A 57,671-nucleotide genomic window follows, 5' to 3' on the forward strand; every position below is an offset into this window, starting at 1 on the left:
CCGTGCGTAAAGAGAAGATAAGTGTCCCGCTCCCCTTTGATCGTATTTACATATTGCTTGATCGCCTCTACTTCGTCCGGTAGCCAGTTCGGGTCTACGATGAGTACCATTTCCTTCGTTTGAATTACCGTCGAGGTCGTCTGATATAATGCGCTCTGGAACACCGTTACGTGTTCACTCTGGTATTGAATCAAATGTATCTCCCCTTCCACTTACATCTACGATCATATTCATTAATTGCTGCTCAATCCCTGTGATTTTATGGTTCTTTCTATAACAGATGAATTTTTCAATTTCACAATAGCTATGATCTATCACTTTATAATTCCTTACTCCTAACGCAGCCGTATCCGATTCTGGAATCAAAGTTACCCCCATCCCAAGTTGACACATCTTAATCATAGATTCCAAGGCAGCAATTTGAACAAAATCTGATCTAATTACCTGGCGATCCTCAAGTAATAAATCAAATATTTTTTTATAATAACAATTTTCAGAAGAAATGATTAGATTATCATTTTTCAAAATCTCATCAAGCGGCTTATCCAAGCTTTTACCGATTAGCACTAGTTTTTCAGTTCCATATTTTTTGTAATGAAGCGATTTAACGTCCGTCTTCCCCACTAGAAATCCAATATCAATCATTCCGTTTACGAGCTCTTCTTCAATTTTTGGTGTGCTCCCTGTTTTTATGCTAACCATCAAATTTTCATATTTTTCATATAATACTTCCATTGTATCATCGAAGTTTGCAGGATTTTTACTTACCATTAACCCAAGCTTTAGCGAAAGGCTTTCTTCACTCATTAAACTTCTGGTTTCTTCCCATAGTAATACAATCTTCTTGAACTGAGCATAAAGTTTTTTACCCTTTTCATTTAGCTCCATCCCTCTTGGCTTTCTATAAAAAAGTTCTGTATTGAACTCACTTTCAATTTTTTTGATTTTTGCTGTCATATTGGATTGCAGCTGAAGCAGTTCTTTCGCAGCAAGTGAAATACTTTTATGTTCTGCAACGGTAATAAATGCTCTCATATTTTCAATGTCCAAATGGATTCATCCTCTTTATATCAATTTATTTGATACGTTCATCAAATAAAAACATTATTTTTGATACCCACAAAATATTATACTGCTATTAACAAATATATGGGAGGAACTCTCTATGGAAAACAAAAAAATCAAGGTGGGCATTATCGGAGGTTCCATTCGAAATCGGTGGGCCAGTACTACACACATCCCCGCTTTAATCAAAAGCAAGCATCATCAAATTACTGCCATTGCAACAACGAACATGGAATCAGCTAAAGAATCAGCTAATCAAATTGGAGAAATCGAAGCGTATGATAATTATAAAGAAATGCTTGCATCTAAGAACGTTGATATGATCATTGTCAGCGTAAAAGCTCCTTTCCACAAAGAAATCGTACTGAACACAATTAGAGCCAATAAACATATTTATTGTGAATGGCCCCTCGCCATAGGTACAATTGAAGTAGAATCCATCATGAAAGAAATGGGTCAATCCACGATCAAGCATGCCATTGGTTTACAATCACGCCAGGCAGATGAAGTAAAACTTGTTAAAGACATGATAGATAACGATGAAATCGGAAACATTTTATCCATAAATATGAAAGTTTCCACACACGCGAAAGGAAATTGGGTCGATAAAGCCGGTAGTTATATCCTTGATCGAAAAAACGGAGCCACATTATTAACCATTAACGGTGGACATTCTTTAGATGTAATAACTTTCATTTTCGGACATTTTACTGAAGTTCAAGCAAACCACCATACACATTATACGGAAGCTCGTATTATGGATAACGATAGTACGATCAACAAAAATATAGAGGATCAGTATTTGATTCATGGAAAAATTAATAACAACATCCCCATCGTTGCCCATCTGCAAGGTGGGGCTTATCCTCAATTTCTTTTGGAAATACAAGGAGAACGAGGGATCATCAGACTCTACCAAAATCAATCCATCGGACATCCGCAATATGGCGGTTTGAGTGTTTCGTTAGCTAAATATGATTCAACACAAACTATTACCACCAGTCAAAATAGTGACTTCACTGTTCTAATGGAAGACAATAAAGAAGTGCCTTTCACAAATGTATGTAGAGCACACCAATCCTTCGCTAAAGACATACTATTGAATACAAATGAAACCCCAAATTTTCATTATGCTTCGTATTTGCATCGATTGATAACTGCCATAGAAGTATCAGCAGAAACAGGGGAGAAAATTAGTATAGAATAATCGAAGTTGAGCGCTGCTGGATAGCAGCGCTCTTTGTTATTATTAAAAAAACTTAGATTCATCCACAGTTGCTCTGTATCTCAGTTATTTAATCCTTAGGTCAGCGATTGGAGTCTAAATCAACAGAAAGTAATTATTGTTTTCCCCATAGTATTAGAATAAGATTAAACATTATAATGTTATTATGTTTTCCTTCACAAAATCATAGATGCAGGAGGGATTTTAAATGAAGTTACGTTTTGAGGGCGATGTTACGGATATCATGCCCGGTGTACAATTACTGTTGCACGAGCTTGGTGTTGACTTACAGGAGGATGGAATACCCGTTCACATAGGATCGTCGGAAGGTGATCTGGAAGTCGGTCGCGAGCAGGACCACGCTTACATTCGTTACGGAAGGAAGCACCAATTTTTCCGAGGGTTTGGTTTACTCATTCAACATAGTCGCAAGAGCCATACCTTTCATATTCGGGAAAAGCAGCAGTTTGACCAGATTGGACCCATGTTCGATCTATCCCGCAACGCGGTACTCACGGTGGACAGCTTTAAATTCATGCTGAATAAAATGGCTTTAATGGGAATGAACACCGTTATGTTGTATATGGAAGATACATACGAAATCGAAGGGGATCCCTATTTCGGATACATGCGAGGTCGTTACACGCAAGAAGAGCTAAAAGAAATTGACGATTACGCCGACCAATTCGGCATTGAGGCTTTTCCAAGCATCCAAACCCTCGCGCATCTGGAGGAATTCCTGAAATGGGAGCCGATCAAGCATTACCGTGATACGAAAGGCGCCCTGCTAGTCGGAAGCGAACAGACGGATTCTCTGATTGAGCGGATGATCGAGGCAGCAAGTGCACCGTTCCGCAGCAAGAAGATTCATATCGGAATGGACGAAGCGGAGGAGCTCGGGCGGGGTAAATATTTGGACCTTAACGGATACGAGAGCCGTTTTAATATTATGGTTGCGCATTTAGATAAGGTATTGGAAGCCGTTCGCAAGCGTGGTCTGAAACCGATGATGTGGAGCGATATGTTCTTGAAGCTCGCATCTGGAAACGGTGACGAATATTACGATAAAGAAACCTCCATTCCTGAGGAAATGGCTCGCCGTATCCCCAAAGACGTTGATATGGTGTATTGGGACTACGTCCATATGGAGCCAGAGGATTACGAGAAGGTGATTGCCAATCACCGGCCGCTCGGCTGCAACCTGGTATTCGCGGGAGCGGTGTGGATTTTCAACACGTTCGGCGTGAACTACGGACTATCCTTGAACGCTTCGGATGTCGCATTGCAAGTATGCAAGCAGGAAGGCATCCGCGAGGTGTACGCGACCATGTGGGGAGACGACGGCAATGAGGGAAATCCGTTCGCTGCGCTGCTTGGTTTGCAGCTCTATGCCGAACACGCTTACTCGGAACAAAAACCAACGCAAGCTCAGCTAGCGGAGCGAGTTAAATTCTGTACGGGAATTGAGATGGATACATTCCTGCAGCTGAAGGATCTGGACGAAATCCCTGGGCAGGAGCCAAACAACGCCAAACAAAGCAACCCTTCGAAATTTTTGCTGTACCAAGATGTGCTTCTTGGGTTGTTCGACAAGCAAATTGAAGGTCTGAATCTGGCGGACCACTATGCCGAGTTAGAGCAAAGAATACGTGAAAAACGCGACAACGACGCAGAGCTTGATTATCTGTTTGAAATGCCGGAGAAGCTAAGCGCCGTGTTGAAACGCAAAAGCGAGATCGGTATCTTATTAAAGCAAGCTTATGACGCCAAGGATACCGATTCACTGAGACACATAGGAACGAACGTACTGCCCGCCATTTCGAAAGCGGTTCAAGAACTACGTGCCGCACACCGAACGCAGTGGCTTCGGATGTTCAAACCCTTCGGCTGGGAAGTGATCGACATTCGCTATGGCGGTGTCATCAACCGTTTGGATACCGCATCAGTCAGAATTCTTGACTATGTAAAGGGACGAATTACGAGCATTGAAGAACTGGAGCAGGAACGATTAGTGTACAGCACAACCAACCGCTTCAACCATAAAGGTGTCGGCTGGTGCAGTCATTATTACCGTATGGCCTCGCCAAACGTGTTTTATCATGTTCTGAATCCTTTTTAAGTGATATAAGTGAAGCGATAAAAAAACGGCACTTACCTATTCTAGGTAAGTGTCGTTTGTGCTCTTAAGGCATCTACCTTTCCACCCCCAGCTCCGGCAAGCGGAGCTCTAGATAATAAGCGATTAGACAATTGAGAACTTGACAGGCGAACGAGAACTAGGCAAAAACAAGGGGATTAGGTTATGATAGAACCCAAAATTGTATACAGTTTCCTGACAAAGTAGAAGGGGGAGCGACATTTAGCTTATGTTCAAATCAACGTATTTGCGCATTTTTTTGTGGAGCTGCATCTTGATTACCGTCATTATCTTCCCGTTTTCCTTATTTCTGGTTCAGCGGTTCTCAGATTATGCCTCCTCCCAGCTTGGATATATCAACCGAGACAGAATAGAGGAAACATTAGACCGTACGGAATTCATCCTGGCTAAACTGAAGTGGTACGGCTTGAACATGTATGAGGATCAGACGATTCAGAACTGGATGTATTCCCAAGAGGATGATCCCTTGCTGGATGCCGCAGCCCTTCAGACATTGTCAAAGTATTTATCAAAGGAGTCCTTTTTTGAAGGCGCTTACTTATTTAATATGCGCAGGGAAAAAGTGATGGATTTCAATGTTGGTCTCCTTCCGTTCGACGAGTTTACAGATAGGACTATTTTGGAGCGGGTTAAGCAGAAGGACCCGTTCTTATTGCGGTATTTTCATCATGAGACAGGGGGTAAATCATATATAACCTTGATGATTCCGCCTTCTTATGTCAAGAAGGAACAGTATGGATATTTGGTCGTGCTATTAAATAAACAAGTGCTGCAGAACTATCTTATTTCCGGGGAAGGCGATACGGATCATCAGGTGACACTCATAGACCATTCTGGGCAGACGATTTTGGGTCAGATGGATGAAGAAATGATGACTAGCGTGATGAGTTCGAGAACAGACGCCAAGAAGAGCTCCTTCGAGCTGAAAGTAAAAGGACAGACTGCATACGTGAATTATGCCGATTTAGATTCTCAAGATTGGACGATTTATTCCCTGTCCAGCATGCAACAGTTCCGTACTCAGGTGACTTCCTTCCAACAGATGATCGTATTATGCTCGATTCTACTGCTCATCATGTTGCTGCTGGCTGTACTCTGGAACTCACATATCTTCTTCAAGCCTTTTCGAGTCCTTGCGACTCAAATCCATGGCAAGCTCGGTATTCGAGCCAAGAGCGACATTGACGCCATTCAACAAAGCGTTATTTTACTGCGAGATCACTCCCCTCTGATCAAGACAGAATATTTACGGCGATGGATATTGCAGGGCAGATTGAGCGACAACGCAAGAGAGGCTCTTTCCCATGAATCAAGGATACTCAATTACGAATGGATAAGGCTGTCCGTTGTCAAAATAGATGCTTTCTACGAAACTACAGAGCGTTACGATTTCACCTCCCAGAGACTGTTGAAATATGCAATTGGCAACATTGCGGAAGAGCTGCTCGGCAATAAGGATCGCTCAATCGAGGTTGTGGATTTCGGCGGTGACCACCTGCTCCTCCTTATAGGTGTTGCCGATCATGCGGCCGACTTGACTGAAGAGTTGAGCGAACTGAGCCGTATGGTGACACGCTATGTTCAGCTCAACATAACCGTTGCATGCAGCACAGCAAAGCATGTTCGTGATGATCTGCGCGCGGTATACGACGACTTACGAGAATTGACGTTGTTCAAATTCGTAAGCGGGGATGACAAAATATATACAGAGCAAGAATATGAGCGCTACGCAGATTTACAATACCAACCGGATGACACCTTGCAGGACCTCCTCATTCAGTCGATCCGTAGCGGCAAGAATGAGCAATCCTTTAATTTGCTGGAACAATGGTTTATACGGCTGCAAGCGATGAAATACTCCGAATGTCAATTCCAGCTGAAATTGATGCTCTTCTCCTTCGTCAGATCATTTAGCCAGCTTACCACCGTACATCATGTAGAGGGAATTGAAAGTCACTTAAAAAAATTTGCAAAACTTGAAGACATACACCTGTGGATGAAACATGAGATTGCTCGAATCATCTCTCTGCTCGGTGACCAGAAAAGCTTGAACCGCAAAGGGAAGATCGTAGATGAAATTATTGAATATATTCGATATCACATTCACGATCCAAGGCTGTCTGTCGAGAATATTGCCGATCACATTGCACTGTCAGCCAAGTATGTACGTCAGTTGTTTCTTGACCAATACGGTATGTCATTATCCAATTATATTTTGAATTTGCGGATCGAGAAAGTGAAGGAATTGCTTCAACAATCGGACATGAGCGTTGCTGAAATTTCGCAGCAGGCAGGATTTCAGACGAAGAGTCATTTTTTTACGGCATTCAAGAAAGCGACTGGAATGACACCGGCCCAATATCGTTATCAGCAGATCAATGGAGCGAGTGGCTGATTACCAAGCTTTATAAATGAGTACAGAACCTGACTGGAATAATGATTACCCGTGCAGAAGCCATATAAGAACCTTTTTCGACCACTGAGAACTATCCAAGGCTGCTGAACCACTGCTACGATAACCATGTTGAACGACACATACATCACATTGATTGATCGTGAGGAGGTGAATTATTGAGGAGTAATAAAGGAAAGAATAATGGATTTATCCATGAGGTCGTGAAAAATCGGTACTTGTATTTGCTTGCACTTCCAGGCATGTTGTTCCTGCTTATATTTGCGTATACCCCTATGCTTGGGCATTTGCTTGCCTTCCAGAACTATCGTCTCTCTGACGGACTGTTTGGCAGCGAATGGGTGGGATTTAAAAATTTCGAGTTTTTCTTTATGGGTAAGGACTGGCTGCGTGTTACATGGAACACCGTGTTCTTGAACGGGTTGTTTCTGGTATTCGGTATAGGTACTGCGGTAGTGCTCGCCGTGCTATTGAATGAAGTCACCAACAAGTGGTTCAAGAAGACAGCGCAGTCCTTTGTGTTTTTACCGTACTTCATCTCATGGCTTGTCGTCAGCATGATGGTACAGACGATGTTTAGCTCATCCGAAGGGATGCTGAACCAAGCGCTGGTCGCTCTTGGATACGAAGGAGTGGACTGGTACCTAACTCCAAGTGTATGGCCGTTTATTTTGACGTTCGTATATGTCTGGAAAATAGCAGGGTATAACTCGATTATCTTCCTGGCCTCCATAACGAGTATTTCATCAGAGTATTATGAGTGCGCCAAAATTGAAGGGGCCAGCCGCTTGCAGCAAATCATTTACATTACTCTTCCACTGCTGCGCCCAATCATTATTGTTTTGACGCTGCTTGGTATAGGACGAATTTTCTATGGAGATTTCGGCATGATCTATGCCCTCATAGGAGACGTTGGCGTATTGTTCCCAACTACAGATGTCATCGATACGTATGCGTATCGTGCGTTGCGGCAAATGGGCAATTTCAGTATGTCCTCCGCGATCATCCTCTATCAGTCATTTATGGGGCTTATCACAGTTATTCTATTTAATTGGCTTGCACGCAAGGTCGATTCAGATTCTAGATTGTTCTAAGGTGTGATTAAAATGCGGGAGCGATTGTTCCTTGGCGTTGTTTACGTGCTATTAATCGGGTTTGCGTTGATCTGCTTCATCCCCTTTTGGATTGTGCTGATTAACTCTTTTGCAGACGAGTCGGTTATTCAAACCTCCGGGTATCAGTTATTTCCGACTTCGTTTAGTCTGGATGCCTACACCTTTCTATTGTCAGGGGAGCAGGTATTCCGAAGCTATGGTGTCACATTGTTCGTTACGATTGCAGGAACGATGCTTGGCGTCACCCTTACAGCAACCTATGCGTATGTTCTAAGCCATCCGAAGGTGAAGTATCGTCACGTACTCTCGTTCTTAACTTTTCTAACGATGCTGTTCGGTGCAGGGCTCGTCGGGTTTTATATGCTAATCGCCAACTGGCTGCATCTCAAAGACTCCTTATGGGCGCTTATTCTCCCCTACCTGCTCAACCCGTTCTATGCGTTCATTCTCGTTTCCTACTACCGCTCCTTGCCCTACGAGATGAATGAAGCCGCAACGGTGGACGGGGCGAATGACATTCATATCTTCTTTCGTGTCATATGGCCTGTTTCATTGCCGGTTATCGCTACGGTTGCACTGTTCTATGCACTGCAGTATTGGAATGACTGGTACTTGTCACTTCTCTTTATTGATAATTACAAGATGCATCCGCTACAAATTATGATCCGCCAGCTAATGTCCAACTTGAATGCGATGTCTTACGTTGGTGGGAGTCAGACGGACTACAACATTATGATTCCGACATATGGCATGCAGCTAGCCATTGTATGTATTACGATTGGACCGATTGTTCTCGTGTATCCTTTCGTGCAGAAATATTTTATTAAGGGTATGACGCTAGGGTCTGTTAAAGGTTAACTCCAGATCACTTATTCAGGGGGAGCGAGGAAATGAGAATGAAACGTTGGCTTACCTTCTCACTTGTGCTGCTGTTGTCATTATCTCTGGCCGTAGGTTGCTCGAAAGCGCCGAATGATACGCCAGCACCAGAATCATCTAAGGGAAATCAAACAGATAAAGAAGGCACTAAATTGGAACCGGTTACACTTAAAATCATGATTCCAGGAGATCGTCCACCAGATATGGATGAGGTTATCGCAGAAGCTGAACAACGGATGAAGGATACGATCAATGTCAAGTTAGACATTGTTTTCGTACCATGGGCTGATTTGGGTCAGAAGACACAAGTGACGCTTGCTTCGGGGGAAAATATCGACCTTATCTTCGATGCACCGTGGCTTCACATTAATCAAATGATCGCAGATGGGTTCTATGAACCACTGGACGACTTGCTCGCGCAATACGGTAAGGCCGTGCTGGAGAAGCGTCCGCAGCAAATGTGGGATGCGAATAAGTATAACGGCAAGATTATGGCTGTACCGCTTGGTGTCGTCTACATGTCGGGTAACTCCTATGTCGTACGCAAAGACATACGCGAGAAGCTAGGGATACCTCCTATTAAAACGTACGAAGATTTAATTAATTTTGCTTATAAGGTGAAGGAAAAAGAGCCGGGCATCGCGCCATTCACAGCGGGAGGAACGTCGGGATTGCAGCAGTCATCCATTGTAGCCCAACGCAGCTTGAACGATTATGATACGCATGTCCGTTACACACATGCGCTCGGAAGCAGTCTGACGCTGTATTATAAGAATAATGACGGCAAGGTATATAACCTGTTCGAGGATCCTGAACCAGTATTGTCTTGGTTGAAGGATGCCAGACAGTTGTATAATGACGGGATCGTATATAAAGACATTTTGACAGCCAAGGATTTCTTGCAGCCATTTATGAGTGGCAAAGCTGCGATCGTCACGAAAGGATCGTTCGGTACAGGTCTTACCTTTGACCAGCAGTTCAAAAACAATGTCCCGAATGGGGATTTGGAAACCGTCACATTTTTTGATAAAACCAAGGGTGCCAATATGACCAACTTCAAGCAGTGGAATTTCCTCGCTGTGCCGAAGGTAAGCAAAAATAAGGAACGCGCAGTGATGTTCATGAACTGGGCAAATGAGAAGGAAAACTATGATTTGCTGTCCTACGGCATTCAAGGGAAGCACTGGGAGCCTGTTGGCGATAGCGAAGTAAAGCTGCTCGATACAAAAGGATACTGGGGATTTGGATATGTATGGGTATGGAACCCGATAGATGAACGTTCAGATGTCGACCGAGATAAGCGTAATGACGAATATGAAGCTGTATTGCGCGATGCTGACAGCTTTACGAAGGATGTTCTTACAGGATTCGAATTCGACTCTTCAGCCGTGCAGAACGACCTCAGTCAATACAATACGGTAGAGGCCAAGTATTACCCTGCAATGTTTAATGGTGTTCTCGATCCAGAAGAGACATTGAAGAAGTTCGAAGCAGAGGCCGGGCCTTCACTCAAGCGTATACAAGAGGAATTGCAGAAGCAAATCGATGCTTTCATGGCCAACAAGTAGACGTTAATGGTCAGTAAAAAATCAATGAAGGGTGGGATGAATGATGAGAAAGAAATATATGTCCGCGCTGTTATCGCTCTTCTTAATGCTGCTTACTGTCGCACCGGTATATGGGGAAACAACAGCGAGCTATGAACAAATCGAGCAGACAGTGCCTGAAGAAGGAATGCCGATAGGAGAATCTGATGAAACTAGTGTGACCGAAGAGGATGATGAAGCAGAAGAGTTTGAAGAGACTGAGGAACCGGGTAAGCTTGAAGAGGTTGATGGAATTCATAATGTAGATGGAATTGACGAGGGCGAAGACATCGAAGGCTTGATGAGCAAAAAGGCTCCGAAAAAGCTAAAGAACTTGGCCCATGGTCTCAACTACCAGTTGTCAGAGCCTCCAAGTCCAGACTACCCTGATGAGGGTGGCCAGTTAACGGATGGTATCAAGGCAGAAGCTAGCTTCCAAGATACGAACTGGGTAGGATTTTTCAAGGGGCATCTCAAGGAAGTTGTGTTCGATTTAGGAGAAGCAAAGTCAATTGCATCGATTAATACGCAGTTTTTACAAGAGTCATCTTCCAGCATCTTCTTCCCTGTCACAGTCAGCTTTTATGTGTCCAATGATGGTCAGAGCTGGTCAACGTTGAACCATGTCGGCAGTAAAAAGCGCTTATGGCAGCAAACACCTCCGAATATACAGCAATATTCCTGGAATGGGGAAACGGACGGCTTCCGAAATGTCAAAGGTAAAGGAACGATGGCGTATGCCCGATATGTAAAAGTACAGTTCATGGCGGATTGGTTCAAGTTCATCGATGAGGTCGAGATATGGGGTTACGATGGCAAGCAGAAGCATGCCAAGAAGCTTCCACCAGATAAATTGTCCTATCTTCAGCCAGGGTCGAAAACAGCAGGCATTCATGATCTTGTACTCATTCCAAATGGATACTATCCAAACAACTTGGGAGATTGGAGTAAGGAGGATTACATTCCGTACGTTGCCTATGTCGATAAGAACGGGAACCCTGTCGATTGGATGATCGATGGCTATTTGATGGCACCTTATCGGACTCCAGATTGGCGGGCTTTCAACTCAATATACCCTCCATCGAATAAGCAGGATTGGGAATGGCTCTTGAATAAGACGTTCGACCAAGGTGGAGACGTTGATAACCTGAACGAAGCTGTAAAGGAAATCGGCCAGAAGCTGAATCAACCTGGACATAAAGTAAAACTCGTAATGACGATTCCAACGGCATCAGAATTGCAAACTGACTTTGGTGATGTAGATGGCGATGGTGTGTCCGAGAACTTTAACTCGGCAAGTGCAGGTGCGGATCTAGCGTTCGATAATAAGAAGAAGGCAATTAAATGGTTCGTTGATGAAGTAATGAACAAATGGGAGAGCGCCAACTTCAGTAATGTAGAGCTGGTCGGCTTGTATTGGAATGACGAGTTCATCGAAATAGAAGCGCCTTATACCGAAGAAATTGTGACGTGGACGAGTGAATTGACTCACACGGTAGGCAAAAAGCTATTCTGGATTCCATACTTCCATGGCGGCCAGCCGTTCGATTGGAAGAAGCTCGGGCTCGATAATGCGGCCTTGCAGCCAAATCATTTTTTCGACGGCACGGATAAGTCTCGAGTTGACGATGCGGCGATCTTAAGCAAGACGTTTAATATGGCTGTTGAGATGGAGTTTGACGATCGTATGATAGGGAGCAATAACTATGCACAAAGGTTCCTTGATTATTTAAACGGCGGTGTGGAGCATGGTTATATGAATGCTTACAGAGCTTGGTATCAAGGAAACAAGACGATCCTGAACTTGGCGTACAACAAGAGTCCGCAAGTGCGTCAATACTATGATTACTTGTACGAATATATAAAAGGCACCTATACAACGAAAGAACTTATCCCTTATCGTTATCCCACGGAATTGAAAGTAAATGATTTGTCTATTCCGATCCAACACAGTAATGAACCTCGTGAGTTAGGAAAAATCGTGTATTATGACAACGCATATGGTGATTCCACCCGATCGAATGAGTGGGGAATGGAATTCACCGTAGTAGACGGAGTCGTTACCAACATAATCGATTATCCTGAGCGAAATTCGGCGATACCTCAGGACAACGGCTACGTTCTCTCGATCCATATGGACAGTCCATTCTATGATCCGGTTAAGAATAATGTGAAGATAGGTGATCGGGTGGAACTCGTTTATCCTAATTAACAATCATAGGGACGGACTGCCGCAGCTGCTCAATGATCTTTTTTTGCATGAGGCACACCCGCCCGCCAGAACGATGATATCCATCATTCTGGCGGGCGGTTTGCTGTTGTATTCATTGTCATGTTCGTAATCTGGGGCGAATCTAGAAAGATTAATCTTCACTCAACAGATTGTATTTTATTGCATATTCTACAAGTTCACTTTTTTTAGTCAGATTCAATTTATTCATCATCCTCGTCTTATGGGTATCCACCGTCTTGATACTAATTAATAGCTGTTGTGCAGTCTCAACTAACGTATACCCTCTTACAAGATAGCTTAGTACTTCTCGTTCACGGTCGCTCAAAATAACAAAAGGGCTGTTATCCTCTACGGTTTGCGGCGCTTTATGAAGCACCGATGCAATCAATGTTTGTGTATCTTGTGGTCGAAGATACACATAGCCGCTCTGAACCGTATCAATGGCTGTATATAACTCTTCATCAACTGCCACCTTCGGAATATATCCGACTGCACCTTCTTTCATAATAGTTGTTATATAATCCTCATCTTCATGCATCGTAAGTACGATAACTTTTGCGTGTGCGTGACAGGCCTTGATTTTTTTGAGCACCTCTATTCCATCCATGTGCGGCATACTAATATCGAGAATTAAAATATGTGGTCTAAGCTCTTCGTATAACCGAAGAGCTTCAATGCCATTTGAAGCTTCACCTACCACTTTATTGGCTGGCTTCTTCTGCAGCAGCAGCTTTAAGCCGGACCTAAGCAACGCATGATCATCAGCAATCAATATAGTTATGGTTTGTTCCATCATTACACCCTTTATTCAATATTAGCGGTATCGAAACGACGATCTCAGTTCCTCCGGTACTTATTGGATATATGAAGAAAGATCCTCCAAGCAGCTCCGCTCTCTCTTTCATACCGTATATACCGATACGATTGTGCTGACGGGCCAACTCAAAGTCGTCTCGCTGAATTCCGCAGCCGTTGTCCCTTATTATCAAGGTAACCGACTGCTTGAGAATCTCCATGTTTATAGATATTTGAGTTGCAGCCGAATGCTTAGCAACATTCGTCATGCCTTCTTGCAGAATACGATACATCGCTACAGCAATATGGCCTTCAATACCAATATCCTCTTCATCTGGTGTGAATAGTTCCACTTCAATATGATATTTCTCCTCATATTTCTTCACAAATTTTTTTATCGCGGGTACTAATCCCATATCGTCCAATATTGGCGGCCTTAACTCTACAGCTAAATCTCTAATTTCCCGTAAAATACTCGCCGCAGTATCTCTGCTGGTGTTAAGCAGTTCCTGCTGCTCGGCGTCTTTCGCTTCATTCGACAAAATTCGCATCGTGACCATTAAGGATGCAAGCGCTTGGCTTGTCTCATCATGAAGTTCCCTCGATATTCTCTTCTTCTCATCTTCCTGGGCAGACAGTAGCTTCAGAATCAACTTGTCCCGGAGATGTTCTTTCGCTTGAAGCTCTCTCAGCAGTAATTCAACTTCAGCGTTAGAATTAATTAATTTATCAGCCATTTCATTAAAGGCACTACCTAATCTACCTACTTCATCGCTATTCGTTATACTTGCACGCATCGTCAGATTACCAGCTGATATACCTGTAGCAACCGCAACTAGATTGTTTATTGGTCTCGTAATGAAGCGAGTCATATAATACGTAATTATCGCTGTAACTACACAGATGAACAGCGTTACATAAAACAGTGCCTTCATCTTTATGTTGATGTAGGTCTGAGCCTTCGTATCCGTCATACCAACGCGAACAAACCCTACATCCCCCTCCTCGATCGGCATAAGTACATCATAGATTGTTCCTTCATCTGACATCAGTGTTGCAACCTGTAATGTATGACCACTCTCAGGTGTATGCGCTTGTATGATTCCCTTAGGCAAGTATCCTTCAAAGGTATCCCCTACCACATCATGACTACTATTAATAATTAATATATATCGAACATCATCATTCGTAAGTTGTGCTTGTGAAATCAGCTGATGAATCGAGTATTGTTCATCCATAAGGATGTAGTCCGAGCTTAACGATGCAATACTGTGTGCTACACTAATGCCCCTCTTCTTAAGCTCATCTGTCATGATCGTATGAAGCGAATCCCAAATGATCCATCCTAAGGCGGAGGCAAGAAAAATTAAAGAAGCGATAATAACTCCAAATATTTTTTGATTGATATTCATTTTCTTCAATAATTTCATAAGCCGTCCCAGTATTTCGCATCGAAAGGAACATAGCGATCAATAAATAATCCTTCCAGAGCCTGCTTCATATCAGATTGCTTATGCATATTAAAGAAGCTGTTCATAATTATCTTTTTCTCTTCTTCAGGAATACTGCTGTTGATGACAACAGGGCCTGTTCCAAGAGGCTTTGACTTGTCCAGAATACGCAAAGAGGCAACCGACTCTGGATCTTTCGCCTTGGCTTGTTCATAGATCGAGCTGCTGAGTGCTGAAGCATCGACTACTCGATTACGAACTGCATTAAGTGACTTTTCATGATTGTAAGTATACGTGTATCTGCTGAAAAAATGTTCCGGCGTCTCACCAAATTCAGCTAATTTCTCACTTAAAAATAGATAGCTGGAATTACTGGATGGATCGGCAATAGCTACGCTTTTCCCTTTCAACTGGCTAATATTCGTAATATTGCTGTCTTGATTGACGACAAGGTAACCATAGTAGTATGGAACTCCCATTCGCTCCTGCATTGCAATCGCTTCAATTCCTTCAACTTGATTATAGGTTACATATGCACCTGATGAAAACAAGGCGATGTCAGCACCGCCGTTCATCATGAGCATGCCGATCTCATTATAGCTCTTGCGTTGAATGAGGATCGCTGGCCTATCCAGCTGTTTACCGATATAATCAGCGATCTTTCGATAATGCTTAATCGTCTCGCTCGGTGACAGCACACTTGAAATGGCTACACGCACTGGTGGCAGCTCCTCCTTCTCCGTACTGGCAGGTACAGGCTCTACCTCAGAAAATACGATATTGATGTCGGAATGGCTACTTGAGCATCCTGATGCAAATAATGATATCAGGAAGATCAACAGCATGTTTGAAAGCCCTTTCATATTTTCCTCCGTTCCTTTTAGAATACATCCTCTGGCAAGCCTATATACTTGTCCAAATCTGACTCTAGTATAGTACAAATTCTAAATACGCTCTATGAACTTGTTAATTATTTACCAGTCATGTGATATATTACTGAATTTTTTATATGTTATTGTCGTTTTTTCTGACACGACTTCCAAATAATCTTACATAAAATCAGAACTTCGCTGATAGTTTGCAAGAACAAACAAGTTGATAATTAAACCAGTGGCATACGCTACTCCACTGGAGAGGTTGTGATCGTAACGATACTTTGCAACGACTATTAATGAAAACACTATCATGAAGGAGAAATTGTATGATTTCCTTTTTAAGACCCAAAGTAACTACCTCTAAGGTAGCGCCTCAGGACGTCCAAAAAACATACATGCGCTATCGAATGCAGTCGCTAATAGGTGTGTTTTTTGGTTACATGGCATACTATGTCGTACGTAGTAACTTTTCATTGTCAACACCTTATCTAAAAGAGGCACTTAACCTATCTTCTACAGAAGTTGGTTTGTTAACCAGTTGCATGCTCATTGCATATGGCATAAGCAAAGGTCTTATGAGTAGTCTTGCAGATAAAGCTGATCCCAAAAGGTATATGGCATTAGGCCTTCTCTTGTGTGCCCTTGTTAACATCATGTTGGGGTTCACAACAGGGTTCTGGATGTTTGCCATTCTCGTTGTGTTGCTAGGTGTGTTCCAAGGTATGGGGGTTGGACCTTCTTTTATTACCCTCTCGAATTGGTTCCCTCATAAGATGAAAGGTCGAATTGTTGCAGTATGGAATATATCGCATAACATCGGCGCTGGGATCGTAGCGCCAATCGTTGGTGTCGGTTTTGCTATGTTGGGACCAGATCATTGGCAAGCTGCAAGCTATCAGGTACCAGCTGCGATTGCCATCGTATTTGCCCTAGTTATATTGGCCTTTACTAAAGGCTCCCCAGTAAGCGAAGGTTTGCCTCCGTTGAGTGAGATTGTTGAGGATGAAAAAGAAATAAATATTAAGGCTAAAGGTAATGTACAAGCTCCAGAAAATCTGAATGCTTGGCAAATCTTTAAGAACTATGTCCTGTTCAATAAGAATGCTTGGTACGTGTCACTGATGGATGTATTCGTATACATGGTTCGATTCGGTATCATTAGCTGGCTGCCTATCTATTTGATGACTGTTAAAGGATTCTCCAAAGAAGAGATGGGTCTTGCTTTCTTATTCTTCGAGTGGGCTGCTATTCCTTCCACTCTCTTGGTAGGCTACTTATCTGATAAGCTGTTCAAAGGATATCGTATGCCTCCTGCAATTATTGCAATGGTACTCATCTTCTTCTGTATCATTGGTTACTGGCAAAGTGGTTCTTTGCTCACAACAACTATTTTCGCTGCAATTATTGGATGTTTAATTTACGTACCACAATTCTTGGCTTCTGTACAAACGTTAGAAGTCGTACCTCCATTCGCTGTTGGTTCTGCAGTAGGCTTACGCGGATTCCTGAGCTATATTCTTGGAGCATCGCTCGGTACTACTCTGTTCGGTGTGCTGGTTGATAATGTTGGTTGGAATGGTGGATTCTACTTACTACTTTCCGCTTCTGTACTGTGTGTAGTATTCTGTGTCCTCCTTCATAAAGGAGTAAAAGAAATGGAAAAGTATAATGATGAACAAAAGCAATTAGCAACATAAAGTTTTACTTCTTCTTAATGTATTAGGCCCGCAGGCATGGACACTGTAGAAAAAGTGACCCACCTGCGGGTCACTTTTTTGCTTTTCAAATTATAGACAGTACTCTACCGTAGTGATAAATACCATAACCAAATGATCAATTGTATTTTAAACTATTTATTTGTGCCAAGATCGTATACGGGGATCAATTTGATCTAATTCAATCTACAACAAGGAGTACTGTTCATGTGGTTTTTATTTGCTTTATTAACAGCTTTCGCTTGGGGAGGTGCGGATCTATTTTATAAAAAAGGCAGTGATAGTAATGACCGATTCAGCCATATTAAAATCGTCATTATGGTAGGCTTGGTTATGGGAATTCACGCCACAGCTTATATGCTCATCCAGGGAATAAACTTTGATCCCACAGATATGATTCGCTATTTTCCTGTATCTGCACTTTACATCTTGTCGATGACGATCGGTTATATCGGTTTGAGATATATTGAGCTTTCCATTGCGTCTCCCGTGCAGAATTCTTCCGGAGCCATTACGGCCATACTATTGTTCATCTTTTTCACTCACGAACTGAACATCATTGAAATATTGGGTGTGACTATTGTTACCTTTGGCGTAATTGGAATTGCTATCTTGGAAAAAAATTCGGAACGCGAATCACTCCGGATCAGTTCAACACAGATTGATAAAAAATATCAAATCGGCTTTATAGCCATCTTTTTCCCGATTTTATACAGCTTAATCGATGGACTCGGAACCTTTGCCGATGCAGTTTACTTGGACGAGTTGAAACTGATCAGTGAAGATGCAGCCCTGCTCGCTTATGAGTTCACTTTTTTCATTTGTGCTGTATTGGCATTTACATACCTAAAGTTTATTAAAAAAGAACCGTTCAACCTCTTCAAAGAACGTGTCAAAGGCTATGCTGCCATCTTTGAAACAACCGGGCAGTTCTTCTATGTGTTCGCCATGTCCAGCAACGCCATTATCGCAGCACCCCTTATTGCTTCCTACAGCATTTTTTCGGTCATCTTATCCCGAATATTCCTCAAAGAGCGGTTGAGCAAGGTGCAATATGCGGTTATTATCGTTGTAATTCTAGGGATTGCATTGTTAGGGATTGCTGATGAGCTTTGATAGGATGGGAAATGAAAGAAAAAAGACACCTTATGAGGTGTCTCAGATTGTAAATTGCCTCACATACGCTTAATGGCAATAGTATAATGTGAAATGTAGAAAATGCTTATATGCCAGTGTTTAAAATTCCATAATGAATAAGGTCTTCAAATTTATCTTCTTTATTGACATGCTGTAATAAAACACCTTCTTGCACCATGCCAACTTTCTGCATAACCCGTCCAGAGCCGGGATTTGAAGCAAAGTATCTCGCATATACTTTGTGGTAATGCTTTTCTGAAAAAGCAAACTCAATGATCGCTTTTGTTGCTTCAGTTGCATATCCTTTACCCCAATTTTCCTCACCTATCCAATATCCAAGTTCGCCATTTCTGTGTGTTTGTTTATTTGACAGTCCTATAGCTCCATAAAGCTCGTTTGTACTTTTATCAGTAATGGCAAACTCATATGATTTATTATTGTTAAAATTATCTTCATGTGTTTGAATCCATGATAATGCACAATCAATGGGGTATGGATAAGGTAGAGTCAATGTACTTTTGTAGACATTATAATTATTGCAGAGCTCACAGACACGCCCAGCATCAGATAATTCAAATGGTCTTAAAATCAATCTTTTGGTAGTAATTGTTCTTTGTTCTTGATTGTACATTGTTCTACCTCCCGTTGAAGTTAATATAAATTTTTATAATGTCGACAGCCTGAGACACCTTATTTACCTATTGAATGTTCAGATACTCTCTATAAATTTCACGCTTTCTTCCACAATGATTTCAGGTTCGTAGTCATGAATATAATGCCCACTATCCAAAATCATATATTTTCCATCCTGTGCAGCTCCAACGTACTCCATTAAAAGATTTTTCCAATCATCTAATGGCACTTCTTTTCCATTCGATATAAAGAAGTACATCGGCACATTAGGGATACCGCCCTCTGATACTTTTTGGGCATTGTTTACTATCATCTTAACTTCTTCATTCATATTTGATGTTTGTGTTTTTTCATAAAATATCGCTCGGTAAATATTCTTTTCTTGTTCTGATAAATGGTTTTCTTCTATTGCAGCAGAAGAATTAACTATGGACGGAAAAAAACGAGTAATGCCGATCCGAGCAGCAAAACTTGTAATTCCCATCGTGAAATCTGATGGCAGAGGAAATTTTTCATATGCTGCTGGAATAGCAGGGTCAAGTCCCATGATAGCAGTTACTTCTTCAGGATATTTTTGTGCCCAATATAGAGCCTCGATACCAGACATTGAATGTGGATATAGAATATAAGGTGCTTGTTCACCTGCTAATGATAAAGCAGTCCTAGTCTCTTCTAATATAGTATCTATATCACGAGAGACAGCTGCCGTTTCGCTATAACCATAACCCGCCTTTTCTACGACTACAATTCTATATTGGTTAGACAATTTAGAATACAGCCCTTTGAAATCTAACACTGGAGAGGAAGTGCCGCCACCTGACATAAAGACTAGAGTTTTAGCACCGCTTCCCTCCGTATATACGTGCATTTGGTGGTTATTCACATTCACCATAGTTCCTATTGGAGAAAGTATTGCCGACTCTTTCTTCAATTGAATTCTATGATTGATAAAACTAACTGCAATGATTAAGAGCAAGATACATATGACAACTATAAAAATAATTCTAATCTTCCCCAGTACTTTTTTCATTTTGATCCTCCAGAAATCATTTCTTCTTTTTTAATTTACCTTCAGCTTTTTCTATATTCTCAGCAACTCTAAATTGAACGATTTTTCTTATTAATTCATAAGGCAGCGGCTTGTCTATAGGAAATTGTATGGACCCTTTTGCCCCTTTATATTTAGATAATTCATGTTTAAATGCATTAATCCCACTTGGGGCTGGATAAAATCCAATATGATTTTTATAAGCGGCAAAATGCACCAGATTTCCATGCAGCACAAAAGTAGGCATTTGATAGCTTATCTTTTCCTTTGCGTCTGGCGCCGACTCTTTAATAACTTTTCTTAATGTTTCAAGTATTGCCTGAACCTCATGAGGAAATTGTGAAATATAATCATCCATTGACTCATACGTAATTTTATTTCCTTCCATGACTTCTCCTTTCATAAACCTTAGTTAGTAGTCCTAGCAGCGTCCCAAACTGACAGATTTGATGGCACCAAGCAAGTTTCTCGTATGGTATAGTTATCCTAATTATACCTATAACTAGGATGGTGTGCGATTTGAAGTTTCTCTCCAAAAAGCGGGACTTTGAAATATCAGAAACTGGCATCAGTACAGTTGAAAAGTTGAATATTGGCGGGATTGAGCAGACCATTTTATTACAAGCTGAACATATCGACAAACCCGTACTTCTATTTATTCATGGGGGCCCAAGCATGCCGCTGCCAGGGGTAAGCTGTAGATCTCGGGATTACACGGTGGCAACTTCCACTAAGGAACTTATTAAACATTATGTACTTGTATTTTGGGACCAGAGAGGAACAGGAAAGTCATATCATCCAAGCATCCCTAAGGAATCAATGAATCTCTCTCAGTTTATTTCTGACGCAGAAGAGCTTGTCGATTATCTCAGGAGCCGTTTTAATCAACATAAAATATTTATTGCTGCACATTCATGGGGAAGCGTGATCGGACTATCCCTTGCAGCAAAAATCCCTAATAAATTGCATGCTTACGCAGGAATTTCTCAGATTGTAGATTGGCCTGAAAACGACCGACTTTGTCGGGAATGGGCAATAAACGAAGCAAAAAAGAGAGGTAACAAAAAAGCTGTTGCTGAATTAACCCTATTAGGAGAACCACCTTACACGAAAAGCTTAAAGCAATGGGGACAATTACGAAAATGGCTAATGAAATACAATTCCATGGTATATACGGATAAAGAAATTCACCATCCTCGTCTCATAGACGCTATGAAGATTATGCTTTATTCGCCTGATTATACTCTGAAGGACATTTACAATTCATTCTATAAAGGCTTCATGTTTTCTTACACACAGCAAATGATCGAAGATTTTTCGACAGTCAATTTTTTAAATACCGTAAAAAGTACCGATATACCTATCTACTTTATTCATGGACGAAAAGATGTTCATGTTTACGGCTGCCTAGTTCAGAAATACTTTGATCAATTGAACGCCACCAAAACAAAAGAGTTATTCTGGGTCGAGAAGTCATCGCATATGTTTCATCCTGACGACGCCAAAAAGATTGAAAATATACTGATAAGTATGCAGGAGGTAAAATATAGCTAATACATAGGAAAACCCAGCCCTTATGTGGACTGGGTTATATGTATGAACCTTATTACCTTATTAATCCAACCATCCCTTGTTACGCGCGATATCAATTGCTTCAATTCGCGTATTCGCACTAAGCTTCCCAATCGCTTCCGACATATAGTTACGCACGGTTCCGTAGGATAGGAACAACTGCGCACCAATTTCTTGAAGTGTTAATCCTTGAGCTGCCAACTTCATAACTTCACGCTCACGAGCTGATAGTGGACATTGATCCTCCCATACCGCAAGAGACAACTCCGCATTAATAACGCGTTTCCCCTGATAGACCTGGCGGATTGCATCAGATATTTCCTCACTGCCAGTATCTTTAAGCATGTATCCATATACGCCTGACTGCATAGCGCGCTGAAAATATCCGGGGCGCGCGAACGTGGTTAGGATAATTACACGACACGTAACTTTGGTATTTTGAATCCATTCCGCAACATCCAACCCTGTTTTTAACGGCATTTCTATATCCAATACAGCGATATCTGGCTGATGTTGCTGTATTAAAGATATCGCCTCTTCTCCATTTTCGGCCTCTCCGACGACTTCAATGTCATCTTCTAATGAAAGTAGGGTTACTAATGCTCCCCGTAATAACCGTTGATCTTCTCCCAGAATAATTCGAATCATTTATATTGTACCTACTCTCTCATCACGTATAGTTCGGGGTATATGTATCGTTATTTCAGTTCCTTTGCCTGAGGATGAAGATACCGAGATGCGACCATCTACAAGGACAAGCCGTTGCCGTAATCCAGCCATACCATTGCTGCTGGTTGAGACTTGTTCCGGGTCCATCCCAATGCCGTCATCACTAACGGATACACGGACTTCCCCTTCTTGAATATCTAAGTGAACTTTACAGCTTGCTGCTTGGCTATGGCGAACCACGTTCGTTATGAGCTCGCGAAAACACATCGCTAAAATCGTCTCCTGCAGCGGTGTTAACGGTAGAGAAATGTTCGCTATAACATCTCGTTCTACATATGCGGTTGGACTAGGGTCCGATACCGATCGATAGTTGAACTCCATAGGAATACCCGCTGCTGAACAAAGTGAAATTGCGTGATGAGATTCATCGACGAAATACGCTACTTTCATCTCCGTGACCAATTCACGCATTTGCTTCAAGGCGGCACGCGCCGTTTCTCGTATTTCACTCGCTTCTCGTGCAGCCTTCTCGGGTTGACGTTTAACCAGCTTCTCTACGACTTCCCCTTTTAATGCGATTAAAGATAACGTATGCCCCAGTGTATCATGTAATTCACGCGCAATCCGCTGTCGTTCTTCCTGTTGCGCCATGCGTTCCACTTGAACGGCTGCCGCTTCAAGTCGCTCTGCCATCTGCTTATATTGCATGGAAGCTCGAATTATAAATGGCATAACTGAAACGCCAAATAAAGGAGGCAGCAAACCGATCCACAATTCTGGACCTGCATGACCAACGTATGGAACAACAATCGCTCCCATTCCTATGGCGAATAAGATGGATATGGAGATCATGATCGGCAATTTTTGTTTGCTGAGCGAATTTGCGATTAGAAATCCAACAAATGTATACATCGGGTGAAATATAGCACCTAATATCAAGGTAATGGCCACCTGAGCTACGATGATGTGCAGAGCCCACTTGGAAGTATAATAGAATTGTCGAAAGAGTATAACGAACAATCCAAGCAGCACAAAACCTAGCCACTGCATCGATGATGGTTCTCGAAGCAGAAAATAGATGGGTATACAGAGATTGGTTAGTAAAATGTAAGGGGCGACCCCTTCCGATTCCGGAAACAGCCGCCAAGTTACTCGATTCAATTATACCGCTTCCCGTCTGTTAAAAATATAAACTGATAGTACCATACATGCGAGAGCACAGCCTATCAAAATTACGACATCGATACTTGCTGGCGCATTTCCAGCAACCATATTCCACGCTCCATTCGCGTAACGGTGCGAAGGAAGCCATTCTCCGATCGATCGCATCCACTTCGGCAGTGAGCTTAGCGGCATCCACAATCCACCCATGATCGCAAGTGCCATCTGCAGCATATTCGCAATCGCCATCGTTGTATTCGCATTCTTCAGAGTTCCTAACAAAGCGCCTATGGCAAGGAAAGGTAAGCTTCCAATCCATAACCACAACCCGCAAGTGATCCATTGACCTGTCGTAAGTTGTATATCATATACCAAACCAGCGGACAAAAAGATAAATACGATAACGATCAATTGAATGGCCATTTGTGCAACAAGTTTGCTGCTAATCCAGACGGCCGGAGTAAGTGGAGTTAATCGAAGCAATCCTACCCATCCATCTTGATGCTCAAACGATAGACGAATACCAAATTGACTCACCGCTGTACCGATCAAGCTGAATGCGGTCATGGACATGAGCGAGAATACGCCCCATGTTGTCGATTGAATGGATTTATCCGCTCCATTCAGACTAGCAAATAAAAAGTAGAATGCTAGCGGCATTGCAATGGAGAACAGTAAGAAGAATGGGCTACGGATGATTCGTAGACTTTCTGCTTTGGTCTGAGCAATGAACATATTTAACATGATAAGGTTCCTCCTAGTAAGCTCTTTTGTTATTCAAGGTAGATGGGTTTGTATCCGTCAAACTTCGAAAAGCTTCTTCTAAACTGGCTGATTGTACATCAATATCTGTAATTCCCCAATTGGACTGCATCAATGTAAATAACAATTCATCAGTCTGATGTGCGTGAAGACGAACTCGCTGCCCGGAACACTCTGCCTTTTCTACGCCGGGCAATTGCAGCCATTCATGTTCTTCATGTGCATTCGCTACCCGAAAAGAAATCGTCCGAAGCGCTGCCTGTGCTTTTAACATTTCAGGCGTTCCTTCCGCGACAACCCGACCACTCGCAATTACCGCAATGTGGTCAGCGACCGCATCCGCTTCCTCCAAATAATGCGTGGTTAAAAGTACCGTACGACCGTCACTTGCCAGTGCTCGGATCGTGTCCCAGAAGCGCCCGCGAGCTTCGACATCCATCCCTACCGTTGGTTCATCGAGCAGGATGAGTTCCGGATTGCCTGCTAAGCTCTGCGCGAAAGCCAATCTTCGGCGCTGTCCTCCTGACAGAGAGGAAGCTCTTCGCTTCGCATCCGCATGAAGACCTGAAATATCAAACAACCGCTCAAGTGACATCGGATTCCGGTAATAACTGCGGAAGAGTTGTAGCACTTCTTTGACCGTGAGCCCATCTGCTGCTTTCACATCTTGCATCAGCGCTCCGACACGTTGGCGTAATTCTTTTGATCCTGCAGGCATTCCTAGCACCTGAACTTCTCCTGACGTCGGTTTCAACATCCCGAGCATCATGGATATGGCTGTTGTCTTGCCTGCACCGTTCGGTCCGAGCAACGCCGATATTCGACCTTGTTCGAAACTGAGGTTCATATGATCAACGGCGCGAAAATCGCCGAATTGCTTCATTAGATTTATACATTCAATGGCTTTTGTCATCATTTATCATCCTTTTCAATCATCGTGTTCGTTACTTGTTGTCTTCATTGTAGCGAAGGGGCCGTAACTGCAGTTAGTGTGGGTTGTCAGAAAGTAAATATGACAAATGTCAGAAAAGAGAGAATGAACATAAAAACAGAAAAAGTGCCATGATCCCTCCACGTCTTCAGCAACACAAAAAAAGGACACCTTTGAGGTGCCCTTCTTCATGTTTGAGGAGACAAATGGGGTCGGTCCCTATTTGTAGAATGGGAAAAACAGAGGGAGTACAGCGACCATCACGATTCCTATCATGATTTGAAGCGGCAGTCCCACCTTGAGGTAATGGGTGAATTTGTAGCGGCCGGCCGACATGACAAGTGCGTTCGGCGGCGTAGAGAATGGCGATGCAAAGCACATGCTCGCACCGATCGATACAGCAAACAAGAACGGATAGGGATTAACGCCAAACTGAAGAGCGGCCCCCAGTGCGATTGGTGCTAACAACACCGCACACGCTGTATTGCTAATAAACAATGTAAGGATCGATGTGATCAAGTAAATGCCTGCAAGCATCACCAAGGGTCCGTAGTCGCCCAATAAATGGACCATTCCATCGGAAAGCAGCTTTGCGGCCCCCGTTTTTTCGATCGCAATCGACATCGGAATCATCCCCCCTATAAGCACGATACTCTCCCAGTTGACCGTCTTATAGGCATCCTCCATATTGCGCACACAACCGAATACGACCATTAACACCGCAGCGATCATCACCGATGCTACAGCGGGGATAAAGTCTGTGATCAATAGCAGCACCATCAACAGCATAATTCCGGCTGCAATCGGCGCCTTATTGTCCATTGTCACCTTACGTGATTCTTCAATCGGCTGGCCAACTACGACGATATCCGGTTCATTCGCCAGCAAAGCAATGTCCTTCCAGGTTCCCTGAACAAGCATCGCATCACCGAAACGCATCTTCTCATCTTTCAGGTTATGCAGAATGTACTGGTCCTTCCTTTGAATGCCCAGAATGTTTACACGATATTTTTCTCTGAAGCCTGACTCCTTGATCAGCCTGTTTATTAGCCGAGAGGTAGGAGTGAGCATCACTTCGGCAATCCCGACATCATTCGTTGCATATTGCACGATGTCTGTCGATTTGTTCTCTGGAATTTGATGATCCAGCATCAGCAAGTCATAATCGTTAGCAAATTCCTCGACACGCTCGATAGGACCGTGGACATACAAAATATCCTCTTCCTGAATGACCGTCTCTGATGTAGCGATTTCTTGGTTAATTGTTTTGAAAAACTGGTTCTTGGCTGAAATTCTCCGTCGAATTTCAATAACATTCAGTTCGTATCGGGCAGGAATTTCGAGTTCTTGCAGTGTCTTGGAAGAGATTGGCGAGTTGGCTCCTACTTGTACTCGATAAAGGTTCTGCGTCAACTGGTATTCCCGTGCCAGTTCCTGAAGCGAACGTCCATGGCGACGATTCTCTGCACCTCGATCATTCTTCGGGAGAAATCTGCGCAGAAACAGCATCGACAATAATCCTACCGCTATGCAAACAAGACCAATCGGCGTAAACGTAAAAAAGGATACACCCTCATATCCGGCTGCAAGCAAAACATCCTGAATGACCAGGTTCGGCGGTGTTCCGATCAAGGTCAGCATTCCACCAAGACTGCTTGCAAAGGCCAGCGGCATCAGAAATCTTCCCGGATTGGTCTTTGCGCTTTTCGCCAAACTTACAACGATGGGCATCATCACAGCGATTGTTCCTGTGTTACTGACAAATGCACCAATCAGTGCCGTGACAATCATAATCATCATGAGTAGCCGGGTCTCGTTCGTACCTGCCAGCTGCAGCATCTTGTTGCTCAGCAGCTTGGCCAACCCAGTCTGAAAAATCCCTCCACCCACGATAAACAAACCCACCATCATAATAACAACGGAATTGGAGAAGCCCGATAATGCCTCACCGGGTGTTAGAATTTTGAATAGCATTAATACTATCAATGATCCTATGGCAACCAAATCGGATCGTACTTTCCCGGATATGAACAAAATTGATGCTATTGCTAATACAACCAGGGTAATGATCATCGAGCCATTCACGTACAAAGGCCCCTTTCTATATCTTTATTGACTGACATTCCCCCCATTATAATGAGTAGTACGATGGATAAGCAATGAAATCGGATTCTTAATTTGTATCATACTCAACCGTAAAACAATTGCTGTCAAAATATATGAGATCTCCATGATCGTAATTCCAAACGGCTTGAAGGTGAGTTGGCTGTTTGATTTCTCCAATCGACTTGTAGTCTTTAAATTTAACCGACCATCTCACTTGCTGAATTGCCCCATCGGCAGATATGATGGATCTATCTTCTGTTGTAAAGGAAAGTAGTTCCCCATTCTCATTGAAAGTGAAGATCCCGCTTGCCGATAAGTCGTTATATGATATAGTCGCCTTTGCATGGGTATCATCCACTGCCTCCCAAGTAATATAAGGCTGTAAGACAGCATTTGGCATGATTAAAGATTCCGAAAGAAAAGTCACTAGACAAGCTTTATTCATTTCCTCACCTTTTTGATTAAACAATGTAACTACTTTAGCCAAAACTCCCTTCATGCTGCCATCACCATCCGTATACTTATCAAACCCCTCAAATGGTATTCCATACATAGCAGTGTCAATATAGGCAAATCTTATAGGCTCGTGAACAAAGTTATACTGAGTGTAGTCTATTTTTAAAGCTGGTTTCTCTGGAGACATAATAAAATCCACATTTTTAAATGCCGCTTTCATGTAGGACATTTTGGGAGTGCCGATGTATCCACTATATTCAAAATATTTACGGACAGGATGCGGCAATTCTTTAACGTCATCTAACGTAAAAACATCATTTACAGCTTTAGAGTTATTGATATGTTCTGTTACTACTTGATTAAATGCTGTTTTGGTCTTGGAATAGGGTACATTAAAAAATACAATAATTCCAACGACTATAACTGCAATGATCGCAACGATCATCCACATTATTTTTTTAGCCCCTTTCCTCTTCATCATGAGCATTCTCCATTCTAATCACGTTATCAGCTAACTTACGGACTCCTTCATATAATCCATCCGTCAAATTTTCATCAAATGCATCAAACAATGCATCCATAAATTGAACCTCTTTTTCACTTCTACTTTGGAAATACGTCATACATTTAGGCGTAAGGTGAATTCTAAAGATTCTTGCGTCATCGTCATCTTTCATTAGTGAAAAAAAGCCCTGCCTCTCAAGAATAAGGGCCATTTTCTTAACATTTTGTCTGGAGTTTCCAATCATCTCGGCCACCTCGCTTATGGTCGGAGATGGTCGCCCAAACTTTGAAATAACGGCGATCAACAACCATTGCTTTAGCGTCACATTCTCATCTAATTTGTCACCAAGAACCTGTAATCGGTTTGCCAAAGTGAGAATACCACCAAAGATGTAAGCTTTTTTCTCTATTTCAGTCAAAATAAAATACCTCCGATCCTAAAAGGTAACTAGTTACTAATATTATATGTAACCAGTTACCCTTTTGCAAGTTAGAATACTAGTGAGTGCTTCCAAGACCTAATTGTCACTAAAAAGGATTCTACGGATGACGACTAGAAATAACCTAAATACATTTGTAATCAGGAGGATACTTTAGTGCAATCATTTGACATTAAACGGGTTTGACGATAGCCCGCATACCCAAGATGGTGCTGGGGAGAGTGATTCTCAAGGCACACCAAATTGTTTTTGCTAATATGGTAAAATTCCCAAAATTAAAAAAGCGACCTTACGAGGTCGCTTTTTTGCTTATATTGGTGGGGGTAAAGCGTAGTTTTGCTTCGTTATGCCGGCTTTCCGGCTTACAAGTTTAGTTCAGTTTCTGACCACAATTCGGGCAGAAGTTAGCCCCTTCGTTTTTCGCACCGCAGTTAGGGCAGAAGTTGGGCTTTTTATTACCTTCAGGAGTAGAGGAATCAACTGGTGCAGGTTGCTGGGGTTCAACCGGAGGCTTTTGATTTTGGTTCATATTTTTCATCATTTCATTCGCCATGTTCATCCCCATCATCATGCCTGCCATATCCGAAGCAGCGCCACCGCCTTGTACTTTTCCGGATGCAATACCGTCCGTCATGCTAACCTGTTGATACTTTTGCAGATTACCGATCATTTCATGGGAAGCTGTCTTCGTAATCATATCTTGAATCTCTTTAGGATAATTGAAGCTCATCACTTGAAAGCCGGTAATCGTCATTCCGTTGTCCATCACTTCCATATCCAGATCTTCACGAATGCCTTTGGCAATTTCAGAAGCATTCGCCTGCAGATTAAACATGTCTTTCCCTTCTCTACTGATCCACTTCATTAACAACTGATCCAAAATGGAAGTAATGCGGATTTTAACATCCTCAACAAGATAACTGTCTTTCATCCCGGCAATCTTATCGATAAACGTAACGTAATCGTTCACTTTAAAATTAAACGTACCATTGGCACGAATAGGCATGCCGCCTGGAAGCTGAGGAGTCGGGATCAGAACCGGATTCTGCGTCCCCCATCTGACGGTAAACTCCTTCGTGTTGACGAATAAGACTTCCACCCGCATCCCGCTGTTAAAGCCAAATTTAAATCCTTTTAACGTAGATAGGAATGGGATGATGTCCGAATCAATGCTATACTCCCCTTCATCCTCGAAAATCCCTTCGATCTTGCCGTTATTTACGAAAATCGCGTCTTGACCGGCGCGAATAACTAACTTACTTCCTTTTTTAATCTCCCGGTTGCTCCACTTCCAAAAAATCATGTCATCTCTAAATTCTTCCCATTCCACAACATTCGCAAATTGGTTTCTGAAGAACCCCATATTTTCATCCATCCCTTCCGTTAAAATGATCCTCTGCTTCCGCTATGCGAATGACCGCCTGAGGTCGTCCCTCCTCCGCCGCCTGAGCTGGAATCGCTCTTCTCAATCTTCCGTCTCGTTGTACTTGTATGAAGGTACGAGTCCTCATAATCCAGAAGTCCTGAACTACTGCTATCCTCGTATGTCCGCGAGTTTACCGTAATACGACCGCCGGAACGACGAACCATCAATGTAACGATAATCCCCCCGATGACCACTGAAATGCCCAATTGAACCCAAATATTTAATAATATATTGTCTGGGTTCACCTCTGGGTCGAATCCCATATATCTGTGTGCAGTTTCGATATACTTTTGAAATGCAAGCTTATAATCACCGTTCTTTAAATCCGGGGTGATCTTGTTACGTATCTTATCAAGTCTGTCGTCATCCAAGTACTCCTCTGCTTTATAAAATCCGGCCAAATAAAACTCTTTGTGAGTCATATCCATCATCAAAATGACCGTATTACCATGAGTCTTATCATAACCAGGTCCATTGTAATCGTAAAAATCTTGCGTCATAGCCATAACGTCGTAAGCTTCTGGGCTGTCGATCGTAACAATCATGATGTCCGTTTCTCTCTCGGCTCCGTATTCATTAGCCATAACGTTCAGCTCATCATACTCTTCCTGATTGAGCAGCCCCGCTTCATCATATATCAATGGCTTCAATTCCGCTGCGGCCACAGTGGATTCCAAAGGGACGGCCAGCAAAACTGCGAAGAAAAACAAGGCTATAGGGATCACTCTCAACCTTCTCATCAGAACTCACCCCCAAGGATCAAAAAGGCCACCAGCTGCAATGCAAGAAAAATGATGCCGGAAATACCTGCAAACCATGCGGTCACTTTCGCCTTGCTAATCGGAGGCTTGCCAACCACCTTGCCCGTCTGACCGTTCATGGCAAAGGTATACTCCGATTTATTGTATTTATAGAGTACCACCCAAACGGGAAGCAAAACATAGTCAGCACGCTCTATTTCCGTATCAATTTGGACATCGGAATAGCTCACGCCGTCATATTCGTTCACCGTAGAATCAATATAAGAATCAATATATTTGTATATTTTTTCTTTAGCCCGCGGTAAAAGCTCCTCATCGTCATAGCTATATTTCTCAGCAATGTAACCAGCAAGATACGGAGTTTTAAAGTCTTCTAGTCGATCGTAAGGAAATGGCTCTAATTTATCCATCAGATCATCATTCATTTTTTCCGCAGCATCAATCGGTACCTTTACATAATCCAGACAGATTTTTCGGTATATTTCATAATAATCCGTTTCTGTATACTCGTAGTCACCGCTTGTGTAGCTACTCACTTTCGTACCACGGCCATGAACCTCTACATCATTATGTAAATCATATAGCCAGAAAGGAACATACAACCCCGTTATTCCCTTGATTCGATCCGCTGACATAAACCCCCTTGGTGTCAAAATGCCTTTTCTGCACCATTTTCGGAAGGCTTTCATCGCTTGTTCCTTACTAATTGAAAAAGGGATGATCTTCGCGGGAGCCAGTTTCCCGGTCAGTCGATCGCCGAGAACAACGGCTGAACCACAAAAGCTGCAGGTCGTTGCACTCGTCTCCGCATCGGTCATAATAACAGCTCCGCAGCTATTGCAATGATACTCCCTGGCCTTATCCTCTTCTGAAAAAACATTTTTCTTCAGAGGATCAGAAATTTTCTCAATATTGTCTTTTCTTCCGCAACTGTGACAGGATAACATCCCTGTTTCAACATCAAAAACCATGCCACTACCGCAGTTTGGACATTTGTATTCGATAACCGGCATCTGCTCACCTCAATAACAAAAGAATTGGTTATTCATGCTTTTTCATTTTTGCTTTGATTGCAGCCAACTCATCTTCGGCATTTGTAGTCGTATTCGTATCCGTGCTCGTCTTCTTCTCCAATTGTGCGATCAGGTCATCCAGATCGTCTTCCTTTGCTCCTGCTCTAAGTTCAGCCAGGGCCATCGCTTCATCTAAAGCGTGGTTCGCTTTCTCTTCCATCGCGTTAAAAGCAGCGTTCGCACCGCCCAAGGAGGAGCCGCTTGAATTCATTTGTTGCTGCGCCTTAGCAGCGGCCATCTTCCCTTTTAGCTCCGTACGCCGCGCTTCCAGCTGTCCCATATCCGACACAAGCTTATCCTGCATTTGTTTCATACTCACGTTGTTTGTAGACGCTAAGTCATAAGCGGTTTGTAATTGGTTTTGCTTCTCTACCTGCATTTCCTTTCTATCCAGGAACTTTAAGGCGTCCTCATTATTACCGGCTTCCACTGCCTTCTCAGCATAATTTTGCAGCTTTTTGATCTCGGCTTTGCATTCATCCAATGCTCTTTTCGCCCTTCTCTCATCCGCTAACACCGATGCTGTTTCCGCTTTAACCTTGCCTAGGTCACTGTTTAAGTTCCGCATGTAATCAACAATCGTCTTCTCCGGATCTTCTGTCCTATCCAATAAAGCGTTAACATTGACTTTCATAATATCCCTAAATCTCGACAAGATTCCCAAAATGAGCTCCCCCTCGAAAAGATTATATCCCATCTTATAATACATTAGATCCAGGTAAAAGGTTTCATTTCCCGAATTTTGTTGTAATTCTTTGAACGCAAAAATACCGTCAAAAGCGTCACAGAAGATGCAACTGACGGTACTTACATACACATGATTATGAAATAGTTCATTATTTTGAATGACTTTTATTTACGGCGGTGCTTCGTCATTCGGTTATACATTACAAGCGCGGCAATCATCATGGCAATAAAACCAACGTTACTTGCTGACTCAGGCGACATGCCAAACATGGCGCAAAGGTTTGTAAACAAGCTGTTCGTAAGCAGCGCAACCGCAATCAACATCACCGGACGCAACGCGTTATATCTTCTCATCCCCGCAACACTCCTGACCCAGTTCTCACAATGAATCCAGAACTCTCGATATAATAGACTATTAGATGCCATTATATCATGAATAGGGATGCGTTTACATTTTACTACTGATATGCAGAACAAAAAGAAGGGACACCACAATGGGTGTTCCTTCTGTGTCCCTTCTGATGGCAACAAAACAAACCAGCCCGGAGAAGTCTATGCTTTCCCGGGCTAGATTGTTTTGTTCTGAAGAGTACCTTCCTCAATGAGGGGCGTAAATCACTCGTTATTTATGGTGAATTTCTTAATATTGTCCTCTAGATCGTTAGAGAGTCCCTTGAGCTGAGACAGATAACCTGCCACGTCATCAATCGTAGCCAGCTGCTCCTCGGCTGCCGCGGACACGTCTTGGGTAATAGCAGCATTTTCTTCAGTAATCGCTGAGATATTGGTGAAGACGTCCGTGAGTTCATGCCGCTTTTCAACCATCACCTGGATATGGCCGTCAACCTTGCTCGTCTTGTCCATTTGGCTGTCTACGGAGACCATGATATCGTTAAAGATCGATTCGGTTTCCCGGACCGCCGTTTCCTGGTCCATAAACAGCTCGCGTGATGTGCCAATGGCCTGAACAGCTGCTCCCACCTGACTGTTTACATTTGAAATAATGTGGCTGATATTATTCGCAGCGGAAGTTGATTGCTCAGCGAGCTTGCGGATCTCGGCAGCTACAACGGAGAATCCGCGCCCATGTTCACCTGCTCTTGAAGCCTCAATGGACGCATTTAGGGCCAGCAGATTCGTCTGTCTTGAAATTTCAAGAATAGTGACAAGTATGCTACTGATTTCACCAGCGCTTTCACTCACATGATTAATGGCTTGTGCTGTTTCCTGTGAAGATTGCAGTGTACTGTTAAATCTTCCTACCAACTCCTGCACAATGACTATGCCGCGTTGATTCAGTTCACCTGTGCGACGAGCAATATCCAGTATTTCCTGAGTGGATGCCGTGACCTGATCGATCGCTCCGCCGAGTTCGTCGACTTTTTCGGAGCCCTCCATAACAGTATTCGCCTCATCGCTTGAAGCGGTGGAAAGCTGAATGATTGACTCGGTAATTTGCGAGGAAGCCTTTTGAGTCTGATCCATACTGTCTTTAAGGTTGACCGCCGATTGAGAGACGATATGCCCCGAACTAGAAATCCCACCGATCATTTTCTGGATATCCTGTTTCATGGTGTTAATAGCCCGTACCATGGTACCTACTTCACTTCGTTTGTTCAACATGGATTGCGGAATATCGGTGGCCAGATTACCACTGCCAATTTGCTGAACATACTGTACAGCAGCATTTATCGGCTTCGTAATCGCGCCGGATAAAAACAAGGAAGCCCCGATGGCGATAACAGCGATAATAGCCATGACGAGAACAATAATGTTCTGAATCGCATTGATTGATTCCTCTATTTCACTTTTGTCCATGATTGAGATATATTTCCACTGGGTTTCCGGTGAAACGTAAACGCTAGCGGTGTAGTTCTTCTTATTCATGGTGATTTCAAAATTTTTATCCACCATCTTGTCGATGTCAGCAAATTCCTCCACACCCAGATCCTTTATCGTTTTAAAATTAGTTTCTGGATTCTTAGGATTTGCGAGGATCGTGCCGGTTTGGTCTGCCAAGATGACATAGCCGGCTTTACCGATTTTAATGTCATTGATGGTCTTCGTCAGCGATTCCAAGCTTACGTCTACACCTTGGACACCAACGATGTTACCTGCTTTATCCTTAATGGTAACGGAAGAGCTCACGATCGGAACATTACCGGTAAAGGAAGCGTAAGCACCCGTTCGCATGACTTTATCGGGATTCTCAACTGCCTGGGTGTACCACGGTCTGGGTCTCGGGTCAAATTTATCGGTGGAAGTGCCTTGTGGCCATTGTATGTATCCTCCATCCTTTGTTCCCAAATAGAGATAAGCCACATTTGGATGCGTCTTGGAATAATTCAAGAAGAAGTTATAAATCTGTGATTCCATACCTGCCTTTTCTGATGGAGTCATTTGAATAGTTCCGTCTTCTCCTATTGCATTCACATAGGAGGTGATGGAACTGTCGATCTTTTGGATGACCGGCTGCTTGGCAAAGTATTCAACCGATTCATTCACGGTATTGAAGTACAGGTTCATAGCGCCGCTAACTTGCTTGATTTCCTTTCGGGTAGCTTCATAGAAGTTCTCCTCCATGTCGTGCTTAACTCTCTGATTTATCGCGAGGCCCAGCGATAATGTCGATAGCAATACCAGGATGACCATCGTCACCAGTAGTTGAAGCTTCAGATTCCACTGCAGTTTCTTTCTCAAGTTGTCTCTCCTCCATTTTTTAAACATTGAAGTATCGTCTTCACATACTATCGGCAAAAGATCAGTTTTTGTTAAATATTGTCGAATATTTTGCGGAATAAAAGGGACTTTTGTCGGATTCTATTCATTTTTTCGGGAGAAGGTACGATAACTATTAAGGGGGAGAAAAACAAAATGAGCATTATGAACTATTAAAAAGACATCAGGAGGTAAGACACGTGAGTAAAAAAGTTTTAAATTTCAAAACTTTACTAGCTATTTTGCTAGTTGCTGCGATTTTTCCGTGGAATCATGCAAATGCCGAAATAGCGAAAAATACGTTTGATCCGTTTGAGAAAAGCATCGATGAAGTCGCAAATGCTTTGAGCTCAAAGCAAATTACATCGGAAGAACTGGTGGAATACTATCTGAAACGTATTGAGGCCTTTGATAAACAAGGCCCTGCTATAAATTCCATTATTACGATTAACAACCAAGCTCTTGAAACAGCAAAGGCACTTGATACCGAGCGCAAATCTAAAGGACCAAGAGGCAAGCTTCATGGCATTCCTTTTGTCGTAAAAGATAATTTTGACGTTGTTGGCATGCCGACAACAGCCGGATCTGTAGCGCTGAAGGATGCCTATCCTACTAAAAATTCATTCACCGTACAGAAACTTATTGATGCCGGAGCCATTGTCATTGCCAAAACAAATATGTCCGAGCTCGCCGCTTCCTACGGCAGACTGGGCTATAGTTCCATGGGTGGTTTGACGCTCAATCCTTACAACCTGAACCGTGATGCTTCCGGTTCCAGCAGTGGTAGTGCTGCAGCTGTAGCAGCTAACTTTGCCGTATTCGGACTTGGAACGGATACTTCTGGTTCCGTTAGAGGTCCAGCCAATGTTACCGGCCTAGTAGGTATCAGACCGACTCTAGGATTGACCAGTCGCAGTGGTGTTGTCCCTTCCTCGCTTTCTTTGGACGTAACAGGTCCATTGGCGCGCAGTGTCACGGACGCAAGCTCAGTACTCACTGCAATGGCTGGAACAGATAAAGAAGATAAAGCGACGAAATTTGCGAAGAATCATGTTCAAGACTACGCCAATGCGCTGGACGTTTCTTCGCTGAAGCATGCTCGTATCGGCGTGGCAACTGATTTCTTTGGTGACAATGCTGAAGTAGATGCTATCACGAATCAAGCTATTGCGAAAATGAAAAGCATGGGAACGGCTGTCGTGCCTGTAACATTCTCCGAGCAAACCAAATACCTCTGGACTCCAATTCTTGGACCGATAGGGGATGCGGAATTCAAAAGACAGTTTGAAAAATATTTGAGCACACTTCCTTTCGGCGCACCCAAAACACTGCAGAAAGTGATCGACATCAGTGAGTCTCCTGAAGTATTGAACTCAGCGACGCCTGTTAACCCTGCGCGTCTGGAAGGCTTGAAGACAGCATTGGCACAAGCTGATACCCTGTATTCCAAAGAGTACAAGAACATCATTAATAAAGAAATTCCAGTAACTCGTGAAGAAATCACAAAAATAATGAAGGACAACAAGCTGGACGCCCTTGTTTTCCCTACAATGTCCTGCCCTGCTTCAAACCGCTTTGACAAAGAGGATCCTACCTTTGTCTGCACAGCATATGATACCTATACAGCAAGTTACGTGGCATCAACTACAGGCTTCCCTGAAGTAACCGTACCTGCGGGAACAGTGGAAGCGGGAGTACCGGTGGGCATCTCGTTCTTGGGAACAGTATACAGTGAGCAAAAGCTGCTTGACCTTGCTTATTCCTTTGAGCAAGCTACCAAAGCCAGAACAGTTCCTGTAAATACACCGAAATTGACACAATAATTGCATTACAGCATCTGCAAACGGTCCTTCTCTCCCTTTAATTATGTAGGCTGATGCAACTGAATAGAAAAGGTTACAGGTCAGCTATGAAACCGCTCCGCTAAATGCGGGGCGGTTTTTTACACGTTTTGGACTTGATCAGAAGACCCGTACTTCAGAAAAACAAATGGCAGTTGCCCTTGAAGTGCTGGGCCTTCAATTTTCACAATGTTTGGGATATTCGTTGGAGGGGTAAGGAGGCGGTCATCCTGGCGGAAGACCAGAGGGTGGTTTCTTCCTTTGGAGACCAGGAGGTGGTCCACGGTCTTGGGATCCAAAATGGGGGTTTTAATACTTTTATGGAGTAAAAGGCAGCCGCCCCCATAATGAAGGGGCGGCTGCCTTTTACTCCAAACCTCTATTATTGCAGATGCATATCCTGACAGCTGCTTACATCTGAGCACCCGTCTGATAATTGAGCAGCTGTCTGAAGGTGCCTTTGTTCTCCTGCGACAGTTGCTGATAGCCGCCTTGCTGTATAACCTCACCCTGTTCCATGACGATTACCTGATCCGCATTGCGGATCGTAGACAGTCGATGAGCGATGACGATAATAGTCATGCTTCCTTTCAGAAGCTCCAGCGCATTTTGAATCAGTCGTTCATTCTCGCTGTCCAGTGCGCTTGTCGCCTCATCCAATACAAGAATGGCAGGACGCTTCAAGATCGCTCTTGCAAGCACAATCCGCTGCCGTTCTCCTCCGGACAGGCGAATTCCACGGTCACCGATTACGGTATCCAGACCTTGCGGTAGCTTACGCACAAATTCATCGGAGGCTGAGAACTTCAAAGCTTCCCACAACTCAGAATCATTAGCGGAAGGAGCGACCAGCTTCAGATTATCCCGAATACTCTCATTAAAGAGAAAGGGATCCTGTGACACATATCCGATTGCGCTGCGCAGTGACAGAAGCTGCTGCTCATTTCGAAGTGACACTCCATCAATCATTACCTGTCCATTCTCCGGTGGAATCAGTCCCATCAACATATCGATGAGTGTGCTTTTGCCTGCACCGGATTTGCCAACGATTGCCGTCATGCGATTCGCGGGAATGCGTACATTAATGTCCCTTAAAGCAAATACTGGCGTACTGGAATCGTACCGGTAGCCTACATCCCGGCATTCAATTCCCTTATGCATACGAAACGGGTTGGGTTCTGATCTAGAGGCCGATTCTCCGAGCTCCTTGTCCGCCTCGTATTCCATTTGCAGCTTACGCATGGCTTGAAAGGCAGGAAAATTGGATGCAAGCTGCTCCGTATTCGATTGAATACTAATAAACCTTGGCCATAAACGCGAGAAAATAAGGACAATTATAATCAATTGCTCAGCCGGTGTCTTGAGAACCTCAAGCGCCAGATAAACGAAGCCGGCAATCAGCACAACGGATGATAGGCGATAAATAAGCTGGGACAGCGAATTAACCCTCCCGAATTGAATGAAGTTATCTTCCATTTTTCGAGATAAGTTGCTGAACCAGTTCATATGGGACTGCTCTAGTCGGTTACTTTTGATATCCTTAATGCCGTTGAAATGTTCACTGATTCCTGCAAAATAATATTTAGACAGTTCTGTTGTCTGTTCACCAATACGCTTCGACTTTTTGATAAACTTGCGCCCGAACAGAGCCAGCAGTCCACCGCTGAGCAGGACGACCATAGTTAGCATAGGAGACAGCCATAGTGCAAGGCCAATCTGTATCATCGTAAATAAAAAGGAAGAAATCATTTGTAAGAATAGAAAGATACCCTGATTCACACGCCCAAGCTCATTAGACATCACATGGTTAAAATCCGACCTGCGCTTACGAAGGAAAAACTCCCATTTAGCCTGTATTAATCCCTGATACGTCTCAATTCGAAGCGTACGGATAAAGCTCTGCAGTATTTTCGAATTCAATAACATCTGACTTCGCTGGAGAAGCGCCTGCCCTCCCACAATGACAACATATAAAGCCAGCACAATCGGCAAATTCAGTTCAAATGACCATGACTTGATTTGGGTAAGCAGAGAAGAGATCAACGGTATCCCATCCATATTAGTTTGAAATACGCCTATAATACTGAGGAGAGGAACGATCAAATAGATGCCAATACCATCCAATAAACTGATGAACAAAGTCATACACATATTTATGTATAGTCTAAACCCTGCGACCCGACGGAGCTTACGAAAAAAATAGAATAGATCCTTCAATTCAAAAACTCCTTATGCAGATTACCGTTCTATAGGCGCTAAAGCCTCAGACTGTATACCACTCCCGAATATTCCTACGACGGCATACCTTTCGTGTCCTTCTTTACCTGTTAAAATGTAAGAACCACTGCGGAGCCAAGCGTGAGCAGCCATCTGCCCCTTGTCATCCCGGCCGCTTCCCAGATAAAGTGTGCTCGGAATCCCTCTTCGTTCAAGCATCTTCATCGCTGCGATGGCTTTGACCAAACACTGGCTCTCCCACCACGTTACACGACTCATCGTATGGACAGCCTTTGAAATTTTACGCAGCAGTAAGAGGTCCTGCTCCGTATAGCCTGTATAAGGTGTCTCCTTCATATGTTCCCCCAAGGAAGGAGCTACTTTGGAGAAAGGGAGCAGCTTGAGCACTCTCCCCCACGCTAGATAAAAGTAAGCTTCGACGAACATCCGCTTCGCATCTGAAGGATAAGACATAAATCTGCGTACTTTCTTATAGAAACGCATTACTGCTTTCTCACCTGCACGAGTCCCTCAGCTGTAAGCTGCTTCAGGAATATTTGTACTTGCTGCTCGCACACCTCAGGTTCAATCTCATACTCGGACACTAGTTGCTCAACCATGCTAGCGATAGTGACAGGAGAAGAAACAAGCTCCCATATCCGGCCGCCGATCTGACCGAGATTATAATACTTGCCATTTTCGATGCTCAGCATCACCTTTTCGCCATCCATATCACTTACCAGGAAACCTTCGGATTGTACGATAAGATCATCTACCGTGATTAATTCAGCGCTCATGGATAGGAACCCCCTTTTTATAAAACAAGATAAGTGCATAATAGTTACAATATGTATCATTATAACAAATCAATGTTCCAATATGTATACAAAAAATAAAAATATACTTTTATTAGGGGGAAGAATTCGTTTCATACATACAAGGGGAGTCAAGCCACATTTTATAGTCGTAGCAAAACGTGCTGCGGTAGCGAGGATTCTGACAATCTAACAGTAACTAGTAGTTAACTGCCCATAGGGTGCACTTATTACAATTGTCAGTAATATAATAATGCAGCTGCAAAGGAACTTTACGATAACAAAACCCCACTGAGGTGGTGAAAAGATGAATAGTATACCGGATAAAGTTTATGTTGAAAATTTCCCCAGAAATATAACTGAAAAAGATGATACACAAAGAATTCAACGTGCTATTGATTATGCAAAAAATCAAGTTCTTGGCAGTAATTCTATTGGAGGAAGTGCATATTATAGTAATGCAATACCTGTCGTATTTAAAGCAACTCAGTATATAACAAGTTCACCTATTAAGATTTATAAAGGTATTTATCTCGAATCAGAAGGGCAAACCTACCTGGTGGCCAACCCGAGCGATAAATCAATTGATTGCATTAATGCAACAGCTCAAGCAACGCAATTCAGAGCAGAGAACATCAGTTTTATTGGGTATAATACCGCGCTTTATCTTACAACAGGTAACGTTGATATATCTAATATTCAACTAAAAGGCCTTTACTTTCATATGTGTAATGTTGGAGTAGACACTGGTAGCTTTGCTGCAAGCCGGAGCACTATTTTAACAATGACCAGTTGCAGATCGTGGAAAACATCGGTTGTTGTAAAAAACTATTGCGATATGGCCTCGATGAATGATTGCTGGATTACCCATGATGGCTCAGATGGAGCAGCTATATATAACGATGGATTTCTAAATATTAGAGGGGGGGTTTTTGTATCACTTCCTCCACAATCTGGAGCAAATCCCAGATGGATTGATTGTTATGAAAGTTCAGGTCAACATAGTGGTCTATTTATTGATGGTGCACGCTTCGGAGGTGAAGGAGGAGGTGGCTATCCAATTGTATATAATTTTATGCCCCCTGTACTTAACTTAGCCAATAACGAAGGCAATGTAATTTCAATACAGAATAGTCTACTTTCTTCAGCATCAGGACCAAGGGATTCCAACATTATTTTATTTAATCTCCCCAATAGGATTAGCATTAAAAACTGCTTTGGATTCACTGACTTACTGAATGGAATTGTATCGTGTGCACCCTCTTTTAATCCTGATCTGTTATCTTATAGCCCCTATATTTCAATTGAATTTGATGATTCGGTTTACCAGGCATTAGGTATTAAGAGATTTGACACCCGATTAGAACGCTTCTTTTCTAGTGGAAATCGTAGGTTCAGGCGTACCTTCGGTTTAAGCGAGAGACAACTAATACCTACAACATCCATAAATGGTAAAGCGATGATTACCATTGATATTGAGCAACTTAACGGAAATAAGTTAGAACAACAGAGACAACTTGGATTTGCGATGCTTGTTATTACAACAGCCCCCGGATCATCCAGCAATATGGGATATAAATGCATCTCGACCGCTTTAGTCACATGTGTCGGCGGAAATGACGGATCTGGTGTAGTAAAACGTCTCAACTATATCGTAAAGGACTCAATCCCAGGAGGACAAAGTTTCTCAGAAACATGTGATATTACTTCGGTATATTGGGGAACAGGTGAAACCGGGAGTGTAGATCAAGCACAATCATCAACCAACACAAAAATCACAATTGTCTTTAACTGTCCTGGAAGCTTAGCAGCAGCAGGAGTTACATTTACTCCCTTACTAGGTCTGGGTCTATAATTAAGCTTTCTTAAAGAGCCTCTGCAATTGCTCATGAATTTATTTTCACTTTGCTTCTATGGATAAAAACAGATTGAATTTTTACGGAAGGACGGGCATGATAAGCTGGTTATCATCGCGAATTTCTTACGAGTATTCATGCCCGCAGAGGCTCTATATCAAATTTCTCAATTAGCCTAGAAGACGCATCTTTAGCCACAAATTATAACGAAAGGCCTCTTTTTTTTTGTTTAATTACATATTGACATTAGCGCGGTTGCCTATGAAGGTGCTCCTTTAAAGTTACCAATTATGTTGTATCATGTCCTCTTCATTAACCTCCAAAACCACAAGAATGGTCGAAGTGGGAAGTACAGGAAAGAGAACGATCTGGGTAAAGGAAGTATCTCCGCATCCAGTGAACTTGGAAGAAGTCTCTTAAGTAAAAGGAGAGTTTTCTGTCTTCCCGTCAATACTGAATTAATACTTTGCTTATATTTAGAAGTAAAACCTTCTTCCACATTGGGACTATTTTTAATTCCATCCAGAGCCATCTGAGCCAGTTTAATTGATTTCCTACTAATTAATAACGATTGAATATCTAGGGGAATCTTAGATGATAATAACAGGTTGCTCAACAGAACTGCTTGTTCTACGTAAATTCTCCCTCCATATAATTTAAAATGATTATTTAATCTGGGGATATCTATCTGATTTTTAACTAGACGATCAATGTCTATTAACCAACGGAGACGAAACCATCCATGTCTTGCACCATGATCAGCAAGATAAGCAAATAAATCTTCATCCCCTAGGTGGTTAAACTCCTGATTATAAATCACCATTATTTTTTTGTTTTGCCAAAGCTCCTCAAATGAAGGTGAACTTATTATGTCTGGATTAAGACGCCAATGAATCTCTATTTGTGTAGAGTGTAATGAATGAAGAAATGAAATATGATGTGATTTCTTTTTCCAAAATAAATGTGCATCTGTATTATCTGGACAATATCCAAGTTTTTCCAACACTTTTTTGGTTCTTTCAACATCATTAGTATCAATTAAAATATCTAAATCTTTTGAGGTTCTATGAGATAATTCTCCATAAAGATGAAGAGCAAGAACAGGGCCTTTTAACACGATTGAACGAATCCCCTGATCATTAAGTGTTCTACAAACCACACATAATTCTCGCGTTAACTGTAACATCTTTACTGTATTATTTTTATAGAGTTGTCGAAGAGCTAACATAACCTCTTCTTGAATTAAGCTAGAGCCAATCTTATTTAATTTAACATACATAAGAGAATAGACACGATGATGCGTAACCAGCTTCAGAAAATTATCCCAATTTATATTTGAAATATATCGCTTTACTGTCTCTTCTTCCAAGATTATATCTTCGCGTAATATCAACAGCATAAAAGACATCTCATTTGAAAAATCACTTTTATCAATACTCATAACATTAAGCATAGGAAGAACCTCTCAATTCAACTTAAGTTAATAAAATGGGATTCATTTCTTTAACGCCTTTATTCATATTCGGTCTTCCTACGGAATAGTAGATCAGTTGAGTTTCTGCAAGTTCTTCTTCATCATATATATTTCGACCATCAATTAAATTGGGCGATTTTAACCATGACTGGATAAGGCAAGGTGATATATCTCGAAATTCTTTCCATTCAGTTAGTATGCATAGTGCATCTGCGTTTTCGGCCGCATTACGTGCATTCCAGCAATACTCTACCTCTTCTGCGCTAAAATTTTTCATGAAGTTCTCCGTTGCAATCGGATCATATGCCTTTACAGTTGCCCCTTTCTCTAACAGAGAAGAAATTACTTCGAAAGCAGGTGCATCTCTTACGTCATCTGTTTCTGGTTTAAAAGCAAGTCCCCAAACGGCAATGGTCTTTCCCGTTAGATCCCCCAAGATGGATTCTAGCTTTCTAATAACATTGAATCGTTGATCACGATTCACTTCTACAACCGATTTTAAGAGTTTAAAATCGTAGTCCATCTGTCCTGCGATTTGAATCAATGCTTGTGTGTCTTTCGGAAAACATGAACCACCATAACCAATACCAGCTTTTAAAAATGATGAACCGATGCGTTTATCATGCCCCATTCCAAAGGCGACCTGTGTAACATCAGCTCCCACCTTTTCGCATATATTAGCAATTTCATTAATGAATGATATTTTCGTAGCGAGAAACGCATTGGAAGCATATTTGATCATCTCAGCACTCCGAATATCAGTCACTATTATATTTTCTGTTAATGGAGTATGAAGCTCAATTAACTGCTTTCTTGCAAATTCATTAGAAGTTCCTATAATAATTCTGTCTGGATGAAGAGTATCTTGAACAGCTGTGCCCTCCCGTAAAAACTCCGGAACAGAAGCAACCTCGAATGGAAACTGCGAGTGTTTAGAGATAATTTCCCGTATCTTCTCATTTGTTCCTACAGGTACTGTACTTTTGGTTACAATAATTTTGAAACAATTTAATGACTCACCGATTTCCTTTGCAGCTTGCTCAATATAACCTAAATTTGCTTGCCCATTAGGAAGAGAGGGGGTACCTACGGCAATGAAGACAGCATCTGATTTTTGGACAGCTTCTGTTAAATCTGTCGTGAAATGAAGACGGCCCTGGTTTTTGTTCTTATCTATAAGTTGTTTTAGACCAGGTTCATATATAGGTACCTCGCCCTGGTTCAGCATTTCGATTTTGGCTTCTATCTTATCGACGCATATTACCTCATTACCAAGGTCTGAGAAGCACACACCTGATACCAATCCGACATATCCCGTACCGATCACAGATAATTTCATCCTACAAGCTCCTCTCAAGTACTTTAATTATCCCTATAAAATGGCATATAGTGAAATATTTCTGCCACTTACATTTATATTGCTGGACACGACAAATAAGCATGAATCATCCTGCCACATCTTAAAAGAATCAAGATTACCGGCTTGAATACTCATACCAAGAGGGAAATAAACGATCAATTTGCTAACGCTTTGAACCTAATAATTTGTTAGGCGTTTAATTAAGGTTACTCCTTCTAAACCTTAATACAGTGTTGTGCTATCTCATCCCAAGTATTATATAGTTCTATCACTTGATTATGTTCCTGCTTGATTCCACTCTGAACCACAATGATTTCAAGTTCAGACAAAGCTCTTATACTATGCAGTGTCTTCATCGGAATATGAAGAACATTGCCAACATTCACATCCATGAAATTTCCGTTTTGAATGAATTCGCCCTTGCCCTTAACAATAGTCCATACCTCTTCACGACTAGTATGCATTCGATAGCTCAAATTTTTACCCTTTTGAATGCTTACTCGTTTCGTTGTCACACAACGTCCGTCTTCGTAATGATGATCATCTAGTATTCGAATCCAACCCCATTGCCTTTCTTCGTACATCGGACCCTGTTCAAAATTGATGAAGTCCTTTAGACGAGGGCTTGCACTTTTATCAGACACTAAAATACCGTCAGGACTTACAGCTACAACTACATCGGATAAGCCAAGTATTGAAACTGGAATGTCAATCTCATTAATAAGATGTGTATTAGAACAGTCATCACTTATGATACCTTTACCGATTTGGCGGTTTTGCATTTCCTCTGTTAACGTATTCCATGTACCAAGATCCTTCCAATAACCTTCATAAGGAAGTACTACTATTTCGGATGCGTTCTCCAATACTTCGTAATCAAAACTGATTTTAGGAAGTTTATGATATTGCTTGGATAACTCTTCGAACTGGATAGGAATTCCTTTACGTTCCAGTAATTCAATAACATATCCAAGCTTAAACGCAAATACTCCGCAGTTCCAAAGTGCATTTTGATTTATTAATAACTCTGCAATCTCTTCCGTTGGTTTCTCCTGGAAATGGCTGACTGAGATATATCCATCACCTTTCAAAAAATTGTTGTCGTCGGATTTTGAAGGAATAATGTATCCATACTTAGTAGAAGGGTAAGTTGGTTGTACACCAATAAGAGCAATCTCAGCATTTGAGCAATTTAGTATTGACTCTAATTGCCTTACTGAATCAAAGAAATGATTCTCTACATAAGGATCAACCGGTAATATGATAATCGCTTCATCCAATCCAACTGCTGCATGGGAATATAAAAAGGTAGCTGCCAACATAATCGCTGCAAATGTATCTCTCCGCTCAGGTTCAACAATCAGAGGAATATCCTCTCCGATTTGACTTCGCATAATTTCAATTTGAGACTTATTCGTAGCGATGTAGCAGGATTCTGCTAAACCGTTTGCTGCTATTTGTCCCCACACACGCTGTACCATAGAAACAAGCTCGTTGCTATCATTCTCGAGCACCTTAAGAAACTGTTTGGACCTCGCATCATTGGATAAAGGCCATAATCTTTTGCCTGACCCGCCAGACAGTAGTACCAGTTTCATATCCAACCCTCCATTTATTTCTCGCTTTTAAATTGATATTAAAAGGGTACGATACTTATCCAACGATTGTTCTTTTCTTAAATGCCGTTCTAAATATTCTCTTCCTTGTATCCCTTTGCTCGTTAACAGATTACGATCAAGTTCATAGAGGGATTTTAATTCCTCTACTATGACTGAATAGTTTTGTGGCTCAGCAACTATTCCGCAGCCACTATGTTCAATTAATAGGCATGCCTCGCTGCCTTTCTCAAGAACCCCTAAGATTGGCTTGCCTGCAGCCATGACACCATAAATCTTGCTGGGAACAGAAACACCCTTAATTCCTTTCTGGTTTACTACCAAATGAACGTCTGCCGCATTCAATGTATATTTAATCTCTGCTTTCGGTTGAAATGGCAAGAAGAAGACGTTGCTTAGTTGATTCTGTCTCACATATGTCTCCATTTCAGATTTAACCGCTCCATCTCCAATAAACGCAAAGACAATGTCATCATAATTGGATAGATCCTCGGCTATCTTTATCAAGTTTTCTAAATCGTAATACAATCCCATATTGCCCGAATACATGACAATAAACTTATTCTCCCAGCCGTTGCATTTAATGAACTCATGCACCTTAGGATGATCTTTCGTTAGAGGGACAATCTCTTGCTCGTCGGTCCAATTGTTAATAACGGTGCTATCTGTAATTGCCTGATTAGCAAATCTTTTATACAATGTTTCTTGCATATCGTGGCCAACAGTAATAATGTGATCCGCGTATTTACAATTTATTGTATCCAGCCATCTTGCCACACGGTAAAGGGACTTGTATTTCATGTAACTTACAGCTTCAGCTTGTTCGGGATTAAAATCCTGAATATTATAAATATGTTTTGCCCTTTTGAAGAATTTTCCAATCGATCCTATCAACCCGCCTAAAATAGGAGGCGTGGAGATGGTGTAGAGGATCTGAATATCCTTTTGCTTGAGAACGGATAAATTAGCATAAAAAAAATAAGCTGCGATATATCGCAACCTACTCCATTTATTTCGTTTATTCTGTTTTGGGAGCCGAATCCTAATAATATCGATATTCTCCAATTTATCGTGCATGAACCTTTTCTTTGTATGATCCCTCATCAATGCTTCTTCCGGTTGGGCTGCTATAACCGTTATTTGAAAGTCATGTTGTATATGAAGACATAGTTCTGTCAAAAGTTGCCCAGTTGATGCATAGTCAGGATAAAAATAATTGATTACGAAAACAATCTTTGGCTTCATACGACAACCTCTTTCAATCGTTGTATCTCTTCCATTTCTTCGAACCTATGTTTCATGAAACGCGCAGGTGATCCAGCATGTATTTCATTTGAAGGCACATCTCGAGTAACGGTGCTTCTTGCGGCTACTATCGACATCACACCAATTGTGATGCCAGGATTCACAAACACATCACTTGCGATCCAAGCACCATCACTGATTTTAATGGGCTTTGTAATTAATCCGAATTTTGGATCATGAATATTATGAGTTCCGGTGCAAAGATATGAACGTTGAGACACTACGCAATGTTCACCAACTTCAATGTGATCCAGACTATAGAACTCAGCGTTATCACCAATCCATGAATAGTCCCCAATGGTTACTTTCCATGGATATGTAAATTTAGCCGTAGATCTTACCTGAACCCCCTTACCTATACGAGCACCAAATAAATGTAGAAGAAAATTACGCCATCGATACATGGGATGCAGAGAGAAACGAAACAGGCTCCCCTGGACAAGCCACCATAGTAATACGAACCACCCGCTTCTTCCTCTTGAGTATCCGTCCTGACTATACAAATCTAATCTAATCCTGTTATTTTTCATGGACCATCTTTCTCCCATTAGAAGTTGACTTACCGCTTAACAGCGTATTGTACACTTTTAATGTTGAGTTCAGATATTGTTCTCGTGTAAACTTCTGTAGAACACGTGTTTTGCTGTTAAGACCAAATCGAGTCATTTCTTCATTACTGAACATGCGTATAATTGCTTGGGCAAGAGCTTCTTCATTCATCGGAGGGACTAAATACCCTGTATCAGGAGTAACCATTTCTGGAACGCCCCCAACATCAGTCGCTACAATCGGCAATGATGCTACCATTGCTTCAAGAATAACTGTTGGAAATATATCGTATACGGACGGAAGTACGAACAAATCTGCTTGCGGTAATAAGTCAGGGACATCTCTTCGCAGTCCTAAAAAATAAACATTATTCAAAGCTAATTCGTTAGCTAAGCTTTTTAACTGTTCTTTATAACTCATCTCCGATTCAAACGCTACATCGCCTATAATTATATATTTTAAATCTGGGTTTGTTTGTTTAGTGATATGCGCTGCTTTAAGTAAGTATTCTATCCCCTTCATTGGAGAAAGACGTGCAACCGTAATAACGATCTTGTCATCATCAGCAATACCTAATTCTTGCTTCAAACTATTTGTAATTTTTTTTTGAACTGATGATTGATTTATTTCAATTCCGTTATAAATTTTGATGAGCTTATCAGAGTAGCGTTTCCCCCACTTAAACATCACTGTACTTCGATCACATAAAACAATCACTTTGTCATTGAACAAATGATTTAAGTATCCAATACATTTATAAGCAAATAGCGGTTTTCTAGGCAGTTCATGAACTGTTTGAAGGGTTGGGATACCAAGGAGCTTTCCAACTATATTTCCGCCCATCAACTCCATCTTGTGGGAATGAATAAGGTCAATTCCATATTCATTGACAATCTTTCTGAGGGACTTAATAGATCGAAACAAATTTATCAGATTACGAACGTAGTATGCAGGATCGGTCGGCTTTCCAAATACAGCCAAGGTTGTAAATATTACTTTGGCTCCGGCTGCTTCATATTTTTCAACATAGGGGCTAGGTGCGGGTAATACGACATATGGTCTATACTTTGTTTTATCCAATCCTTGAACGAGTTGAAGCAGTACAGTGTCTACACCGCCTACGTGACTGGCATAGGGCTGAATGTAAAGTATATTATTCATTTCTCGCACCTCACAAAATTGCTTTTTTAATCGCTGTCGAAACAGCTCTGGCATAAGAATTGGGATGAAGTTTTCTCCATAAACCTAAGCTCATTTTCCACCGGGAACGAACATAATCTTGGTTGTCCATTAACCAACGAAAGGCCCTCAGTAAATCATTTACATCCATTGGATCAATGATTAACCCGTTCTGCTGATCCAGGATAATATCTTTTGTTGCTCCGGCATATTTCGATGCAAGTACAAATGTATTTGTAGCCAGCGCTTCATTTACAACCAATCCCCAAACTTCAATTAAAGAAGGAAACAGCAAGCAATGACTTTGAATTAAATAATCGGTTAATTCCTCCTTTTGTTTGTATCCTTCAAAATAGATTTGGTTTTCTAAACCGATCTCCCTAACTTTTTGTTTCAATTTCTGCTCATCCGGACCAGATCCAACAATTCGTAATTCCCATGATGAATTGCCAAGCAGTCTGAGAGCTTCAATTATTTGCACTAATCCTTTTCTTTCAATAAGTTGGCCAATGAATAATAACTTCACTTTATCATTCTTGTTTGGTTTCGGTTCTATATTGACAAAATTCTCATGATACTTGTTGCGGTAATATCGTATATCCACTGTATTGTATCCCACAACAATTTTACTCTCCTGTACGCCATAATGCTTAAGGCATTTTGCTGATTCGGTTCCATAAGTAACAAAAGAATTTGCGGACTTAAAAAAGAACTTGCGAGCCCGATTTACGATGGTGTTCTGCACCCTGCTGCTATCAAGCGTACTTCCCCACCATACAATAAGCCTTTTTCTAAAAAGTCTACAATAAAAGAGAGCCGACCAATATCCAAGTGAATCGTAACCAGAAGTAATAATTACATCAGGATTCTCTCGTACCAGCCTAAAAAAAATACCTGGATTAACATGCACACCCATATCTAATCTTTGGATATAAGTATGAATTCCAGGCAAGCATTCATAATCGTATTTAATTTCTTGATGATTTATGTTCCATTGACGATTCTTTTCCCGCTCTTCCAGATACCATACCTTCAACTTAATATCCTTATGCTCGATCAGTTTGTTTAGTACGGGTATTCTGTAAGGAGCAATCGTATTCGTAAGGAGAAGGGTTTTTATCATACACTCACCTCAAATCTGTATTTTTTCTCTTAACGAATAGGACTACAGCTTAAATTTTTCTACGAAACATCAGAACAATTAGTACAGGAAGAATTGCAAATTGAAAAGATAATTTGGTTAATACGGATAAGCCCCCTCTATTTAATTGTATAAAAACAAAAGGAATAATAGCAGAAAATAATATCTGTCCAATGAAATTGTTTGTTGCTATAACCTTCCATAACTTATTATTTAATATACTGGAAACTAATCCGATGATTAGCGAAAAAATAATTACAAAAATCATTCCTCCGTTTACATATAACTCTGTTAACAAATGGGCTGTACCGACCGGTTTTAAGTTTTCTAACGACTCATACTGCATAATAAAACGTTCAAAAAACTGATAGTTATTTTTATTACTCAAGATAAAGGAAGGGATCTGTTCTACGATAGGATCTAACAAAGTCTTCCCGTACAAATAACTTATCGAATGTTCTTTGAATAGCTCTAAACACTTTAAAAAACTAATATAGTTAAAAGTTGTTTCGTAAAAGAAATAACGTATCGGAGCCTTCAACAAAGAAATAAAACTAAAGGCTTGTTCCCCTCCTTTTCTAACCATCCCTATCAACCCAAAAAATAATAACAGCGAAATCCCCAGGATTATTCCTTTTACTTTAATTTTTCTTTGATAATTTGCTAATTTATACAACAGAGCAAGTTGAAAGATAAATGTAAAGGTTAGTTGTCTAATTCCTAAAGGAAACAATAATAAATGAAATATACCGGCAATTAATAAATATTTTTTCTCGAAATTAGTCATTCTGAATAGAATTAATGTGCCTATGTCGATAGCAAATACTGCTGTGAACAAATATACATATCCAACATTTTTCAAACTATATCCTGCGCTAATTGCACTTAAGTAATTGATTTTATACATGCCAAATAAGAATAAACCAACTGCAATCAATATCCAGTAATGGATAAAAAACCTTGAGTGAAAATAATTATATTTTTTATTAGTTAGAGATGTACCGTTTACTGTATTTTCCTCTAAATTTTCACTTACCTTTTTATTAAATATAAAATAGGAAAAGTAAAACAAAGAGACAAATAAACAATTATAGTATAGTGATTCTGAAACAGTCGCGAATGTATAGACTTCATTAAAATACATTTTGGTACCTATAAATCCTTCGAGTCCACCGTCCGTTAACAAGTATAATGGTACCCCCACAGAATAAGCGAAAAATGACCATCCCACTATTTTATCCCATGTTATTCCTTTTTGTGTAACGATAACATTTGAAAGCCCAAGAATTATGTACATGATATAAACCGTGAGCAAATCAGTCTTTAAATACAGTTTATTTTGTATGCCAATAATGGAGAGCACTATGACTAAGAGCATGACTATTAGATATATACTCTTTACTTGTGATTTATAAGCCACTAGCTCAGGATACCGAAAAGATGAACTTGTTTTGGCAAGCACGGAAAGTTTCATCATATTTTCACCAATCCATCTATAATTATTACAATTTGTATCCATTAACGTTATAATTTTAATTTTTTCAACCGCCTATTTATCGAAGAAATGAATTTATGTTTGTGGAGTTTTAACTAGAAGTTCCTTGATAGCACTAACTTCCTCTTGATCAAATTTCACTTTTAATATTTTCCTGTGAACAAAAATAATTGAGAACACAACAAGTGGTATTGCAACTAATCTTGATAAACCAGTTGAAATGTCACCATAATAAGGAACAAGTATAAATATTAGAGAGAAAATAGATATAGAAGTTGATAAAGAAAGTACCGTGTTAATTTTAATAAATCCTGTTCCATTTAAGCAGTAGTTTGGAATTACACCAAAAGCCCCTATCGCTACAGCAATAACAAGTACACGGAATAGGGTCATATGCTGACTGGCAAATTCCGAATTAATCCAAAGAGTTAAAATGGGGTTTGCAAAGACGAAGGCGATAGAAGATGAACTTATAATAAAAATTGATTTATATAGAAAAGCCTTCAAGTAAAGTCCCCTTATTTCTGTAATTTTTCTGCTCTCGTATAATGAACTGAATTTAGCGAATAGAAATGCACCTGCTGCTGCTGGAACTTCATGTATTTTAATAACAAGTTGCATACAAACTGCATAATACCCTAAAGCGTTCGGTCCAAGTAAAAAACCAATGATAAGTTTATCGGCTTGATTATTTAAAGCACTGATTATCATTTGAAGCCATGAGTAAATCCCATAATTAAAGATCTTTAAAAAAACTAATTTGTTTAAAAGAAGCCTAAAGGATATGCTGGAGTTAACTTTTTTTGCTATAAAGGCATTGGTAAGCAGAAGTAATACTGTTGAAATGAACAAAAATATGACCAGCAATTTAATATCTTTATACATAAAAGCGAGTACTGTAAAAAGTATAGATGTAATTAAATTGTAGGCAATATTCACTTTACTGTTGATATCATATCTTTCCTTTGCCATGTAGGATCCGGAAATAACGCTATTGATGATTCTTAGCCCCACAACACCGCCCACTAAATGAATAACAGGCAAAATAGAATCCATGCCAGAAATCCCAAAAAGTAATGGAAATAAGGAAGTGTCGAATACTAGTGTTATGACATTGAACACAATTGCTAAAATAATTGAAAGTGTGAATGAAACAGAAAACAATTGATTGAACATGGTATTATTTTGTGACGATTCGTATTCCGATCCAATTTTGATGAATGCATTACCCAAACCGAAGTTCGATATGCCCAGTACATTAATAAGCGAATTAATTAAAACCCATATCCCGTAATTGGCACTTCCTAAATTTTTCAAAAGCATGGGTGTTGATATGATTATTACGACAGGTGTTATGAAATAGGACGAAACACTAAATAGCACATTATTAAAGTCCCTATTTTTTTTTAATGATGATAATCTATTTATTAGTCTCATAATTGCGTGCTCCGCTCCAAAATATATGCCCTTATAACTTAATATATCTAAATAGATCAGGACTGTTATGCTACATGTATGTTCCACGAATTATGAGTTAAACTGGTATTATTGCCTCTATATTCTTCATCTGTAACTTAACTCTTTTCAAATCCTCATCCACCATCATTTGAATCAACTCTTTAAACCCAACTTCGAGTTCCCAACCCAATTTCTCTTTCGCCTTTGAACAATCCCCCAGCAAGAGATCCACTTCTGCAGGGCGTACAAATTCGGGATCAATAACTACATACTCTCTGTAGTCCAACCCTACATAAGAGAATGCAACTTCAAGAAGTTCTTTAACCGTGTGCATTTCTCCGGTAGAAATCACGTAATCATCCGGTTCTTCCTGCTGCAGCATTAGCCACATTGCTTTTACATAATCCCCGGCAAATCCCCAGTCCCGAAGAGAATCCAGATTACCCATACGGAGCTCATTTTGAAGGCCGAGTTTGATTCTAGCTACACCATCCGTAACCTTTCTTGTAACAAATTCTAGTCCGCGCCGTGGAGATTCGTGATTGAATAGAATGCCAGAGCAAGCAAACATATTGAAACTCTCGCGGTAGTTTACAGTAATCCAATGACCGTATAGTTTAGCTACACCATAAGGACTGCGCGGATAGAAAGGGGTCGTTTCTTTCTGCGGTGTTTCGACTACTTTTCCAAACATTTCAGAACTTGATGCTTGATAAAATCTTGCTTCTGGCTTCATAATTCGAACAGCTTCCAACATATTCGTAACTGCGATTGCTGTAAACTGTCCAGTCGCCAAAGGCTGCGGCCAAGATGCTGCTACAAATGATTGGGCAGCCAGGTTATACACTTCATCCGGATTTGAAATTCTCACGGCTTCAATTAGAGATGCCAAATCTATCAGATCTCCAGAGATCCATTTTATTTTATCTTTGATATGCTGCACATTCTCATAATTTGGGGTGCTCGTACGTCTCCGCAAACCATATACTTCATAACCCTTTTCCAGCAAAAACTCAGCCAAATAAGAACCATCTTGCCCTGTAACTCCAGTGATTAACGCTTTCCTCATATTTGTTTCCTCCACGATCTCTATTATTGTTTGATCAAATATTCCTTCTGAAATGCTTGATACACAGACCGCAAGCCATTTTCCAATGAAATCTTGGCTTCCCATCCAAGAAGACTTATCTTCGTTACATCTACCAGTTTTCTCGGAGTCCCGTCAGGTATTGAACTATTAAACACGATCTCGCCCTCATAGCCGACAATAGTCTGAATAAGTTCTGCCAACTCTTTAATGGAGATATCACTACCAACACCTACGTTAATAATTTCACTTTCGTTATAATGATCCATCAGAAACAAACAAGCCTCTGCCAGATCATCTGAATGGAGGAATTCACGCCTTGGATTTCCCGTCCCCCATACCTCTACTGCAGGAATATTATTTTCTTTAGCATCATGAAATTTTCGTATCAATGCGGGCAAAACATGAGAAGTTTTCAAGTCGAAGTTGTCATGAGGACCATACATATTAGTTGGCATAACAGATATGTACTTTGTTCCGTATTGACGGTTGTAGGACTGGCACATGTTAATGCCTGCGATCTTAGCAATTGCATAGGGCTGATTCGTTGGTTCTAACTCGCCGGTGAGTAAATATTCCTCTTTAAGAGGCTGTGGAGCAAATTTAGGATATATACATGTAGAACCCAGGAACAATAGTTTCTTGATATTAAATTGATAGGCTGCATCAATAACGTTCGTTTGAATAAATAAATTATCTCTTATAAAATCAGCGGGATAATCATTATTGGCTGCGATTCCACCCACTTTAGCCGCAGCTAAGAACATATACTCAATCTTCTCTTGCTGGAACAGGTTATACACCTCTTCTCTGTTCCTTAAATCCAGCTCTGAACTCGTACGTAACACCAGATTATGATACCCTTTGCTCTGTAATGCCCTCAATATCGCGGAACCAACCAAACCTTTATGTCCAGCAACATAAATCTTCGAGTTCAATTCCATATTATGATCAGCTCCTACCTCTTATTAAAAAGCATCTTTTGATCCAAACATGACTTTTACTGTATGTAAAATAATTTTTAAGTCTGTAATTATCCCTCTTTGCTCGATATACCGCAAATCCAGTTCCACCATCTCATTGAAACTCAATTCATTTCTTCCACTCACCTGCCATAAGCCAGTACATCCAGGGGTAACCTTCAATCGCAGCTTGTCATATTTGCTATATTGATTAACTTCTCTGGGCAATGCCGGCCTTGGTCCTACAAGTGACATCTCTCCACGGATTACATTCCATAGCTGCGGCAACTCATCTATACTGGTCTTGCGAATAAACTTTCCAATACTTGTGATACGAGGATCTTCTTTTATCTTAAACATAGCGCCGCTAATCTCATTCTGATCAAGCAACTTCTCAAGCAGCTCTTCTGCATTAGAAACCATAGAGCGGAACTTATACATCCGGAATGGCTTCTCGTTCTTCCCAATGCGTGTCTGATAAAAAAAAATGGATCCTTGCGGATCCTCCAACTTAATTAATATAGATACGATTAGAAAAAGTGGCAGTAGTAGAACAAGCCCAATGAGCGCGAAAATGAAGTCCATAACCCGTTTGACCATAAGATACAGGACTTTGGGTTTTAGCTCTTCTAAAGCATAATTTGTATATTTCGAAGTTCCTTCAAAAACAACTTCTGCTTCGTTCCGTTGCGGAGTGGGATACATCTACGATTCACCTCATTAGCGATTTATTTTGCCTAGATGCTCTCGTTCGAGAATTGTTTCCATCCCTTGCAGCAGCGGTTTACGCAGATCTTCATTTTGAAGAGCAAAATCAAGTGTAGTCATAATGAATCCAAGCTTCTCGCCTACATCATAACGGATTCCCTCGAAATCGTATGCGTACACACCTTGGCTCTTATTCAGCTTTTGTATAGCATCTGTCAGCTGAATTTCCCCACCAGCACCTTCCTCCTGATGTTCCAGAAAACTGAATATTTCTGGAGTCAATATATATCTTCCCATAATTGCCAATTTTGATGGAGCTTTGCCCGTGAGGGGTTTCTCTACAAAATAATCCACTTCATATAAACGGTCGATTCTTTCCAGCGGAGCTACTATGCCATATCGATGCGTTTGGTCATAGGGCACGGTTTGAACACCGATCACTGATTTCTGTAATTGCTCAAACTGCTCTGCCAGCTGCCGGATGCAAGGTGTCTGAGATTGTACGATATCATCTCCAAGGAGCACAGCGAACGGTTCATCTCCGATAAAGTTGCGGGCACACCATACGGCATGGCCAAGTCCTTTGGCTTCCTTCTGGCGTATGTAATGAATATCTACATTAGAGGAGCTACGCACTTCGTCAAGCAAATCAAACTTCCCTTTGCTGAACAAATTATTTTCCAGCTCGAACGCATGGTCAAAGTGATCTTCAATGGAGCGTTTGCCTTTACCGGTCACAATGATAATGTCCTCAATCCCTGATGCCACCGCTTCTTCCACAATGTATTGAATGGTGGGCTTATCTACAATTGGGAGCATTTCTTTCGGCATCGCTTTCGTTGCAGGTAAGAAACGCGTCCCAAGACCCGCTGCAGGAATAATTGCTTTTTTCACTTTCCTCATCATCTTTCATTCACTACCCATCTCTATTTATTCTTGATACACATGCCAATATGATTCTCTTAGTAGTAGAAAATCCTAGCTATGTACTCTTCCATCTGAAAAGAACATAGC

49 protein-coding genes (1 of these 49 running past the window's edge) are annotated in these 57,671 nt (G+C 41.3%); 12 read left to right on the plus strand and 37 right to left on the minus strand.

Annotated elements, in window-relative coordinates:
* Together B9N86_RS27565 and B9N86_RS27570 are read right to left on the minus strand one after the other, a co-directional pair.
* On the minus strand, nucleotides 1–194 hold the 5' end (the start) of the coding sequence (locus B9N86_RS27565) for an MBL fold metallo-hydrolase (RefSeq protein ID WP_208916237.1). It extends 628 nt beyond the left edge of the window; the window shows 194 of its 822 coding nt (coding positions 1–194); its start codon is at nucleotides 192–194; its stop codon lies beyond the left edge, outside the window.
* Nucleotides 175–1,050, minus strand: a complete 876-nt coding sequence (locus B9N86_RS27570; protein ID WP_208916238.1) for a LysR family transcriptional regulator — start codon at nucleotides 1,048–1,050, stop codon at nucleotides 175–177. The genes B9N86_RS27565 and B9N86_RS27570 overlap by 20 nt, the downstream gene beginning before the upstream one ends.
* Before the next feature lie 115 nt (nucleotides 1,051–1,165).
* Between B9N86_RS27570 and B9N86_RS27575 the strand changes: the two genes are divergently transcribed.
* The 7 genes from B9N86_RS27575 to B9N86_RS27605 all read left to right on the plus strand — a co-directional run bounded on the left by B9N86_RS27575 (nucleotide 1,166) and on the right by B9N86_RS27605 (nucleotide 12,653).
* The gene (locus B9N86_RS27575; RefSeq protein ID WP_208916239.1) at nucleotides 1,166–2,272 is read left to right on the plus strand and encodes a Gfo/Idh/MocA family protein; all 1,107 of its coding nucleotides are present in this window, start codon (nucleotides 1,166–1,168) and stop codon (nucleotides 2,270–2,272) included.
* A 226-nt stretch (nucleotides 2,273–2,498) separates the two neighbouring features.
* Nucleotides 2,499–4,409 (plus strand): beta-N-acetylhexosaminidase, encoded by a 1,911-nt coding sequence (locus B9N86_RS27580; RefSeq protein ID WP_208916240.1) that lies wholly within the window; start codon nucleotides 2,499–2,501, stop codon nucleotides 4,407–4,409.
* Between the two features lie 247 nt (nucleotides 4,410–4,656).
* Complete coding sequence (locus tag B9N86_RS27585; protein WP_208916241.1) at nucleotides 4,657–6,843, plus strand: AraC family transcriptional regulator; 2,187 nt, start codon at nucleotides 4,657–4,659, stop codon at nucleotides 6,841–6,843.
* A gap of 176 nt (nucleotides 6,844–7,019) precedes the next feature.
* Nucleotides 7,020–7,955 carry an ABC transporter permease gene (locus B9N86_RS27590; RefSeq protein WP_208916242.1) on the plus strand — a complete coding sequence of 312 codons (936 nt, stop codon included), beginning with the start codon at nucleotides 7,020–7,022 and terminating at the stop codon, nucleotides 7,953–7,955.
* Between the two features lie 12 nt (nucleotides 7,956–7,967).
* Nucleotides 7,968–8,834 carry a carbohydrate ABC transporter permease gene (locus tag B9N86_RS27595; RefSeq protein WP_208916243.1) on the plus strand — a complete coding sequence of 289 codons (867 nt, stop codon included), beginning with the start codon at nucleotides 7,968–7,970 and terminating at the stop codon, nucleotides 8,832–8,834.
* 32 nt (nucleotides 8,835–8,866) lie between these two features.
* A complete protein-coding gene (locus B9N86_RS27600) occupies nucleotides 8,867–10,423 on the plus strand; it encodes an ABC transporter substrate-binding protein (RefSeq protein ID WP_208916244.1) in 1,557 nt (518 codons plus the stop codon).
* 40 nt (nucleotides 10,424–10,463) lie between these two features.
* Nucleotides 10,464–12,653, plus strand: coding sequence for a DUF4855 domain-containing protein (locus tag B9N86_RS27605; protein ID WP_208916245.1), 2,190 nt, complete (start codon nucleotides 10,464–10,466; stop codon nucleotides 12,651–12,653).
* Nucleotides 12,654–12,804: 151 nt separating this feature from the next.
* Here B9N86_RS27605 and B9N86_RS27610 read toward each other — a convergent pair whose 3' ends face one another.
* The 3 genes from B9N86_RS27610 to B9N86_RS27620 are packed head-to-tail and all read right to left on the minus strand — an operon-like array spanning nucleotide 12,805 to nucleotide 15,783.
* The gene (locus B9N86_RS27610; RefSeq protein ID WP_208920863.1) at nucleotides 12,805–13,467 is read right to left on the minus strand and encodes a response regulator; all 663 of its coding nucleotides are present in this window, start codon (nucleotides 13,465–13,467) and stop codon (nucleotides 12,805–12,807) included.
* Nucleotides 13,436–14,881 (minus strand): sensor histidine kinase, encoded by a 1,446-nt coding sequence (locus B9N86_RS27615; protein WP_244562871.1) that lies wholly within the window; start codon nucleotides 14,879–14,881, stop codon nucleotides 13,436–13,438. The genes B9N86_RS27610 and B9N86_RS27615 overlap by 32 nt, the downstream gene beginning before the upstream one ends.
* 14 nt (nucleotides 14,882–14,895) lie before the next feature.
* The gene (locus tag B9N86_RS27620; protein ID WP_208916247.1) at nucleotides 14,896–15,783 is read right to left on the minus strand and encodes a substrate-binding domain-containing protein; all 888 of its coding nucleotides are present in this window, start codon (nucleotides 15,781–15,783) and stop codon (nucleotides 14,896–14,898) included.
* A gap of 338 nt (nucleotides 15,784–16,121) precedes the next feature.
* On the opposite strand from B9N86_RS27620, the gene pgtP reads away from it, so the two are divergent.
* Together pgtP and B9N86_RS27630 are read left to right on the plus strand one after the other, a co-directional pair.
* Entirely contained in the window at nucleotides 16,122–17,492 is a 1,371-nt protein-coding gene (gene pgtP / locus B9N86_RS27625; RefSeq protein WP_208916248.1) for a phosphoglycerate transporter PgtP, read from the plus strand.
* Between the two features lie 225 nt (nucleotides 17,493–17,717).
* Nucleotides 17,718–18,626, plus strand: coding sequence for an EamA family transporter (locus B9N86_RS27630; protein ID WP_208916249.1), 909 nt, complete (start codon nucleotides 17,718–17,720; stop codon nucleotides 18,624–18,626).
* A 106-nt stretch (nucleotides 18,627–18,732) separates the two neighbouring features.
* Here the strand turns inward: B9N86_RS27630 and B9N86_RS27635 are convergent, their stop codons facing one another.
* The 3 genes from B9N86_RS27635 to B9N86_RS27645 all read right to left on the minus strand — a co-directional run bounded on the left by B9N86_RS27635 (nucleotide 18,733) and on the right by B9N86_RS27645 (nucleotide 20,716).
* A complete protein-coding gene (locus tag B9N86_RS27635) occupies nucleotides 18,733–19,278 on the minus strand; it encodes a GNAT family N-acetyltransferase (RefSeq protein WP_208916250.1) in 546 nt (181 codons plus the stop codon).
* 78 nt (nucleotides 19,279–19,356) lie between these two features.
* Nucleotides 19,357–20,310, minus strand: a complete 954-nt coding sequence (locus B9N86_RS27640; RefSeq protein WP_208916251.1) for an alpha/beta fold hydrolase — start codon at nucleotides 20,308–20,310, stop codon at nucleotides 19,357–19,359.
* A 16-nt stretch (nucleotides 20,311–20,326) separates the two neighbouring features.
* Entirely contained in the window at nucleotides 20,327–20,716 is a 390-nt protein-coding gene (locus tag B9N86_RS27645; protein WP_208920865.1) for an iron chaperone, read from the minus strand.
* A gap of 131 nt (nucleotides 20,717–20,847) precedes the next feature.
* On the opposite strand from B9N86_RS27645, the gene B9N86_RS27650 reads away from it, so the two are divergent.
* Nucleotides 20,848–21,882: an alpha/beta hydrolase gene (locus B9N86_RS27650; RefSeq protein WP_244562872.1), complete on the plus strand. Its 1,035-nt coding sequence runs from the start codon at nucleotides 20,848–20,850 to the stop codon at nucleotides 21,880–21,882.
* A 60-nt stretch (nucleotides 21,883–21,942) separates the two neighbouring features.
* On the opposite strand, the gene B9N86_RS27655 is transcribed toward B9N86_RS27650, so the two are convergent.
* The 13 genes from B9N86_RS27655 to B9N86_RS27715 all read right to left on the minus strand — a co-directional run bounded on the left by B9N86_RS27655 (nucleotide 21,943) and on the right by B9N86_RS27715 (nucleotide 35,576).
* Entirely contained in the window at nucleotides 21,943–22,548 is a 606-nt protein-coding gene (locus B9N86_RS27655) for a response regulator transcription factor (protein ID WP_208916253.1), read from the minus strand.
* Complete coding sequence (locus B9N86_RS27660) at nucleotides 22,549–23,730, minus strand: sensor histidine kinase (protein WP_208916254.1); 1,182 nt, start codon at nucleotides 23,728–23,730, stop codon at nucleotides 22,549–22,551.
* Nucleotides 23,731–24,474: an ABC transporter permease gene (locus B9N86_RS27665; RefSeq protein WP_208916255.1), complete on the minus strand. Its 744-nt coding sequence runs from the start codon at nucleotides 24,472–24,474 to the stop codon at nucleotides 23,731–23,733. It lies immediately after the preceding gene.
* A gap of 13 nt (nucleotides 24,475–24,487) precedes the next feature.
* Nucleotides 24,488–25,405, minus strand: coding sequence for an ABC transporter ATP-binding protein (locus B9N86_RS27670; RefSeq protein ID WP_208920867.1), 918 nt, complete (start codon nucleotides 25,403–25,405; stop codon nucleotides 24,488–24,490).
* Between the two features lie 237 nt (nucleotides 25,406–25,642).
* The gene (locus B9N86_RS27675) at nucleotides 25,643–27,508 is read right to left on the minus strand and encodes an SLC13 family permease (RefSeq protein WP_208916256.1); all 1,866 of its coding nucleotides are present in this window, start codon (nucleotides 27,506–27,508) and stop codon (nucleotides 25,643–25,645) included.
* Between the two features lie 88 nt (nucleotides 27,509–27,596).
* A complete protein-coding gene (locus tag B9N86_RS27680) occupies nucleotides 27,597–28,466 on the minus strand; it encodes a DUF6544 family protein (RefSeq protein ID WP_244562873.1) in 870 nt (289 codons plus the stop codon).
* A complete protein-coding gene (locus B9N86_RS27685) occupies nucleotides 28,444–28,908 on the minus strand; it encodes a MarR family winged helix-turn-helix transcriptional regulator (protein ID WP_208916258.1) in 465 nt (154 codons plus the stop codon). The genes B9N86_RS27680 and B9N86_RS27685 overlap by 23 nt, the downstream gene beginning before the upstream one ends.
* A 391-nt stretch (nucleotides 28,909–29,299) precedes the next feature.
* Nucleotides 29,300–30,292 (minus strand): SPFH domain-containing protein, encoded by a 993-nt coding sequence (locus tag B9N86_RS27690; RefSeq protein ID WP_208920871.1) that lies wholly within the window; start codon nucleotides 30,290–30,292, stop codon nucleotides 29,300–29,302.
* Between the two features lie 20 nt (nucleotides 30,293–30,312).
* A complete protein-coding gene (locus tag B9N86_RS27695) occupies nucleotides 30,313–31,095 on the minus strand; it encodes a TPM domain-containing protein (protein ID WP_208916260.1) in 783 nt (260 codons plus the stop codon).
* Nucleotides 31,095–32,129 carry a TFIIB-type zinc ribbon-containing protein gene (locus B9N86_RS27700; protein ID WP_208916262.1) on the minus strand — a complete coding sequence of 345 codons (1,035 nt, stop codon included), beginning with the start codon at nucleotides 32,127–32,129 and terminating at the stop codon, nucleotides 31,095–31,097. Before B9N86_RS27700 ends, B9N86_RS27695 begins: the two co-directional genes overlap by 1 nt.
* 28 nt (nucleotides 32,130–32,157) lie before the next feature.
* Nucleotides 32,158–32,853, minus strand: coding sequence for a PspA/IM30 family protein (locus B9N86_RS27705; protein WP_208916265.1), 696 nt, complete (start codon nucleotides 32,851–32,853; stop codon nucleotides 32,158–32,160).
* 188 nt (nucleotides 32,854–33,041) lie between these two features.
* Complete coding sequence (locus B9N86_RS27710; RefSeq protein ID WP_208916267.1) at nucleotides 33,042–33,230, minus strand: hypothetical protein; 189 nt, start codon at nucleotides 33,228–33,230, stop codon at nucleotides 33,042–33,044.
* A 261-nt stretch (nucleotides 33,231–33,491) separates the two neighbouring features.
* Nucleotides 33,492–35,576 (minus strand): methyl-accepting chemotaxis protein, encoded by a 2,085-nt coding sequence (locus tag B9N86_RS27715; protein ID WP_208916269.1) that lies wholly within the window; start codon nucleotides 35,574–35,576, stop codon nucleotides 33,492–33,494.
* A gap of 218 nt (nucleotides 35,577–35,794) precedes the next feature.
* Here B9N86_RS27715 and B9N86_RS27720 point away from each other — a divergent pair, with 218 nt between their 5' ends.
* Nucleotides 35,795–37,417, plus strand: coding sequence for an amidase family protein (locus B9N86_RS27720; RefSeq protein WP_208916271.1), 1,623 nt, complete (start codon nucleotides 35,795–35,797; stop codon nucleotides 37,415–37,417).
* Between the two features lie 429 nt (nucleotides 37,418–37,846).
* Here B9N86_RS27720 and B9N86_RS27725 read toward each other — a convergent pair whose 3' ends face one another.
* Genes B9N86_RS27725 through B9N86_RS27735 form a run of 3 tightly spaced genes read right to left on the minus strand, consistent with a single transcriptional unit; the run spans nucleotide 37,847 to nucleotide 40,449 of the window.
* Complete coding sequence (locus B9N86_RS27725; protein WP_208916273.1) at nucleotides 37,847–39,652, minus strand: ABC transporter ATP-binding protein; 1,806 nt, start codon at nucleotides 39,650–39,652, stop codon at nucleotides 37,847–37,849.
* 21 nt (nucleotides 39,653–39,673) lie between these two features.
* Nucleotides 39,674–40,156, minus strand: a complete 483-nt coding sequence (locus tag B9N86_RS27730) for a lasso peptide biosynthesis B2 protein (RefSeq protein WP_208916275.1) — start codon at nucleotides 40,154–40,156, stop codon at nucleotides 39,674–39,676.
* On the minus strand, nucleotides 40,156–40,449 hold the full coding sequence (locus B9N86_RS27735) for a lasso peptide biosynthesis PqqD family chaperone (RefSeq protein WP_208916277.1): 294 nt from the start codon (nucleotides 40,447–40,449) through the stop codon (nucleotides 40,156–40,158). The genes B9N86_RS27730 and B9N86_RS27735 overlap by 1 nt, the downstream gene beginning before the upstream one ends.
* Nucleotides 40,450–40,774: 325 nt before the next feature.
* On the opposite strand from B9N86_RS27735, the gene B9N86_RS27740 reads away from it, so the two are divergent.
* A complete protein-coding gene (locus B9N86_RS27740) occupies nucleotides 40,775–42,322 on the plus strand; it encodes a hypothetical protein (RefSeq protein WP_208916279.1) in 1,548 nt (515 codons plus the stop codon).
* 299 nt (nucleotides 42,323–42,621) lie between these two features.
* Here the strand turns inward: B9N86_RS27740 and B9N86_RS27745 are convergent, their stop codons facing one another.
* From B9N86_RS27745 to galU, 13 genes are all read right to left on the minus strand, one after another.
* Entirely contained in the window at nucleotides 42,622–43,776 is a 1,155-nt protein-coding gene (locus B9N86_RS27745) for a nucleotidyltransferase domain-containing protein (protein ID WP_208916281.1), read from the minus strand.
* 22 nt (nucleotides 43,777–43,798) lie between these two features.
* Nucleotides 43,799–45,136 carry a UDP-glucose dehydrogenase family protein gene (locus B9N86_RS27750; RefSeq protein ID WP_208916283.1) on the minus strand — a complete coding sequence of 446 codons (1,338 nt, stop codon included), beginning with the start codon at nucleotides 45,134–45,136 and terminating at the stop codon, nucleotides 43,799–43,801.
* A 236-nt stretch (nucleotides 45,137–45,372) separates the two neighbouring features.
* Nucleotides 45,373–46,755, minus strand: coding sequence for a sugar phosphate nucleotidyltransferase (locus tag B9N86_RS27755; RefSeq protein WP_208916285.1), 1,383 nt, complete (start codon nucleotides 46,753–46,755; stop codon nucleotides 45,373–45,375).
* Between the two features lie 27 nt (nucleotides 46,756–46,782).
* Complete coding sequence (locus B9N86_RS27760) at nucleotides 46,783–48,018, minus strand: glycosyltransferase family 4 protein (protein WP_208916287.1); 1,236 nt, start codon at nucleotides 48,016–48,018, stop codon at nucleotides 46,783–46,785.
* Nucleotides 48,015–48,626, minus strand: coding sequence for a putative colanic acid biosynthesis acetyltransferase (locus B9N86_RS27765; protein WP_342193423.1), 612 nt, complete (start codon nucleotides 48,624–48,626; stop codon nucleotides 48,015–48,017). Before B9N86_RS27765 ends, B9N86_RS27760 begins: the two co-directional genes overlap by 4 nt.
* On the minus strand, nucleotides 48,598–49,788 hold the full coding sequence (locus B9N86_RS27770; RefSeq protein WP_208916292.1) for a glycosyltransferase family 4 protein: 1,191 nt from the start codon (nucleotides 49,786–49,788) through the stop codon (nucleotides 48,598–48,600). Before B9N86_RS27770 ends, B9N86_RS27765 begins: the two co-directional genes overlap by 29 nt.
* 10 nt (nucleotides 49,789–49,798) lie before the next feature.
* Complete coding sequence (locus B9N86_RS27775; protein ID WP_208916294.1) at nucleotides 49,799–50,929, minus strand: glycosyltransferase family 4 protein; 1,131 nt, start codon at nucleotides 50,927–50,929, stop codon at nucleotides 49,799–49,801.
* Nucleotides 50,930–50,978: 49 nt separating this feature from the next.
* Nucleotides 50,979–52,466 carry an O-antigen polymerase gene (locus tag B9N86_RS27780; protein ID WP_208916296.1) on the minus strand — a complete coding sequence of 496 codons (1,488 nt, stop codon included), beginning with the start codon at nucleotides 52,464–52,466 and terminating at the stop codon, nucleotides 50,979–50,981.
* 51 nt (nucleotides 52,467–52,517) lie between these two features.
* On the minus strand, nucleotides 52,518–53,879 hold the full coding sequence (locus tag B9N86_RS27785; RefSeq protein WP_208916298.1) for a lipopolysaccharide biosynthesis protein: 1,362 nt from the start codon (nucleotides 53,877–53,879) through the stop codon (nucleotides 52,518–52,520).
* 97 nt (nucleotides 53,880–53,976) lie between these two features.
* Nucleotides 53,977–54,969: a GDP-mannose 4,6-dehydratase gene (gene gmd, locus B9N86_RS27790; protein ID WP_208916300.1), complete on the minus strand. Its 993-nt coding sequence runs from the start codon at nucleotides 54,967–54,969 to the stop codon at nucleotides 53,977–53,979.
* A 23-nt stretch (nucleotides 54,970–54,992) separates the two neighbouring features.
* Entirely contained in the window at nucleotides 54,993–55,931 is a 939-nt protein-coding gene (locus B9N86_RS27795) for a GDP-L-fucose synthase family protein (RefSeq protein ID WP_208916302.1), read from the minus strand.
* A gap of 24 nt (nucleotides 55,932–55,955) precedes the next feature.
* On the minus strand, nucleotides 55,956–56,654 hold the full coding sequence (locus B9N86_RS27800) for a sugar transferase (RefSeq protein ID WP_208916304.1): 699 nt from the start codon (nucleotides 56,652–56,654) through the stop codon (nucleotides 55,956–55,958).
* 15 nt (nucleotides 56,655–56,669) lie between these two features.
* Entirely contained in the window at nucleotides 56,670–57,560 is an 891-nt protein-coding gene (galU, locus tag B9N86_RS27805) for a UTP--glucose-1-phosphate uridylyltransferase GalU (protein ID WP_208920873.1), read from the minus strand.
* Nucleotides 57,561–57,671 lie beyond the last annotated feature (111 nt).

Source organism: Paenibacillus uliginis N3/975, assembly GCF_900177425.1.
GTDB lineage: Bacteria > Bacillota > Bacilli > Paenibacillales > Paenibacillaceae > Paenibacillus_AQ > Paenibacillus_AQ uliginis.

What these genes read in the sequence shown, in the direction of transcription:
- B9N86_RS27575 (WP_208916239.1), top strand. Translation starts at nt 1,166, where the DNA reads ATGGAAAACAAAAAAATCAAGGTGGGCATTATCGGAGGTTCCATTCGA.
- B9N86_RS27580 (WP_208916240.1), top strand. Translation starts at nt 2,499, where the DNA reads ATGAAGTTACGTTTTGAGGGCGATGTTACGGATATCATGCCCGGTGTA.
- B9N86_RS27585 (WP_208916241.1), top strand. Translation starts at nt 4,657, where the DNA reads ATGTTCAAATCAACGTATTTGCGCATTTTTTTGTGGAGCTGCATCTTG.
- B9N86_RS27595 (WP_208916243.1), top strand. Translation starts at nt 7,968, where the DNA reads ATGCGGGAGCGATTGTTCCTTGGCGTTGTTTACGTGCTATTAATCGGG.
- B9N86_RS27600 (WP_208916244.1), top strand. Translation starts at nt 8,867, where the DNA reads ATGAGAATGAAACGTTGGCTTACCTTCTCACTTGTGCTGCTGTTGTCA.
- B9N86_RS27605 (WP_208916245.1), top strand. Translation starts at nt 10,464, where the DNA reads ATGATGAGAAAGAAATATATGTCCGCGCTGTTATCGCTCTTCTTAATG.
- B9N86_RS27610 (WP_208920863.1), bottom strand. Translation starts at nt 13,467, where the DNA reads ATGGAACAAACCATAACTATATTGATTGCTGATGATCATGCGTTGCTT.
- B9N86_RS27615 (WP_244562871.1), bottom strand. Translation starts at nt 14,881, where the DNA reads ATGAATATCAATCAAAAAATATTTGGAGTTATTATCGCTTCTTTAATT.
- B9N86_RS27620 (WP_208916247.1), bottom strand. Translation starts at nt 15,783, where the DNA reads ATGAAAGGGCTTTCAAACATGCTGTTGATCTTCCTGATATCATTATTT.
- pgtP (WP_208916248.1), top strand. Translation starts at nt 16,122, where the DNA reads ATGATTTCCTTTTTAAGACCCAAAGTAACTACCTCTAAGGTAGCGCCT.
- B9N86_RS27630 (WP_208916249.1), top strand. Translation starts at nt 17,718, where the DNA reads ATGTGGTTTTTATTTGCTTTATTAACAGCTTTCGCTTGGGGAGGTGCG.
- B9N86_RS27635 (WP_208916250.1), bottom strand. Translation starts at nt 19,278, where the DNA reads ATGTACAATCAAGAACAAAGAACAATTACTACCAAAAGATTGATTTTA.
- B9N86_RS27640 (WP_208916251.1), bottom strand. Translation starts at nt 20,310, where the DNA reads ATGAAAAAAGTACTGGGGAAGATTAGAATTATTTTTATAGTTGTCATA.
- B9N86_RS27645 (WP_208920865.1), bottom strand. Translation starts at nt 20,716, where the DNA reads ATGGAAGGAAATAAAATTACGTATGAGTCAATGGATGATTATATTTCA.
- B9N86_RS27655 (WP_208916253.1), bottom strand. Translation starts at nt 22,548, where the DNA reads ATGATTCGAATTATTCTGGGAGAAGATCAACGGTTATTACGGGGAGCA.
- B9N86_RS27665 (WP_208916255.1), bottom strand. Translation starts at nt 24,474, where the DNA reads ATGTTAAATATGTTCATTGCTCAGACCAAAGCAGAAAGTCTACGAATC.
- B9N86_RS27670 (WP_208920867.1), bottom strand. Translation starts at nt 25,405, where the DNA reads ATGACAAAAGCCATTGAATGTATAAATCTAATGAAGCAATTCGGCGAT.
- B9N86_RS27680 (WP_244562873.1), bottom strand. Translation starts at nt 28,466, where the DNA reads ATGATGAAGAGGAAAGGGGCTAAAAAAATAATGTGGATGATCGTTGCG.
- B9N86_RS27690 (WP_208920871.1), bottom strand. Translation starts at nt 30,292, where the DNA reads ATGGGGTTCTTCAGAAACCAATTTGCGAATGTTGTGGAATGGGAAGAA.
- B9N86_RS27695 (WP_208916260.1), bottom strand. Translation starts at nt 31,095, where the DNA reads ATGAGAAGGTTGAGAGTGATCCCTATAGCCTTGTTTTTCTTCGCAGTT.
- B9N86_RS27700 (WP_208916262.1), bottom strand. Translation starts at nt 32,129, where the DNA reads ATGCCGGTTATCGAATACAAATGTCCAAACTGCGGTAGTGGCATGGTT.
- B9N86_RS27710 (WP_208916267.1), bottom strand. Translation starts at nt 33,230, where the DNA reads ATGAGAAGATATAACGCGTTGCGTCCGGTGATGTTGATTGCGGTTGCG.
- B9N86_RS27730 (WP_208916275.1), bottom strand. Translation starts at nt 40,156, where the DNA reads ATGCGTTTCTATAAGAAAGTACGCAGATTTATGTCTTATCCTTCAGAT.
- B9N86_RS27735 (WP_208916277.1), bottom strand. Translation starts at nt 40,449, where the DNA reads ATGAGCGCTGAATTAATCACGGTAGATGATCTTATCGTACAATCCGAA.
- B9N86_RS27740 (WP_208916279.1), top strand. Translation starts at nt 40,775, where the DNA reads ATGAATAGTATACCGGATAAAGTTTATGTTGAAAATTTCCCCAGAAAT.
- B9N86_RS27745 (WP_208916281.1), bottom strand. Translation starts at nt 43,776, where the DNA reads ATGCTTAATGTTATGAGTATTGATAAAAGTGATTTTTCAAATGAGATG.
- B9N86_RS27750 (WP_208916283.1), bottom strand. Translation starts at nt 45,136, where the DNA reads ATGAAATTATCTGTGATCGGTACGGGATATGTCGGATTGGTATCAGGT.
- B9N86_RS27755 (WP_208916285.1), bottom strand. Translation starts at nt 46,755, where the DNA reads ATGAAACTGGTACTACTGTCTGGCGGGTCAGGCAAAAGATTATGGCCT.
- B9N86_RS27760 (WP_208916287.1), bottom strand. Translation starts at nt 48,018, where the DNA reads ATGAAGCCAAAGATTGTTTTCGTAATCAATTATTTTTATCCTGACTAT.
- B9N86_RS27765 (WP_342193423.1), bottom strand. Translation starts at nt 48,626, where the DNA reads ATGGGAGAAAGATGGTCCATGAAAAATAACAGGATTAGATTAGATTTG.
- B9N86_RS27770 (WP_208916292.1), bottom strand. Translation starts at nt 49,788, where the DNA reads ATGAATAATATACTTTACATTCAGCCCTATGCCAGTCACGTAGGCGGT.
- B9N86_RS27775 (WP_208916294.1), bottom strand. Translation starts at nt 50,929, where the DNA reads ATGATAAAAACCCTTCTCCTTACGAATACGATTGCTCCTTACAGAATA.
- B9N86_RS27780 (WP_208916296.1), bottom strand. Translation starts at nt 52,466, where the DNA reads ATGGATACAAATTGTAATAATTATAGATGGATTGGTGAAAATATGATG.
- B9N86_RS27785 (WP_208916298.1), bottom strand. Translation starts at nt 53,879, where the DNA reads ATGAGACTAATAAATAGATTATCATCATTAAAAAAAAATAGGGACTTT.
- gmd (WP_208916300.1), bottom strand. Translation starts at nt 54,969, where the DNA reads ATGAGGAAAGCGTTAATCACTGGAGTTACAGGGCAAGATGGTTCTTAT.
- B9N86_RS27795 (WP_208916302.1), bottom strand. Translation starts at nt 55,931, where the DNA reads ATGGAATTGAACTCGAAGATTTATGTTGCTGGACATAAAGGTTTGGTT.
- B9N86_RS27800 (WP_208916304.1), bottom strand. Translation starts at nt 56,654, where the DNA reads ATGTATCCCACTCCGCAACGGAACGAAGCAGAAGTTGTTTTTGAAGGA.
- galU (WP_208920873.1), bottom strand. Translation starts at nt 57,560, where the DNA reads ATGAGGAAAGTGAAAAAAGCAATTATTCCTGCAGCGGGTCTTGGGACG.